This is a genomic window from Vibrio nereis NBRC 15637 (genome assembly GCF_001591105.1).
Classification (GTDB): domain Bacteria; phylum Pseudomonadota; class Gammaproteobacteria; order Enterobacterales; family Vibrionaceae; genus Vibrio; species Vibrio nereis.
In genome coordinates this window covers 57672-115342 of sequence record NZ_BCUD01000006.1, presented here as the reverse complement: position 1 = coordinate 115342, position 57671 = coordinate 57672, and the positions used below count along the sequence as shown (strand labels likewise).

General features: G+C 46.5%; 42 protein-coding genes (2 of these 42 cut by a window edge). 21 read left to right on the top strand and 21 right to left on the bottom strand.

Annotated elements, in window-relative coordinates:
- Both dksA and sfsA read right to left on the bottom strand, forming a co-directional pair.
- Window positions 1-76: the 5' portion of an RNA polymerase-binding protein DksA gene (gene dksA / locus VNE01S_RS08470; protein ID WP_053394174.1), read on the bottom strand. 371 nt of this gene lie to the left of the window's left edge; only the first 76 of its 447 coding nucleotides appear in the window; the start codon lies at window positions 74-76; the stop codon falls past the left edge of the window.
- Window positions 77-215: 139 nt separating this feature from the next.
- Window positions 216-929 (bottom strand): DNA/RNA nuclease SfsA, encoded by a 714-nt coding sequence (gene sfsA, locus VNE01S_RS08465; protein ID WP_053394173.1) that lies wholly within the window; start codon window positions 927-929, stop codon window positions 216-218.
- A 54-nt stretch (window positions 930-983) separates the two neighbouring features.
- Between sfsA and hrpB the strand changes: the two genes are divergently transcribed.
- The 10 genes from hrpB (at window position 984) to VNE01S_RS08415 (ending at window position 17350) form a co-directional block, all read left to right on the top strand.
- Window positions 984-3443: an ATP-dependent helicase HrpB gene (hrpB, locus tag VNE01S_RS08460; protein ID WP_053394172.1), complete on the top strand. Its 2460-nt coding sequence runs from the start codon at window positions 984-986 to the stop codon at window positions 3441-3443.
- Window positions 3440-5812, top strand: a complete 2373-nt coding sequence (gene mrcB, locus VNE01S_RS08455) for a penicillin-binding protein 1B (protein ID WP_053394171.1) — start codon at window positions 3440-3442, stop codon at window positions 5810-5812. Before hrpB ends, mrcB begins: the two co-directional genes overlap by 4 nt.
- A gap of 65 nt (window positions 5813-5877) precedes the next feature.
- Window positions 5878-8172 (top strand): patatin-like phospholipase family protein, encoded by a 2295-nt coding sequence (locus VNE01S_RS08450; protein ID WP_053394170.1) that lies wholly within the window; start codon window positions 5878-5880, stop codon window positions 8170-8172.
- Window positions 8173-8468: 296 nt separating this feature from the next.
- The gene (gene acnB, locus VNE01S_RS08445) at window positions 8469-11066 is read left to right on the top strand and encodes a bifunctional aconitate hydratase 2/2-methylisocitrate dehydratase (protein ID WP_053394169.1); all 2598 of its coding nucleotides are present in this window, start codon (window positions 8469-8471) and stop codon (window positions 11064-11066) included.
- Between the two features lie 106 nt (window positions 11067-11172).
- Window positions 11173-11544, top strand: coding sequence for a YacL family protein (locus tag VNE01S_RS08440; protein WP_053394168.1), 372 nt, complete (start codon window positions 11173-11175; stop codon window positions 11542-11544).
- 206 nt (window positions 11545-11750) lie between these two features.
- On the top strand, window positions 11751-12089 hold the full coding sequence (gene glnK, locus VNE01S_RS08435; RefSeq protein ID WP_053394167.1) for a P-II family nitrogen regulator: 339 nt from the start codon (window positions 11751-11753) through the stop codon (window positions 12087-12089).
- 26 nt (window positions 12090-12115) lie between these two features.
- Window positions 12116-13345, top strand: coding sequence for an ammonium transporter AmtB (gene amtB, locus VNE01S_RS08430; RefSeq protein WP_053394166.1), 1230 nt, complete (start codon window positions 12116-12118; stop codon window positions 13343-13345).
- 154 nt (window positions 13346-13499) lie between these two features.
- Window positions 13500-14513 (top strand): Fe(3+) ABC transporter substrate-binding protein, encoded by a 1014-nt coding sequence (locus tag VNE01S_RS08425; protein ID WP_053394165.1) that lies wholly within the window; start codon window positions 13500-13502, stop codon window positions 14511-14513.
- 180 nt (window positions 14514-14693) lie between these two features.
- A complete protein-coding gene (locus VNE01S_RS08420) occupies window positions 14694-16319 on the top strand; it encodes an ABC transporter permease (RefSeq protein ID WP_053394164.1) in 1626 nt (541 codons plus the stop codon).
- On the top strand, window positions 16319-17350 hold the full coding sequence (locus tag VNE01S_RS08415; protein WP_053394163.1) for an ABC transporter ATP-binding protein: 1032 nt from the start codon (window positions 16319-16321) through the stop codon (window positions 17348-17350). The genes VNE01S_RS08420 and VNE01S_RS08415 overlap by 1 nt, the downstream gene beginning before the upstream one ends.
- A 68-nt stretch (window positions 17351-17418) precedes the next feature.
- On the opposite strand, the gene VNE01S_RS08410 is transcribed toward VNE01S_RS08415, so the two are convergent.
- The 14 genes from VNE01S_RS08410 to hemL all read right to left on the bottom strand — a co-directional run bounded on the left by VNE01S_RS08410 (window position 17419) and on the right by hemL (window position 39947).
- Window positions 17419-18831 carry a phosphoglucomutase/phosphomannomutase family protein gene (locus tag VNE01S_RS08410; RefSeq protein ID WP_053394162.1) on the bottom strand — a complete coding sequence of 471 codons (1413 nt, stop codon included), beginning with the start codon at window positions 18829-18831 and terminating at the stop codon, window positions 17419-17421.
- Between the two features lie 59 nt (window positions 18832-18890).
- On the bottom strand, window positions 18891-21299 hold the full coding sequence (locus VNE01S_RS08405) for a glycoside hydrolase family 94 protein (RefSeq protein ID WP_053394161.1): 2409 nt from the start codon (window positions 21297-21299) through the stop codon (window positions 18891-18893).
- Between the two features lie 88 nt (window positions 21300-21387).
- On the bottom strand, window positions 21388-23295 hold the full coding sequence (locus VNE01S_RS08400) for a beta-N-acetylhexosaminidase (RefSeq protein WP_053394160.1): 1908 nt from the start codon (window positions 23293-23295) through the stop codon (window positions 21388-21390).
- Window positions 23292-24182: a glucosamine kinase nucleotide-binding domain-containing protein gene (locus tag VNE01S_RS08395; RefSeq protein ID WP_053394159.1), complete on the bottom strand. Its 891-nt coding sequence runs from the start codon at window positions 24180-24182 to the stop codon at window positions 23292-23294. Before VNE01S_RS08395 ends, VNE01S_RS08400 begins: the two co-directional genes overlap by 4 nt.
- A 1-nt stretch (window position 24183) precedes the next feature.
- Window positions 24184-25905, bottom strand: a complete 1722-nt coding sequence (locus tag VNE01S_RS08390) for a glycoside hydrolase family 9 protein (protein WP_053394158.1) — start codon at window positions 25903-25905, stop codon at window positions 24184-24186.
- A 73-nt stretch (window positions 25906-25978) separates the two neighbouring features.
- Window positions 25979-26974, bottom strand: coding sequence for an ABC transporter ATP-binding protein (locus VNE01S_RS08385; protein WP_053394157.1), 996 nt, complete (start codon window positions 26972-26974; stop codon window positions 25979-25981).
- A 42-nt stretch (window positions 26975-27016) separates the two neighbouring features.
- Window positions 27017-28000: an ABC transporter ATP-binding protein gene (locus tag VNE01S_RS08380; RefSeq protein WP_053394156.1), complete on the bottom strand. Its 984-nt coding sequence runs from the start codon at window positions 27998-28000 to the stop codon at window positions 27017-27019.
- Between the two features lie 2 nt (window positions 28001-28002).
- Window positions 28003-29031, bottom strand: a complete 1029-nt coding sequence (locus VNE01S_RS08375; protein WP_053394155.1) for an ABC transporter permease — start codon at window positions 29029-29031, stop codon at window positions 28003-28005.
- Between the two features lie 2 nt (window positions 29032-29033).
- Entirely contained in the window at window positions 29034-30020 is a 987-nt protein-coding gene (locus VNE01S_RS08370) for an ABC transporter permease (protein WP_053394154.1), read from the bottom strand.
- 168 nt (window positions 30021-30188) lie between these two features.
- On the bottom strand, window positions 30189-31871 hold the full coding sequence (locus VNE01S_RS08365; protein ID WP_053394153.1) for an ABC transporter substrate-binding protein: 1683 nt from the start codon (window positions 31869-31871) through the stop codon (window positions 30189-30191).
- A 719-nt stretch (window positions 31872-32590) separates the two neighbouring features.
- Window positions 32591-35977, bottom strand: coding sequence for a hybrid sensor histidine kinase/response regulator (locus VNE01S_RS08360; RefSeq protein ID WP_053394152.1), 3387 nt, complete (start codon window positions 35975-35977; stop codon window positions 32591-32593).
- Between the two features lie 231 nt (window positions 35978-36208).
- Complete coding sequence (gene rsmC, locus VNE01S_RS08355) at window positions 36209-37231, bottom strand: 16S rRNA (guanine(1207)-N(2))-methyltransferase RsmC (RefSeq protein ID WP_053394151.1); 1023 nt, start codon at window positions 37229-37231, stop codon at window positions 36209-36211.
- Between the two features lie 70 nt (window positions 37232-37301).
- Window positions 37302-38387, bottom strand: a complete 1086-nt coding sequence (locus VNE01S_RS08350) for an AI-2E family transporter (RefSeq protein ID WP_053394150.1) — start codon at window positions 38385-38387, stop codon at window positions 37302-37304.
- A 267-nt stretch (window positions 38388-38654) separates the two neighbouring features.
- The gene (gene hemL, locus VNE01S_RS08345; protein WP_053394149.1) at window positions 38655-39947 is read right to left on the bottom strand and encodes a glutamate-1-semialdehyde 2,1-aminomutase; all 1293 of its coding nucleotides are present in this window, start codon (window positions 39945-39947) and stop codon (window positions 38655-38657) included.
- A gap of 255 nt (window positions 39948-40202) precedes the next feature.
- On the opposite strand from hemL, the gene erpA reads away from it, so the two are divergent.
- The 3 genes from erpA (at window position 40203) to VNE01S_RS08330 (ending at window position 44925) form a co-directional block, all read left to right on the top strand.
- Entirely contained in the window at window positions 40203-40544 is a 342-nt protein-coding gene (gene erpA / locus VNE01S_RS08340) for an iron-sulfur cluster insertion protein ErpA (protein WP_053394308.1), read from the top strand.
- A 173-nt stretch (window positions 40545-40717) separates the two neighbouring features.
- Entirely contained in the window at window positions 40718-41800 is a 1083-nt protein-coding gene (locus VNE01S_RS08335; RefSeq protein ID WP_053394148.1) for an efflux RND transporter periplasmic adaptor subunit, read from the top strand.
- Between the two features lie 11 nt (window positions 41801-41811).
- On the top strand, window positions 41812-44925 hold the full coding sequence (locus VNE01S_RS08330; protein WP_053394147.1) for an efflux RND transporter permease subunit: 3114 nt from the start codon (window positions 41812-41814) through the stop codon (window positions 44923-44925).
- A gap of 52 nt (window positions 44926-44977) precedes the next feature.
- Here the strand turns inward: VNE01S_RS08330 and shyC are convergent, their stop codons facing one another.
- Window positions 44978-46264, bottom strand: a complete 1287-nt coding sequence (gene shyC, locus VNE01S_RS08325; RefSeq protein ID WP_053394146.1) for a peptidoglycan DD-endopeptidase ShyC — start codon at window positions 46262-46264, stop codon at window positions 44978-44980.
- A 129-nt stretch (window positions 46265-46393) separates the two neighbouring features.
- Between shyC and tyrS the strand changes: the two genes are divergently transcribed.
- Window positions 46394-47581, top strand: coding sequence for a tyrosine--tRNA ligase (tyrS, locus tag VNE01S_RS08320; protein ID WP_053394145.1), 1188 nt, complete (start codon window positions 46394-46396; stop codon window positions 47579-47581).
- A 77-nt stretch (window positions 47582-47658) separates the two neighbouring features.
- Here the strand turns inward: tyrS and dacB are convergent, their stop codons facing one another.
- Window positions 47659-49080, bottom strand: a complete 1422-nt coding sequence (dacB, locus tag VNE01S_RS08315; RefSeq protein WP_053394144.1) for a serine-type D-Ala-D-Ala carboxypeptidase — start codon at window positions 49078-49080, stop codon at window positions 47659-47661.
- A gap of 101 nt (window positions 49081-49181) precedes the next feature.
- On the bottom strand, window positions 49182-50198 hold the full coding sequence (locus VNE01S_RS08310) for a porin (protein ID WP_053394143.1): 1017 nt from the start codon (window positions 50196-50198) through the stop codon (window positions 49182-49184).
- Window positions 50199-50720: 522 nt separating this feature from the next.
- Here VNE01S_RS08310 and greA point away from each other — a divergent pair.
- On the top strand, window positions 50721-51194 hold the full coding sequence (gene greA / locus VNE01S_RS08305) for a transcription elongation factor GreA (protein WP_053394142.1): 474 nt from the start codon (window positions 50721-50723) through the stop codon (window positions 51192-51194).
- A 74-nt stretch (window positions 51195-51268) separates the two neighbouring features.
- Here the strand turns inward: greA and yhbY are convergent, their stop codons facing one another.
- On the bottom strand, window positions 51269-51565 hold the full coding sequence (gene yhbY / locus VNE01S_RS08300; RefSeq protein ID WP_053394307.1) for a ribosome assembly RNA-binding protein YhbY: 297 nt from the start codon (window positions 51563-51565) through the stop codon (window positions 51269-51271).
- Between the two features lie 113 nt (window positions 51566-51678).
- Here yhbY and rlmE point away from each other — a divergent pair, with 113 nt between their 5' ends.
- The 6 genes from rlmE (at window position 51679) to rimI (ending at window position 57633) form a co-directional block, all read left to right on the top strand.
- Window positions 51679-52308 (top strand): 23S rRNA (uridine(2552)-2'-O)-methyltransferase RlmE, encoded by a 630-nt coding sequence (rlmE, locus tag VNE01S_RS08295; RefSeq protein WP_053394141.1) that lies wholly within the window; start codon window positions 51679-51681, stop codon window positions 52306-52308.
- Between the two features lie 108 nt (window positions 52309-52416).
- Entirely contained in the window at window positions 52417-54366 is a 1950-nt protein-coding gene (gene ftsH, locus VNE01S_RS08290; RefSeq protein WP_053394140.1) for an ATP-dependent zinc metalloprotease FtsH, read from the top strand.
- 52 nt (window positions 54367-54418) lie between these two features.
- A complete protein-coding gene (folP, locus tag VNE01S_RS08285; RefSeq protein WP_053394139.1) occupies window positions 54419-55249 on the top strand; it encodes a dihydropteroate synthase in 831 nt (276 codons plus the stop codon).
- A 21-nt stretch (window positions 55250-55270) separates the two neighbouring features.
- Window positions 55271-56611 carry a phosphoglucosamine mutase gene (gene glmM / locus VNE01S_RS08280; protein ID WP_053394138.1) on the top strand — a complete coding sequence of 447 codons (1341 nt, stop codon included), beginning with the start codon at window positions 55271-55273 and terminating at the stop codon, window positions 56609-56611.
- A 175-nt stretch (window positions 56612-56786) separates the two neighbouring features.
- Complete coding sequence (locus VNE01S_RS08275) at window positions 56787-57185, top strand: DNA polymerase III subunit psi (protein WP_053394137.1); 399 nt, start codon at window positions 56787-56789, stop codon at window positions 57183-57185.
- 1 nt (window position 57186) lies between these two features.
- On the top strand, window positions 57187-57633 hold the full coding sequence (rimI, locus tag VNE01S_RS08270) for a ribosomal protein S18-alanine N-acetyltransferase (RefSeq protein WP_053394136.1): 447 nt from the start codon (window positions 57187-57189) through the stop codon (window positions 57631-57633).
- Window positions 57634-57650: 17 nt separating this feature from the next.
- On the opposite strand, the gene VNE01S_RS08265 is transcribed toward rimI, so the two are convergent.
- Window positions 57651-57671: the final stretch of a putative bifunctional diguanylate cyclase/phosphodiesterase gene (locus VNE01S_RS08265; RefSeq protein WP_053394135.1), read on the bottom strand. 2031 nt of this gene lie beyond the right edge of the window; only the last 21 of its 2052 coding nucleotides appear in the window; its start codon lies beyond the right edge, outside the window; the stop codon is at window positions 57651-57653.

Genomic DNA, 57671 nt, shown 5'->3' with positions numbered 1-57671 from the left:
CACCAGCTTTCTCTTGGTATGGCTCAACCCCTGCAATGGCTAGGATGCCTAGCGCTTTTTTCTTCGATTCTGGCATGCAGCATCTCCTACTAACACCTAGTCAACTGAACTCAGCAGTCTATTTTAAGGCGGGTATCTATAGCAAAAAGCTACAAGTGAGGCAAACTCTGATTTGTAAACTTGTTGTCAATGTGAAGGTCACGTCACTTTTATCGTTAATTGATAAACTCAATCGCTTTGACCAGTTTCATCTCAGAATTGGAAAGTTCCGCTTTGTAACAGAGAACTTCCACCCCTTGTTCCTGTGCTTTTTTCAGTAATTGTGAATATGTCGCGTCTATATGGTGTGCGGCAGATACTTTTTCAATGCCTGAATGTAAAACTGCAAATAAAAGTACAGCTCTGCTTCCACTTTGTGCCATTTCTGAGAGTTCTCTCAGGTGCTTTTGTCCCCGTGTTGTCACCGCATCTGGAAAGTAGCCTTGGCCGTCCATCTCGGCATCCAATAAAGTGACGCTTTTCACTTCTATATAGCAGCTTGGCTGATTTTCTGAGTTGAGCAAGATATCAATCCTACTATTTTCACTGCCGTACTTAACTTCCGTTTGAAGTTGATCGTATCCAGCGAGCTCATTGATCACCCCTGATTGAATCGCTTCTACCGCGAGTTGGTTGGCTCGAGCCGTATTGATGCAAATTTTATGGCCCGCTTTGGTTTCGCTGAGTTCCCAACTGTTCGGGTACTTACGTTTGGGATTGTCAGAGGTTGAATACCACACGGTGTTACCGGGCTCTGCACAGCCCGTCATCGCGCCAGTGTTGGCACAGTGAATCGTGCGCTCGCTGCCGTCGGGCAGGGTGATGTCTGCAAGGAAACGTTTGTAGCGCTTTATTAAGGTGGCAGATTCTAATTGGGGTTCAAACTTCATTTGGCACTGGATTTATGTACAATATTTGCATCATTACACCATAAGGTTTTTCCATTGTCACAACTGCCTATAAAGGGCGTGATGCCAGAGCTTTTGTCTGGCGTGCGTTCTGCTTCTCAACTGATCCTAAAAGCCGCTCCAGGTGCAGGTAAATCGACCTATTTTCCCTTAAAGCTTCTGCAAGAGAATGTGGTAGCAGGCAAAATCATTATGCTTGAGCCTAGGCGATTGGCGGCGCGTAACATTGCACGTTATTTAGCGCAGCAGTTAGGCGAATCAGTCGGTCAGCAAGTGGGTTATCGCGTTCGTGGCGATACCAAAGTAAGCGCTGCGACCAAGCTGGAAATTGTGACAGAAGGGATCTTAACCCGAATGATTCAGTCTGATCCTGAATTGTCAGGGATTGATATGGTGATCTTTGATGAGTTTCATGAACGTAGCATCCACGCAGATACCGCACTCGCTTTTTGCCTCGAAATACAGGAAGCGCTGCGCGATGACCTTAAGCTGGTGGTGATGTCCGCCACGCTCGATCAGCATGCGCTCTGTAAACTGTTGCCCGATGCGCGTTATGTCGAGTCGCAGGGTCGAAGCTATCCAGTCGAATATCGCTACCATCCGTTAAAAGCCAATGAGCGTTTAGAAGATGTGATGAGCCGACAGATTTCCAGTTTGATCGCGTCTGAATCGGGATCCTTGCTTGCGTTTCTGCCTGGTGTGGCAGCCATTAAGCGTGTGCAAGAAAGGCTCGAAAATTTGCCTCAGGATATTCATGTGTGTCCTTTATATGGGCAGCTCACGTTTGAGCAGCAGCAGGCCGCGATTCAACCCGCAGCCAAAGGACAAAGAAAAGTTGTGTTAGCGACCAACATTGCGGAAACGTCTTTGACGATTGAAGGGATTCGCCTAGTGGTGGACTCTGGCTTGGAGCGCGTTGCGAAGTTTGATTTAAAAAGTGGCGTGACTCGATTAGAACAAGTACGTACTGCAAAGTCCTCTGCGGAGCAAAGAGCGGGGCGTGCGGGGCGTACTGAACCCGGCATGTGCGTTCGTTTGTTTAGTGAAAGCCAGTTGAATCAGCAAGCAGATGTACCAACTGCTGAAATTCTTCATTCAGATTTGGCGAGCTTAACCCTCGAACTAGCACAATGGGGGGCTCAGGAAGCCAGTGATTTGAAGTGGTTGGATGTTCCCCCTGCAAATGCGGTAGATCAGGCGAGAGAGCTCCTGAAGGCACTGAACTTGATGAACAGTAAGCATCAACTGACCGAATCCGGCAAGCTAGCGATAGAGCTTGGGGTAGAACCTCGCATGGCTGCGATGTTGTCGCGTTCTAAATCGATGAAATGTACCAATACCGCGGCGTTGGTAGCGGCACTGTTGGAAGAAGTTGAACGAAATACCGTCGACTTGCTACACAGTGTTCATCGCTTTAAGCAAGGCAAGCATAGCAAGCAAAAAGTGGTGTCTCAGCGGGCTCAGCAACTTATGAAAAAGCTCGGCCACCCATTTGCCGCGCAAGATATTGATGAGCAGTACGTCCCTGTGTTGCTGGCGGCGGCATTTCCTGACCGGATCGCGCAAGCCAGAAACAAGCAACACGGGCGATTTGTACTCGCCAACGGCCATGGCGCTGACCTCCAAGAGGCAGAACGTTTAGCGGCCAGTGAATATTTGGTTGTGGTTGACTTGATGCGTGGGCGCTCTGATTCATCGATGATTTTTTTGGCCGCTGAGTTGGATCTTGCTTTGCTCGAGCAATATTGCCCCGAGCTGTTCACGGAGCAAGAGGTGGTCGATTGGGATGAAAACAAAGGTCGTTTGGTCGCTGAGCGACAGCAAAAAATAGGGCGTTTAGTGGTGTCGACGCAGCTACTTCCGGAGCCTTCTGGTGAAAAAATGACGAAAGCTTTACTTAATTTCGTTCATCGTAAGGGCATTTCGGTATTAAATTGGACACCGAAAAGCCGAGAGACACTGGAACGGCTGCGCTGTGCTGCTGACTGGCTACCTGAGCATGAGTGGCCGCGTTTGGATGACAGCGCATTGCTAGACGACTTAACGAACTGGCTTGAGCCGTATATGACTGGGGTTCATTCAGTCAAAGGGCTTGGCAAGATTGATCTGACAGAAGCGTTAATGGCGTACATCGGCTGGCCTTTAAACCAGGAAATAGACCAATGGTTACCAACCCATTATCAGGTGCCGACTGGGTCAAAAAAAGCGATACGTTACCAGCACGGGAAGGAGCCAGTTTTGTCCGTGCGGATGCAAGAAATGTTTGGTGAACAATGTTCGCCCGCGATTGCTCAAGGGCGTAAAACTTTGGTGTTGGAATTACTTTCGCCGGCACAAAGACCACTCCAGGTAACTCGGGATTTGGCGAGTTTCTGGCAAGGCGCTTACAAAGAAGTGCAGAAAGAGATGAAAGGCCGCTACCCAAAACATGTTTGGCCAGATGATCCGGCAAGCCATGTTGCAACCACTAAAACGAAACGACAATTAAACTCATGACCAAAAAAACGACGACAGGCACTAAGCCTAAGGCGACGAAAGCGGCCAAAAAGCCGACCCGAAAGCGTACAGGAAAAGCACCCAAGCGCTCACCGAAGCCATCCAATAAACGCCAATGGTTAAAAAAACTGTGGGGGATCAGTTGGAAGTTGGGTGTGGCGGTATTTGCCATTTTAGTGTTTGTGGGGATCTACCTAGACAGCGTGGTTAAGCAGCGTTTCGAAGGCCAGTTATTCTCGTTGCCAACCGTCGTGTATGCGAGGATTTTGAACCTTGCTCCAGGGGATTCCATTAGCCTCAAAGAAGTGCGCAACGAATTGGATGTACTGAATTACCGTAAAGTGCGTCAACCTCGTTATCCGGGCGAGTACTCCTCTTCTTCTACCAAAATTGAGTTGATTCGACGTCCTTTCGAATTTACCGATGGGCCTGAGCCTGATCGTCATATCATGCTGCATTTTGATCAAAGTGGTTTGCAACGCATTCAATCTCTAGAAAAAAGAGGCGATTTAGGCTACTTGCGCATTGAGCCTAAGATGTTGGGCATGCTGGAAAAAGGCCAAGATGAACAACGCCTTTTCCTTCGTCGAGAGCAGTTCCCAGAAGCCATGGTGGATGCACTTTTGGTCACCGAAGATAGAGACTTCTATCAGCATGACGGTGTCTCTCCGCTTGCGATCGCTCGTGCGCTGGTCGCCAATGTCAAAGCGGGCCGAACCGTGCAAGGGGGCAGTACGCTGACTCAGCAGTTGGCAAAAAACATCTTTCTTTCCAGTGAGCGAACGTTATGGCGAAAAATACGTGAGGCCTACATCGCGCTCATTATTGATTATCGCTACAGCAAAGACCGTATTCTAGAAGGCTACCTCAATGAGGTTTACTTAGGTCAAAGTGGTGGCGAAGCGATCCACGGTTTTGGTTTGGCTTCTCGACTTTATTTTGGCCAGCCGATTCAAGAATTACGCATTGACCAGTTAGCGATGCTGGTCGGCATGGTCAAAGGTCCTTCTTATTATAACCCGGTTCGTTACCCTGAACGCGCAAGAGAACGCCGAGATCTGGTGCTTCGCTTGATGATGCAACAAGACATCCTCACTGCTGATCAATTTGAGGTAGCGGCAAGCCGACCGTTGGATATTCAGGATAATCCTCGTGTGGCTAGCAGGCAGCCTGCTTACTTCCAACAGCTAGAAATAGAACTAAAAGAGAAAGTGGGTGGCGCTTTTCAAGCAGACTCTGGCTTGCGAGTGTTTACCTCTCTGGATCCCGTTTCTCAGCAAGAATTGGAAAAGGCGATCGCGAAAAAGATTCCTGACTTAGCAAAAGTGGCAGGCAGTTCACTCGAAGGCGCTGCGATTGCCGTGGATCGTCATACGGGAGAAATTCGTGCGATGGTTGGTGGTAAGCGAACTGGATACGATGGTTTCAACCGTGCACTCAACGCTAGCCGCCAGATAGGGTCTTTGGCAAAACCAGCGATTTATTTAACCGCGCTTGAGCAGCCGGAAAAATACAACCTAGCGACAACCTTGCAGGATAAACCCATCAGCTTAAAAGGCAGCAAAGGAACGGTTTGGTCTCCACGTAACTATGACCGAAAGTTCCGAGGTGAGGTGCCGCTTTACCTCGCACTCGCGAAGTCTTACAACGTGCCAACAGTTCAGTTGGGTATGCAATTAGGCATCCCTAGCGTAGTCGATACATTAGAGAAGCTAGGTGTCGACCGGAACGAAATTAAGCCAGTACCATCTATGTTGTTAGGGTCGTTTACCCTGACGCCGTTCCAAGTGGCACAAATGTACCAAACGCTGACGAACTCTGGGCGCCGAGCACCACTATCGGCGTTGCGCTCGGTCGTGGATCTCGACGGAAACGTGTTATACCAATCTTTGCCGCGCGTATCACAGGCGGTCGATCAGCAAGCGGCTTGGTTAACCACCTATGCGATGAAGCGAGGAGTTCAAGAAGGCACGGGTAGACACCTGAACCATAAATTTGGTTGGGCCGCGTTAGCTGGTAAAACAGGGACCAGTAACAACACCCGAGACAGTTGGTTTGTCGGTATTGATGGCCGTGAAGTGACTACTGTTTGGCTTGGTCGGGACGATAACAAATCGATCAAATTGACGGGCTCAAGCGGTGCGCTGCGCGTTTATGCAGAGTACCTTCAACATCGCATTCCAGAAAAATTAACATTACCTTGGCCTAGCGGAGTGAGTACAGTAGGTTTTGCTAAGTCTTCGCATGGCAGCTTAGAGTTAAGCTGCGGCAGTGCGTTTAAGCTGCCGGTTTGGGATGTGAATAACACCTTCAAACAACATTGCGAGAATCAACCGACTGATTGGCTGGAAAAATTGTTTACTTGGTAATGAGCAGGTATGCCCCCATTAAATAGGCTGTAACCTGGGTAATAGGCATGATAGGGACTTTGAGAATGAGAAAACTGGCTTGGATTGTATTGGCATCGGCTGTTTCATGGGTGAAAACTGGCTACGCCAATACCGATCTGGAGCAGAAGGCCCCTCAGCGTGAAAAAATCGCGGTTGTTCTGGCAGGCGGTGGCGCCAAAGGTGCGGCTCATATCGGTGTTTTGAAAGCGCTTGAGGAGCTCAAAGTTCCTGTCGATTATATTACAGGGACCAGTATGGGGGCGTACGTAGGTGGCCTGTATGCCACGGGCATGAGTGCCGATGAAATAGAAGCCTTAGTGGATACTGTGGATTGGAACAGCGGTTATCGTGATCGAGTGAACCGCAGTGATCGTCGGGTTCGAGACAAAGAATATGAAGATCGCTATCAGCTCACGACCGATTTAGGTTTAAGGTGGGGCGAGGTTCGGGGCTCTAAGGGGATCGTGCAAGGCCAAGGAATGCTGCGTATTTTGCGTGAAACGACGGGGAACTTGCCGCCGTTTGAGTCCTTCGATGAGCTTGCTATTCCATACCGCTCGGTCGCGACCGACATCATTGAGCTTCAGCCGGTAATATTGGATGATGGTTACTTGGTCGATGCCATGATGGCAAGCATGTCGGTACCGGGGGCTTTGCCGCCTTATCAGTTGAATGGACGACTGCTGGTGGATGGTGGCGTAACCAATAATATGCCAGTGGATGTGGCTCGAGATTTAGGCGCTGATACCGTGATTGCGGTGGACATCAGTACCAGCTACAAACAAGAAAATGACTTTACAACGCTGCTAACGGTTGCGGATCAGTTGTCCAATTACTTAGTTCGCAGCACTACCCACCGACAAGCGATTACTCTCACGGATGATGACGTGTTCCTGCTTCCTGACGTAGGGGACATGGAAACGACCGAATTCGACAGAATGCCCGAGGCGTTTAAAAAAGGCTATTTGGCAGCGATGCAAAACCGCGAGCAGCTTGAACGGTATAGTGTGTCATCTGCGGAATACCAGCGATATATCGATCAGAAAGAAGACTCTCGTAAGCGCCTGACTTATGGCGATGAGATTGAAGTTCAACAGGTCGTGATCAATAACAATACGCACTACAGTAATACGCTGTTGGAAAATCGTCTTAACTTGGATGCTGGCAACATATACAGCTTGGAAGAAGTGGAGCAGAGCGTACAAGATTTGTATGCGCTGGACAGATTTGAGCGGATCACTTATCGCTACGATGAAATCGATGGCCAAGACACCTTGGTTGTGGATGTAAATGAGAAATCGTGGGGGCCAAATTATGTTAACTTCCGTTTTTTCCTCGAAGATGACTTTAGCACTGATAGCCAGTACTCGATTGGTGTTTCTACCAACTTTACCGATCTCAATATTCATGGTGCAGAGTTCCGCACCAACCTAGAAATGGGTACCGATAAGCTGATCGAAGGGGAGCTGTACAGCCCGATTCTTTCTGGCCAAAAAGCCTTTATGACGTTGGGCCTCTCCTACAAAAAAGAGAAGCGTAATGCACCCGTTTCAGGCTTTGGTGATACTAGCTTAGAGGCAACCAATAACTTTTTGCCTATTTCATTTATGGAATGGGAGGCTGATGTAGCCTTAGGTTATCAGCAAACACTGTGGAGTGAGTTTAAAGTCGGGCTGAGATTTACTGACGGTGACGGACAGTTCTCTACGTTGCCTACTTTAGGTGATATCGCCTTTAAGCGGATTGGCGCATTTGCCAGTTACCGTATTGATACCCTCGATAGCTTCAGCCTTCCAACCAAAGGCATCTACCTAGATTTAAATTATTTGATATCGATGGATGAAAGTGTCGATGAGGAAGAGTTGGTCAGTGAGCGGTACAGTGAAGACACTTCTTATGAACTAGGGGCCAAATTCAAAGCCGCTCACAGCTTTTCACGACATACTTTGGTCGCAAATTTAGACGTCGGTGTCGTGAAAAGTAAAAATTCGTCCATTCCTATCGACCCGCGAGAAATTGGTGGCTTTCTGCACTTATCTGGTATTCCAAGAAATAGCTTAATAGGCCAGAACAAAGCATTCAGTAGTTTGGTGTATCGATATAAGTGGTTCGATAACGACTTTGGTTTGTTCACCTCCCCATTCTATCTGGGGGCATCGTTAGAATACGGTGGTGTATGGTCTGATCCGGATATCTCCCTACGAGATGCCCCTATGTATACAGCGGGTTCGGTTTTTGCTGGCGTAGATTCACCGATTGGCCCAATCATGTTGGGCTATGGCCGAACCGAGCAGCGATTTGATTCTGTTTACCTGATTGTCGGCACGACATTCAAATAAAAATAGAAAGAAAACTGATGGCATTGACACTTCTCATATTGTGGGAATTTTCGCGATTAGTGAGTCAAAATCATAAAACTTTAGTCTTAAGTTGCTATGTTGGTCAAAGTGATGAGATTTTAATTTAAGGTTAAATTTGCTATTCTACCGCCCACAGTTTGGCCTCTCTGGCGCTGTTTCTCACTCAAATTGAATGAAAATATGGCAAGGAGAGCCAAGTTTCCAAGGATGCTCACTCCCTTATTCTTTGATTAAATAGCAACAAAAGGGAGGAGCCGCAATGAGAGGAAAAAGTCGTGCTTGAAGCCTACCGTAAACACGTCGAAGAGCGTGCTGCTGAAGGAGTTGTTCCTAAACCACTCGATGCCGAGCAAGTTGCTGGCCTCGTAGAACTTCTTAAAAATCCCCCTCAAGGTGAAGAAGCATTTATTCTTGACCTACTAGAAAACCGAATCCCACCAGGTGTTGATGAAGCGGCTTACGTAAAAGCTGGCTTTTTGACCGCAGTAGCGAAAGGTGAGGTGTCTTCGCCTCTAGTGAGCCGCGAAAAGGCTGCTGAGCTACTTGGTACCATGCAAGGTGGTTACAATATTGAACCACTAGTAGAGCTACTCGATGACGAGTCTCTGGCCCCAATTTCAGTTAAAGCGCTGTCTCACACACTGCTAATGTTTGATGCTTTCTATGATGTAGAAGAGAAAGCAAAAGCAGGAAATGCGTTTGCACAACAAGTACTACAATCGTGGGCTGATGCTGAATGGTTCCTAACTAAACCAGAGCTTCAAGAGAAAATTACGCTGACGGTATTTAAGGTAACGGGTGAGACTAACACGGATGACCTGTCTCCAGCACCAGATGCTTGGTCGCGTCCAGATATCCCAGTTCACGCACTTGCAATGCTGAAAAACGAGCGTGATGGTATTAACCCAGATCAGCCAGGCAGTATTGGCCCTATCAAGCAAATCGAAGAACTTAAGTCGAAAGGTCACCAGCTAGTGTATGTGGGTGATGTTGTTGGTACGGGTTCTTCACGTAAGTCTGCAACCAACTCAGTGCTTTGGTTCATGGGTGATGACATTCCTAACGTACCAAACAAACGCGCTGGCGGTTACGTACTGGGTGGTAAGATTGCACCTATCTTCTTCAACACAATGGAAGACGCGGGTGCGCTACCAATCGAAGTTGACGTCTCTAAGCTGAACATGGGCGACGTGATCGACGTTTACCCATTTGAAGGCAAAGTATGTAACCACGAAACTGGCGAAACGCTGGCTGAATTTAAACTAAAAACTGACGTACTGATCGATGAAGTACGTGCTGGTGGTCGTATTCCGCTTATCATCGGTCGTGGCCTAACAGACAAAGCTCGCCAATCTCTAGGTCTAGAGCCTACAGACATCTTCCGCAAGCCAGGTGACGTTGCGGACTCAGGTAAAGGTTACTCGCTTGCGCAGAAGATGGTGGGTAAAGCATGTGGCGTAGAAGGTGTTCGTCCGGGCACTTACTGTGAGCCTAAGATGACTACGGTTGGTTCTCAGGATACTACGGGTCCTATGACGCGTGATGAACTTAAAGACCTTGCGTGTCTTGGCTTCTCAGCAGACCTAGTGATGCAGTCTTTCTGTCACACGTCTGCGTACCCTAAACCAGTTGATGTAAACACGCACCATACGCTACCTGATTTCATCATGAACCGTGGCGGTGTTTCTCTACGTCCGGGTGACGGTGTTATCCACTCGTGGCTAAACCGTATGCTTCTGCCTGATACCGTTGGTACAGGTGGTGACTCGCATACTCGTTTCCCACTCGGTATTTCATTCCCAGCAGGTTCTGGTCTGGTTGCATTCGCAGCCGCGACAGGCGTTATGCCACTGGATATGCCAGAATCAATCTTGGTTCGCTTTAAAGGTGAAATGCAGCCGGGTATCACGCTACGTGACCTAGTACATGCCATCCCTTACTACGGTATCAAGCAAGGCCTACTAACGGTTGAGAAAGCGGGTAAGATCAACGAATTCTCTGGTCGTGTACTAGAGATCGAAGGTGTTGAGCACCTAACGGTTGAGCAAGCGTTTGAATTGTCAGATGCATCAGCAGAGCGTTCAGCAGCAGGCTGTACGGTTAAGTTGTCTCAAGAGTCGATCGAAGAGTACCTAAACTCGAACATCACTATGCTTAAGTGGATGATCTCTGAAGGCTACGGTGACCGTCGTACTATCGAGCGTCGTATCACGGCAATGCAAGAGTGGCTGGATAACCCAGAGCTGATGGAAGCAGACGCGGATGCAGAATACGCACACGTGATCGAGATTGACCTAGCGGAAATCAACGAGCCAATTCTATGTGCGCCAAACGATCCAGATGATGCACGCCTACTTTCTGACGTGCAAGGTACACAAATCGATGAGGTATTCATCGGTTCATGTATGACGAACATCGGTCATTTCCGCGCGGCAGGTAAACTGCTTGAGCAATGGGGTGGTCAGCTAGATACGCGTCTATGGGTGGCTCCGCCAACTAAGATGGACCGCGATCAGCTAACAGAAGAAGGTTACTACGGTATTTATGGCCGTGCTGGTGTTCGTATTGAAACTCCAGGATGTTCACTATGTATGGGTAACCAAGCGCGCGTAGCAGACAAAGCGACAGTCATGTCGACTTCAACGCGTAACTTCCCGAACCGTCTGGGTACAGGTGCGAACGTTTACCTATCTTCTGCGGAACTTGCGGCAGTAGGTGCAATTCTTGGTCGTATTCCAACTAAAGAAGAGTACCTAGAGTACGCTGAGCAAATTAATGCAACTGCAGCGGACACATACCGTTACTTGAACTTCCATACAATGGAACAGTACACCAAGAAAGCGGATACGGTTATTTTCCAAGAGCCTGCTTAAGATAAACATTGAGTAATAAAGCGTCTGCTTCGGCAGGCGCTTTTTTTTGTGCTTTAGAAAGCTGCGCTATATACTCTCGGGCTAGATTTTTTGAAGTGGTTGTCCGATGGAATTCGAATTTATCAGAAATACACTCATGGGTGAGTATTACGTCAAATCGAGTATGGGACACGAGATTGTCGGTCGTTGGTTGCAAGAAGAGATCGGCAAAGACTGGAACAAAATTGATCGAGTAGATCAGCTTCTGGATAAAGCCAGACGCGAGCCTCAGCATGAGCATATTCTTGAAGGCAAAGAGATCACCCTGAATGTTCAAGGTGACGAAGTGGTCGTACAAGAAAATGTGCTTGCTCATGGCGCAGAGCTCGATTCTGACAGCGAGTTTGATTTCTATGACAGTGAAAGTACCGCTAGCTGTGGCTTAGAAGATTTTGAGTTGATGATCGAACAGTGGAAAGAGTTTCTGACCACCAAATAGGGCAAAGTTATTTTACTTGCACAGAGATGGTGAGAGGCACAAAGCTTGCCTTAATGTTGTGAAAAGGGCGCACTAATATAGTGCGCCCTTTTTGTTTCTATCAGCTAAAAATAACACTAAATATTTATTTATCAATTACTTAAATAATTGGCACGCACCTTGGATTCTATTAAGTAAAAGGACGAATGCTTCATAGAGAGGATGCGATGAAATTAGTAAATGCGATTATCAAACCGTTTAAATTGGACGACGTACGCGAAGCACTAGCGGATGTGGGTATAGAAGGTATGACCGTTTCTGAGGTGAAAGGCTTCGGACGCCAAAAAGGACACACGGAACTCTACCGCGGTGCCGAGTACCAAGTGGACTTTCTCCCTAAGGTGAAGCTGGAAATCGCTACTCATGCGGAAAATGTCGACAACGTGATTGAAGCCATTACCAAAGCGGCACAGACCGGAAAAATTGGTGACGGCAAAATTTTTGTCTACGACCTGAGCCAAGCGGTGCGAATCCGTACAGGTGAAATGGACGCAGAAGCGCTTTAAGAATTCAAAGGACTGGAGACAAAGCAATGGAATTAACAACTACAGTAACAGAGTTAAGATACGCACTGGATACTTTCTTCTTTCTCATTTCAGGTGCGTTGGTGATGTGGATGGCGGCTGGGTTCGCTATGTTAGAAGCGGGTTTAGTACGTTCTAAGAACACCACTGAGATCCTCACGAAAAACTTTTGCTTATACGCTATCGCCTGTACGACCTATCTCATCGTGGGCTACAACATCATGTATGTTGGAAATGGTGAAGGCGGTTGGTTGCCATCCTTTGGTGCATTGATTGGTACCCAAAGTGAAGGAGCAGACCACTCGTTAGAATCAGATTTCTTCTTCCAAGTTGTGTTTGTAGCAACCGCGATGTCGGTGGTATCGGGTGCGGTCGCTGAGCGTATGAAATTATGGTCTTTCTTAATCTTTTCAGCGGTTTTGACCGCCTTTATCTATCCAATGGAAGGTTACTGGACATGGGGCGGCGGCTTCCTAGCTGAAGCGGGTTTTAGCGACTTTGCAGGCTCGGGTATTGTGCATTTAGCTGGCGCTTCAGCGGCTCTCGCGGGTGTGTTATTACTTGGTGCGCGTAAAGGTAAATACGGTAAAAATGGCGAAATCTACCCAATCCCAGGCTCTAACATGCCTCTTGCAACACTGGGTACCTTTATCCTTTGGTTAGGTTGGTTCGGCTTTAACGGTGGTTCTCAGCTAATGGTGTCTGACTTTGAGAACGCAACCGCAGTTGGTCAAATCTTCCTTAACACCAATGCAGCCGCTGCAGCGGGCGCGATTGCAGCCTTATTTGTGTGTAAAACAACGTGGGGTAAAGCCGATTTAACCATGATTTTGAATGGTGCTTTAGCTGGGCTAGTGGCGATTACTGCTGACCCGCTTTCTCCATCACCGCTTTACTCAGTTGCTATTGGTGCCGTTGCCGGGGTAGTGGTTGTGTTTAGCATCATTGGTCTTGATAAGCTGAAGATTGACGATCCTGTGGGTGCTATCTCAGTGCACGGTGTGTGTGGCTTCTTTGGCCTAATGGTTGTGCCAATCAGTAATGCTGATGCTAGCTTTGGTGCTCAGCTACTGGGTGCGGCTGTTATCTTCGCTTGGGTATTTGCAGCAAGCCTAGCGGTATGGGCAGTGTTAAAATACACAGTTGGCATCCGAGTATCTGAAGACGAAGAAATGGAAGGAATGGATATGCACGATTGTGGAGTAGGCGCTTACCCAGAGTTTGTAACTGTGAAGTAGGTCAATGATGAACCAATTGGTTGCATATTGTTAATGAAAAAAACTGCTAATGTTGGCAGTTTTTTTTGTTTTTGCTCATTGTTTTCTAAATAGTCATGCATATAATAACGCAACTGATAAACGTTATCATTACGAATACATAAAGGACTGACCCATGAAAAAAGTGCTAACTCTTTCTGCTTTAGCGTGTGCAACACTTGCTCCAACCGCTATGGCCGCTGAAGAAGTGAACGTATACTCATACCGTCAACCATTCTTGGTTGAGCCTATGTTCAACGAGTTCACGAAAGAGACTGGTATTAAAGTAAACGTTAAGTTTGCTAAAAAAGGTCTTGCAGAAAAGCTAGCTCAAGAAGGTGAGTACAGCCCTGCTGACGTTGTTCTTACCGTGGACATCAGCCGTCTTGCTGAGCTAACGAAAAAAGACGTTGTTCAATCAGTAGAAAGCGCTGTACTTGAGCAAAACATTCCAGCTCAGTACCAAGATGCAGAAAACGAGTGGTTTGCCCTAACAACTCGTACTCGTAGTGTTTACTCATCTCGTGACCGTGTAGGTAAATTGGGTGAAGACTTCACTTATGATGATCTTGCTAAACCAGAATTCAAAGGCAAGATCTGTACTCGTAGTGGTAAGCATCCTTACAACGTATCTCTAGTTTCTTCAATGATTGCTCACAAAGGTGAAGCAGAAACTAAAGAATGGTTGGAAGGCGTGAAAGCGAACCTTGCTCGCAAACCTCAAGGTAACGACCGTGCTCAGGTTAAAGCAATCAAAGAAGGTCTATGTGACGTTTCTCTGGGTAACAGCTACTACCTAGGTAAGATGGTAAACGATGCCGAGCAAAAAGCATGGGCAGACGCGGTTTACATCAACTTCCCGAACCAGAAAACTACGGGTACGCACGTAAATATCTCTGGTATGGCGATGGCGAAGTACGCGCCAAACAAAGAGAACGCGCTTAAACTGATGGAATTCCTATCGGGCGACAAAGCACAAAGCATGTACGCAGAAGTAAACTTTGAGTACCCAGTGAAAGAAGGCGTGAAGCGTTCTGAACTAGTTGCATCTTGGGGTGACTTCAAAGCGGATACAGTTTCTCTAGATGAAATTGCAGGTCACCACGAAGCAGCAATCAAACTGCTAGACGAAGTTAAATTCGACCTTTAATCGTTAGTATCAATCGGTAAGCTGATTACCGATGATAAATTACAGCCTCAAGTCGCTCTTTTGTCAGGGTAACTTGAGGTTGTTTGTTTATAAGAGTATAACTACCCTAAACGATGGAAAGGATATGAGATGTATTTGCAAATGCATTTATCTCTCACTCAGCCTGGCTGTAATTAGGCGATGAAAGAAAAGAATTATTTATGGAAAACCAGTAGTGGAGCACTTGCTTTGCTACTGGTTTTACCGATCTTAGCGATATTTATTACCGCTGTCGGTGAAACAGACGATCTCTTCGCACATTTGATGTCGACAGTGTTACCCACTTATACCTATAACACCATACTTTTGGTACTCGGCACTATGGTGCTGTCTTTGGTGATCGGGATTCCTTCGGCGTGGATCATGGCGATGTGTCGCTTACCGAGTGAGAAGATCTTACAGTGGGCTCTCGTATTACCGTTGGCGATGCCAGGCTATATCGTAGGGTACATTTTTACCGACTGGTTTGACTTTGCTGGCCCTGTACAAGTGTTCTTGCGCGATGTCACAGGTTGGGGCCCCGGTGAGTATTGGTTCCCTGATATTCGGACACTCGCCGGAGCGACGTTTGTTTTGTCCTTGGTGTTGTATCCTTATGTTTACCTGCTGGGTCGTGCCGCTTTCATGGAGCAAAATGTCTCTTTGCTGCAATCCGCCCGTCTTTTAAAGTGCTCGCCTTGGGAAAGTTTCCGTCGTATCTCGCTACCTTTAGCACGTCCATCCATTGCTGTTGGTTTATCGCTTGTCGCTATGGAAACGGTCGGCGACTTTGGCACGGTGAGTTACTTTGCAGTAAATACGCTGACAACGGCGGTCTATGACACTTGGCTTGGCTATTCCAGTTTAACCGCAGCAGCCAAGATCTCAGCCATTATGTTGGTGATCGTTATCTTGCTGTTGAGCGCTGAACGTTATAGCCGCAGAAGACAAAAACTATTCCAAAACCAGTTCAGTAGCCGTGAAGATTTTCGCTATGAACTTCAAGGCTGGAAGAAATGGCTAGCGCTGACTTGGTGTTGGGGACTGGTTTGTATCGCGTTTATCTTCCCGCTTGGACAGTTATTGATTTATGCCTATAAGTACTTTGCGCAAAGTTGGACCAGTGAGTTCCGTGAATTTGCCTTAAATAGCCTTTATGTTTCTATCACTGCTGCCATTATTGGCGTGGCGGTGGCGTTGTTGGTTAACTTCTGCCAGCGAGTAAATCCTGGCCGTCAGAGTTTGGCGTTCATGAGGTTAGCATCAATGGGTTATGCGGTACCAGGCACGGTGTTAGCGATTGGTGTGATGGTGCCTGTGCTGTTCATGGACCACATGGTCAACGATATAGCCAAAGCAATGGAGTGGGGTCGGCCCGGTCTTATCTTTTCAGGATCCATGTTCGCAATTATCTTCGCCATGGTGGTGCGATTCTCTGCTGTCGCGATCGGCAGTATTGAGAGTAGTTTAGGTAAGATTTCACCGTCATTAGATATGGCATCTCGTACCATGGGGTGCAATTCGAACCAAATGCTGTGGCGAGTCCACTTTCCCCTTGTTCGTCGCGGCGCCTTAATTGCTGGGCTTCTGGTGTTTATCGAGTCCATGAAAGAGCTCAATGCGGCGCTCTTACTGAGACCGTTTAACTTTGAAACACTGGCGACTTATGTCTACAACTTTGCCTCTGATGAGCATTTAGAGCTGGCGGCTCTTCCTGCTGTTTTACTGGTTTTAGTCGGTCTAATTCCTTTGGTTCTCATCAACCGTTCACTGGAGCATTCACACTAATGAGCTGCGCACTATCTATCCAAAATCTGACTTGTAAGTATGACCCTCAGACTACGGTTCTGGAGTCGTTGTCATTGGAAGTCGAGCACGGTGAAATTGTTTGTCTGCTTGGCGCGAGCGGCTGTGGCAAAACAACGTTACTGAAAGCGATCGCTGGCCTACTACCATTAAGCTCGGGCACGATGAGTCTTAATTGTATGACGATTGATGATGGTGAAAACTGGACGCCGCCAGAGCAGCGCAATATTGGCATGATCTTCCAAGATTACGCGTTATTCCCTCATTTGACGGTAGAGCAAAACGTGTCGTTTGGGTTGAAAGCGATGACGGCAGAAGAGAAAAAAGCGAAGGTGCTCGAAATGCTGGAGCTTGTTCACCTGCAAGACTTTGCTGATCGTTACCCGCACCAGCTGTCCGGTGGCCAACAGCAGCGTGTCGCGATTGCCCGCTCACTTGCTTATAAACCGGATTTGCTTCTTCTCGACGAACCTTTCTCCAATATTGATACTCAAGTGCGCCATGAGCTGATTGCCGAAATCCGTAAGATTTTTAAAAAGCAGGGCGTGACGGCGATTTTCGTTACCCACAGCCGAGAAGAAGCGTTTGCCTTTGCCGATAAAATGGCGGTAATGAACCACGGCGTGATTGAGCAATACGGTACGGCCAGTGAACTCTACTACCAGCCATCGAGTAAGTTTGTTGCTGATTTCTTGGGAGGAGGGAGCTACCTGACTGCCAAACGAGTGTCTGAATCTGAATTTGAAACGGAATTGGGCCTGATAGAAGCCAAGGCTCAGCAGAGTATTGACGTGGAAGCGCAATGTGAGCTATTACTTCGACCACAGCACGTACAGATCAGCGCAGCGGAAGAAAGCAGTGTCGTCGTGCTAGAGCAGCAGTTTATGGGTGATCACTGCCGTTATGTGGTGGATGCGGGTGGCAGCCACTTACTGGCAAGCTCGTCAGAGCCACTGTCTATTGGGCAAATGGTGTCGGTAAAAGTTGATACCCAAGGCGTACTGGCTTTCTGATAAAAAAAAGCCCAGCGGATGCTGGGCAAATGATAGCCACCTACGGAGTTAGGTGGTTGTTAGCAAACTCAGAGTTGTAAGAAGTCCTTGAATTGTTGCACCACGTGCTCAGCGGTTTCTTTGTCTTCCATTTCTGCGAAAATACGCAGTAACGGTTCCGTCCCAGAGAACCTCGCGATAATCCAGCCGCCATTGTTGAAATACACTTTAGCGCCATCATCGTAGCTGACTTTTTCGATCTCAAACTCAAAATCTGGCAATTGTTTCTCAACGTAGATACGGTTGTGCAGAATCTCTTTTTGTGCGGGTTTAAACTTGCAGTCCCCTTCCGCCATATAGGCATAACCGTACTTGGCATAGATCTCATCTAAGAGTTCAGAAAGCTTTTTACCTGTGACAGAAATCATTTCCACTAATAGGCTTGAGGCAAAGACGCCATCTTTGCCTTTGATGTGTCCACGAATGGTTAAACCGCCAGAACTTTCTCCGCCGATCAATGAGTCATCTGCTTCCATCTGTGAGCTAATGTGTTTAAAGCCAACAGGGACTTCAAAGCACTTTTCGCCATGGTCAGTTGCGATCTTGTCGAGTAGGTGGGTCGTGGCGATATTGCGTACCACAGAGCCAGACCAGCCTTTGTATTCAAGTAAGTAGTAATACAGCAGGATCAGCACTTCATTTGGATGGATGAAATGGCCTTTTTCATCGATGATACCGAGTCGGTCCGCATCACCATCGGTACCAATACCGATGTCGTAGCCTTGCTCTTCCACTAGGTGCATCAAACGGTAAAGTGTCGCAGCGCTTGGCGACGGCATTAAGCCACCAAAATCTGGATTTTTACCATCGTTGATCACGTCCACATCACAACGACCGTTAATTAATACCGTTTGTAGTGCGTTTTTTGCTACACCAAACATTGGGTCAATCAGTACGCGCAAGTTGGCTTTCTTGATCGCCTCAATGTCGATAAAGTCGATGATTGAATCAACAAATTCGTTCATTGGGTTGATCACTTCGATTAGCTTGTCGGCCACCGCTTGTTCAAAGTCAACACTGTTCACGTTATCGGCCGTTAGCACCGAAATTTGGTCTTCAACTTTTTGTGTGATCACTTCATCTGCGTCACGACCACCTTCGATGAAAATTTTCACACCGTTGTAATCGGCAGGGTTGTGCGAGGCAGTGATACACGCTGAATACGCGCAGCCCATCTCTTTTGCTTTGAACATGACGATAGGGGTTGGGACAAACTTATCGATAAAGCTGACCGTAACCCCATTTGCGGCTAATACTTCAGCAAACCAACGCCCCGCTTTATCTGATAGGAAGCGGCGGTCATAACCGATGACAAATCCTTTATCGGCCACATTCTCGGCATTGATGATGTTGGCGACTGCCTGAGCGACAAGACGAACGTTATCTTTAGTAAATTCTTCACCAATAAAGGCGCGCCAGCCACCTGTTCCGAATTTGATCATAATAAATAATCCTTAACTCAAATTAGGAGCCTATCGATGACAGGCTCCCAGATAGGTCATTAACCTAGGGTGACGACCACGTTGTTAACGCTGCCTTCCGCTTGAACTGGCACTGATGCGCCAGTGATAGCTTCGCCGTTCAGAGTGATAGATTTCACGCCTTTACTGACGGAATTCGGGTTCTCTACTTTGATGTTGTACGTCGCCCCTAGCCATTGGCGAGTTACTTCAAAACCTGGCCAGTCAGTTGGGATACATGGGTCGATAGTTAGACCATCGAAACCAGTACGTACACCCAGAATAAAGTTAGTCACCGCAAAGTAAGCCCAACCCGATGTACCGGTTAACCATGGGTGGTTGGCACGACCATGGTCTTGATGGTCACGGCCCATGATGAACTGTACGTATGAGTAAGGTTCGGCGACACGTTTTTCGATGATGTCGTTTTGGTTGTATGGGTTCAGTGCGTCGTAGAACTTCATCGCGCGGTCACCACGGCCCAATTTCGCTTCTGCTACCCAAGCCCATGGGTTTGGATGCGAGAAGATCGCGCCGTTTTCTTTTACGCCTTGGTATACACGCGTTACGAAGCCGATATCATCATTTGGTGTTGCGAATGATGGTGAGTTCAGGTGCAGGCCGTACTCAGAGAATAGGTTCTCATCGACCGCATCCATTGCTTTCTCACCGCGCTCTTGAGATACCGCACCAGACAGTACCGCGAGTGTGTTTGACTCTAGGTGGACTCGGCCTTCTGTTTGTTGCGCTGTACCGATCTTGTCGCCATTCTTTGTTAGACCACGGATGTACCAGCCACCTTCTTCGTCCCAAAGGTGCGTTTCACACGCTTCACGTACGTTGGCAGCCATCACCGTGTATTTCTCAACGTCAGCTTCTTTGCCTAGGTACTTGGCTAGGTCAATGAATTCTTGCAGTGCCCAGAAGTGTAGGAAAGACACCATTGAAGATTCGCCACCACCTAGGTTGAGGCAGTCGTTCCAGTCCGCACGCAGGCCTTTACAGATACCTGTTTGACCCACGTATTCAGCCGAGAAATCGAGCGCGGCTTTCATATGGTCATAAACCGTTGCATCGCTGCCATCTGCGTACGGGAACACTTCATCGAAGAAGCTGTGTTCGCCGGTTTCCATCACGTACTTACAGATGGTCGGTACGAGCCATAAGTGGTCATCAGAACAAGTATCTTCGATACCGTGGATCTTATCTTCATCCGATGGTGTTGGCACAACGGTTGGAGATTTAGACGGTTTAACGTCTGCTTTCTCTGGATCGAACCAATCTGGATCGAATAGGTGCAGACCGTAACCCGCTTTCACTTGACCACGTAGGAGGTCAACGATGCGCTTACGTGTCATCGCTGGGTTTGCGTGCGGTACGGAAATCGCGTCTTGCGCCGTATCGCGGTAACCCAGACCAGTACGACCACCCACTTCGATGAAAGATGCAAAGCGAGACCAAACCACACAGGTTTCTGCTTGGTATAGTGTCCAAGCGTTGATCATGGTGTCTAGACCTTCGTTTGGCGATTTCACTTGGAATTTGCCACAACGCTCATCCCAGTGTGCTTTGATACCCGCGAACGCGTTGTCTACTTCTGCGAGATCTTGGTATTTCGCACGTAGACGCTCACCGTTGCCTTTACCGATACCTAGGATGTATGCGAAGCGAACTTCTTCACCTGGTTGGATAGTGAATTGTTTGTGTAGAGAGCCGCAGTGGTTGTAACAAGTTTGCGCGGTGTTGAAACACTTACCTTGCTCTACCGCTAGTGGGTTGGCTTCATCACGGTATAGGCCTAGGAAGCTATCGCGTTGGCCGTCGTATGAATCTGGGTCAAACGTTGACGCCAGGTAGTAGAAACCTTCGAAGTCGTTGGTGTTGTAATACAAGTCGTATTCAATCACGCCCTCTTTGTATGCTGTACCCGCCGAGTACAAAGACATCTGATGGTTTTGGTTGTCGGATTGAATGTGGCTGAACGAGAACTCAACGAATGAGAAAGCACTTATGGTACGTGGTTTGTCCGAGGTGTTCTTGATCACCACGTCCCATACTTCGGCATCTTCGCCTTTTGGTACGAACAGCGTTTTGGTTGCGGTAATACCGCTGTATTCACACTTGAATTTAGAGTAAGACAAGCCATGACGAACTTCGTAGTTTGCTTCGTCTAGGCTTTTTGCTACTGGCTGCCATGAGATTGACCAGTAGTCACCCGTTTCGTCATCACGCAGGTAAACATAATGTCCCGGGCGGTCTAATGTCGCGTTCGGACGGAACTTAGTAACACGGTTATATTCAGGAGAATTGTAGAACGAATATCCCCCTGCATTGTGAGAGATAACAGTACAGAATTTTTCTGTGCCTAAGTAGTTGGTCCATGGCGCAGGAACGTCTGGGCGAGTGATGACGTATTCGCGATTGTCGTTATCGAAATAGCCGTATTTCATGTTAATTTCCTTTTTACCAAGCTACCACATTGGTAGCCAAAATTTTAAGCTAGTGAAAACTTTAAATAAGTTGCTCATTGGCCACGTGTTATTTCCAAGGTTGTCTGTATTGAATGCCTTGCTTGTCGAGGAGTGGCAAGTGGCCTTTCAATCGAGACAGATAATCTTTCCAGTTACGATGCGTTTTTTCCGTCCAGCAGGCTTCTGCCATCGCGGTTAGGCGCGGGAATACCATGTAATCCATGCGTGGTTGTGTCAGGATGATTTCACTCCAGAGGGCACATTGGATGCCTAAGATTCGCTTTCGAATTGGGTCTGTATCAGGAATGTCAGCGAGCGGTTCATACTGATAGGCCTGTTCTAGCGGAATCACTGCTGCCCAATCGACGCCTGGTTCTTCTGGTGCGTAATCTTGGGTCATATCCAAATAAGTCGATTGACCTGGTTGAAGGATCACATCAAAGCCTTGCTTAGCACAATTCAGAGCCGCCTCTTCGCTTAGCCAAGAGTAGATAACGGTATCCTTACTGACTTTATTGCCATGCTGCGCTTCTTCCCAGCCGACCATGCGCTTACCGAGTGAACGTAGTTTTTTCTCGGCGTAACGCAGTAGGTGCCCTTGCAACTCTTTAGCGGTTTGGTAACCGTGTTGCTTCATTAATTGCTGGCATGACGGGCTTTCAACCCAAACGCCATCGGGCACTTCATCCGCACCGATATGCACCCATTTAGACGGGAAGAGTTCAGCGACTTCCTCGAGTACTTTATCGAGAAACTCATACGTTCCAGGCAAAGCAGGAGAGAGAATATTGTCGTTGTAGTGTTGAATACTGCGATATTGTGATGCGTCTTGCGGGTCTTGGAGCAGCTCTGGTAACGACTTTATCGCGGCGCGGCAGTGGCCTGGGATGTCGATTTCTGGAATAACGTTGATGCCTCGCTCGTGAGCATAGGCGATGACCTCTCTCACGTGATCCTGAGAATAGAACCCACCGTAAACACTATTTAAATGACTGTATTGCGGCTCCAATGAGGTGCCAGTACCACGGTAAGCACCGATTTTGGTCAGTTGTGGAAACGCTTTGATCTCTATGCGCCAACCTTCATCATCGGTTAAATGCCAATGAAAAGTATTGAATTTGTAATGGGCCAATTGGTTGACTAAGCGTTTCACTTGCTCCACTGGGTGAAAATGTCGCGCGCAGTCGAGCATCATTCCTCGATACTTAAAGCGCGGGCTATCAGTGATTTTGATGTAAGGCACGACTAGTGAATCGTTCTCACGTTGGATCAGTTGCAGCAAAGTCGCACTCGCGTGCACAAAGCCTACGCTCGATGCGGCCTCCAGGCGGATGCCTGAGCTGGAAACGGTCAGATGATACGCGCCTTCATCCAAGGTTGGATTGTTGCGAAATAGAATGTCACTCTGGCCGATAGCTTTACTTGTGAAAGCAAATAGGTTTACCAGCTCTTCTTGTAACCACGTTGCGGCTTTTTCCGCTAGTGCGGCCTGCAATGTAATTTGGCTTGATGCTGAGATATTGAAATGGCCGTCTCGCAGCTCCGTATGATTAGGCTTCGGTATCAAGGCGAGTCGACTCGCGTCAACATTCGGTAATTCGGTACGCTCTTTGTATGGTGACGCAAGTGCTATGGGGGTTAAGATCACGGGGGAGGTGATCGCTTTGCCTTCTGCCAGAATGAGCGCGTCTTTTAACCCGTCGGAGTAAAAGCGAAGTGGTGCGTTGCCAATACTGAATTCACAGTAATAATGCTGATTCGCTTTTAGTACGCTTTCGTCGGGTGTAACCGTGCAGAAACTGCCGATTTGGTGAATGCTACCTTTGCTGAAGCTATCCGGTTGGATATAGCGATCCGTGATAAATTGCAGTTGCCAATTCGCCAGATCTTGCTCTGTTAGGTTGTGGATAGTGAGGCCAAAGCGACAATAGTGTTTGTGCTCTGATAATACGGCTAATTCAACACGAAAACTCATGAGATGTTCCTTCCGTAGAGGTTGTGCTCTGGCTTGCCAGCAAACATTAATGCGCCTTCAATCGCGTCAAATTGCGGCTCGACTACCCAATTTTGAACCGGTGGAGAGAGCCATTTTAAGATGCGTTCGGCGATGCTGCCCATCAGGCAAATGCGCGTGGCCCCTTTTCGATTAAGGGCAAGTAAGAACATTTCTACGTCGGATGCCGTTTGTTTCAGCATAGAGATGGCGAGGCTATCGCCTTGCGCTGCATGTTCAAAAATTGCGGGTGAAAACTGACCATAGTCTCGTGGTAAGGCGGTTTTTGACCATTCAACGACTTGGTCAACATCGTGGTTGAAATGTGCCATGACATGGGTGCAGAGTGGGGTTTTATCGATGATGCCATCTTCAGCGAGAAGGACTTGCTGTACTAGGCGTAAGCCCATGACGGCGCCACCACCTTGATCCGAAATAGGGAACTCTCTGCCTCCCACAACATGTTGCTCACCATTGGTTAAATAAATGCCACAAGATCCTGTTCCTGCGATCATGATGGCCCCATCATCACCGTTGTGAGCGCCGACACACGCACCGTACGCATCGGTATTTAAGACCATAGAGGCAAACGGATGGGGCAAAGCCATAAATGTTTGCCACGATGATTTATGTTCTGCACCAGCGAGAGCTAAGCCAATATGCATTTCGGAAAAGTCTTTGGATGATAACCCTCCCTGAAGGGCGGCTTGTGTGATTGCGTCTACAATCGATTTCATCGCAACGTCTGCGCCGAGCATAATGTTCGCACTGCCACTTTTCGCCTCACCGATAAAATTGCCTTGTTCATCACGAATACGAGCGCGGCAAGATGTGCCACCTCCGTCGATACCCACATAGTAAAGTGTCATATTAGTCCTCCTTGCGTCCGTTGAAATGGTGGAACTGAGCAACGATGGCTAGCAGATACCAAGCGCCATGGGGGATCCATTGTTCGCCCCAGCGCCAGTTTTGTAGCATGTCATCTTTGTGCTCAGGAGGATTAAATGCGATGTCATTTTCATCTTCGAAGCCACCAGTGATGCCGTTGCAAACGCCGCCTTTAGCATTAAAGAAGCCTAAGTGTGGCAGATAGTCTGGGTTGTTATGTCCATGCCCATCAAGCATGCACATGTGGTACGGGTTCAGGCCTAAAATCCAGTTCAGGGCATTGTGTGCGAATGCTAAAGCTTGCTCTTTGAGTTGTGTCTCTTGTAGATGAGGAAGGGCGAACAGCGCCATGGTACTTAAGGAGCCCAAACGTGCATTTTCGCCTTGCCACCAATACCCTGTTTCGTTGTCATGAGCGACAAAAAACGCGTCTCTTTTAGCGCCATTGATGGGTTTAACGTATTGGCGCGGATAACCAAATGGGTTTGCCTTCGCGTGCGTAATGGAGAGTTCAAACTCTAACGCCTTGTTCACTACGCTTATAACTTTTGCCGCGTGTTGCTCGTCCTCTTCTATGTCTAAGTAATTGCACAGTGCAATTACTGGTAGTCCAGCTTCTGCCGCGTGATAATACGGGCGAGCGCCATCAGAGGTTGCAGACCAGTAGTGTTTAAACGCGTCATCGCTCATTTGACGTTGCTGCAGTTTCTCTGCCCAGTAACGGCTTTCCGTTAAGTAATCACTGTTTTGTGTGGTTTGAGACAGTTCGACACAAGCCAGTAGCGCACAGTATTCATCAATGATATTTTCTTCACCGTCATCAAGGTATTGATGATTACACTCACGCAGGTGCCAGTAACCTTTTTCCGCTGCCGCTAAGTATTCACTTTGTGAGAACTCACCACATTCAGCCTGGCGAGCCGCGGCCGCCAACGCTGCGATTGCAGCACCGCCGCCTTGGCGTAATCCAGCTTGATAATTATTGGATTTATGGCCGTCTTGAGTCGCGTAAGCGCAGATTTCGCGTTGCTCAATGTCTTTTGACCATTTGTCAAATACAGTCACATAAAAGAATCCCTGCTCGTTTTGCATGCGGATTAAAAAGTCCGCGCCATAGAGAGCTTCTTCAAGCAATCGCACTTTGGTATTTGTGGGAACTTGCTCGTTGTCAGCGGTTATTTCCAGACTCTTAAGCATGTTCCACACAACCATTGGGGTTTGCTGTGGATTAAAGTAATTTGCGTAAGATAGGTGACTCAGGTATTTGCTTACATCACCAGAAGCGTCATACCAGCCGCCATGAACATCAACAAAGGTCTCTGTTCCCAGAACAGGGACAGAGTGATCTTTTTTATCAAATCGGCCGCCACAGCGCTGCGATTTAAAGTAATGTAAAACGTCTGAGAGTGTTTCATTGAGCAATAAACCTTGTTCAATTTTGAACGTTTCAGACTGGGATGAATCCACTTGTAGGTAATAAGTACCAGGTTCAGAATATTCGGAGAAATCAATGCGAAAAAAATGCCCTTGGTGCCAATTTGCAACTTTGTCGCCATTTTCGACAACAAAGCTCGCGACGGTTTGATGGCTGTCAGCACACACTAAGAGTGCAGTGGAAGTATTTAGGTGCGATGTCCCAGACATCAGAACAGCTTGTTTGGGACCAAGGGGTTCATAACCAATGTGGTTAGTAAGTAGCAGCATGAAAAACTCCGGAAAACTGATAATTATTATGTCGTATTCAAGCCAAGAGCACGGGCTCTTGGCTTGTTTGGCCTTAGTTCTCGTATAGGTAACAACGTACGAAGTGGTTGTCTGATAGTTGGGTTACGGCTGGCAATTGCTCGCGACATTTGTCCGTTGCATGCTGACAGCGACCCGCGAACGGGCACCCAAGCGATTCAGGAGTCCATAAAGGGATTTCCCCCTTATTCCCTTTCAGCTTTTCGTGGATTGACTTGCTAGGATCTGGTACAGCCGACACTAATAGCTGGGTATAAGGATGTTGAGGATCGTGGATGATTTCTTCCGTGTCTCCCCATTCAACCATGTGGCCGACGTACATAACGGCAAGATCTTCCGCGATGTAGCGAGCGGTTGCGATGTCATGGGTGATGTAAAGCAGAGACATTTCTTTCTCAAACTTCATTTCTTCCATTAAGTTGAGGACACCCGCACGAATCGATACATCCAGCATTGAGGTCGGTTCGTCGGCCAAAACGACTTCCGCGCCGACGGCAATGTTTCTTGCTAGGTTAACGCGTTGACGTTGCCCACCAGAGAGTTGGTGTGGAAACTTTTGTGCGGTTTCCTTCGGTGGAATGAGGCCAACTTGCTCAAGTAAATCGTATACGCGTTCTTCCAATTCTTTCTTGTTGCCTGCCGATACCTTCTTGTGGATCAGTAGCGGGCGAGCAATATGGTGGAAAATATTGTGAGTCGGGTTAAGAGATCCAAATGGGTCCTGCCAAACCATCTGCACACCTTCGCGGTAAGACATTAAGTCAGAACGCGAGTTGATGGTTTGAATGTCGCGACCTTTGTACTCAATAGAGCCGCCTGTTGGTGCGTACATTTTTGCAATCATCTTAGCCGTGGTTGATTTGCCTGAACCAGACTCACCCACAACGGATAAACCGCGACTTTTGTACATCTTGAATGATACGTCGTTGATTGCACGCATCATCGGTTGGTTTAGGGCGTTGCTGTTGATCGGAAAGTCCTTTACTAGGTTTTTTCCTTCAACCAGCAGTTGGCCAAATTCTTTGCTCATAATTGTCTCCAGTAATCTTTTTATTCTTTTCTCACCGCGTTGCTAGAGTTTGGTCTGCGCAATTGGCTCACCGTACAAGTGACAATTGGAGAAACGATTTGGCTCTATCTGCCTTAGCTGAGTTGGTACTCGGGTACATGCTTCATGCACTCGGTCACAACGAGCTTGGAAGCGACAACCTTGAGGAATGTCCAGTAGGTTGAGTGGGTTACCAGGAATACCAGTTAACTTAGTTTTAGGGCCTGTTAATGGAGGGAAAGAGCTGCCCAGTCCTTTAGTGTAAGGATGGTAAGGGCTTTCCAATATTTGTTTTGAAGGCGCGACTTCAATCAACTCACCGGAATACATGATGCCGATGCGGTCTGAGAATTCGACCATCAACGAGATATCGTGAGTAATGAACAAGATAGAGAAGCCAAACTCTTCTTTCAGTGCGTAGATTTTTTGTAAAATCTCTCGCTGTACAACGACATCCAGTGCCGTTGTTGGCTCATCCATAATGATCATTTTAGGGTTCAGGGCTAGAGCAATTGCAATCACCAGACGCTGACGCATACCACCAGAAAACTGGTGCGGGTAATCCGTCAGACGGCTAGGGTGGATATCAACAATCTCTAACAATCCTTCAGCACGTTTACGTGCTTGCTCGCGCGTCATTTTAGTGTGACGCATAATCACGTCACAGAACTGTTCTTCCATGGTCAAAACGGGATTAAGAGCGTTCATCGCACTCTGGAATACCATCGACATTTCACTCCAGCGGAAGGATTGCATGCGTTCATCACTGTACTGGATGATGTCTTCACCATTAAAAATGACTTCACCACCAGTAATGAATGCAGGCGGTTTATGTAGACGCATCAGCGAGAAGGCTACGGTTGATTTACCACAGCCGGACTCGCCCGCTAGGCCAAAAACTTCGCCTGGTGCGATATCAAAGCTGACATTGTTACAAGCGCGGACATCGCCCGCGTCGGTAATATAGTCAACGCAAAGGTTGCGGATAGAGATGAGTGGTTCAGTCATGATTATTTTTCTCCGCTCCAAAGTGCATTTTGTGGTGCTAGTTCTGTTGGCTCACGTTCTTTTTTCTCGCTCTTGGCTAGTTTCTTCCAGCGTTTCATGCCTTTGTGAGAGCGAAGCTGAGGGTTCGCAATTTCATCAACGGCGAAGTTAAGTAGCGCCAAGCCAGTCACGAGTATTGTTAGTGCTACACAAGGTGCGATCACTTCCCACCAGGCACCAATCAACATGGCTGATGATGTTTGAACGTTGTAAAGCATGATGCCCCAACTGATCGTGCTTGGGTCGCCAAGCCCTAGGAATGAGATGATGGATTCCATACCAATCGCGTACATTACTGAGCCGATAAAGCTTGCGCCAACAATCGGGATAAGGTTTGGCAAAATTTCGACAAAGATAATGCGGAAAGACGACTCACCCAGAACTTCAGCGGCTTTAACAAACTCTTTTTCTCTTAGGGCTAGAGTCTGAGAGCGGATAACCCGCGCGCCCCAGGCCCAGGAGGTACAACCGATAATGATCGCTATGGTCAGAGGGCCTGCCTCGCCAATAAACGCCGCCAGAACAAACAGTAATGGGTATTGAGGAATTACCAGCATGATGTTCATGGCAGCCGTGAGTGCGTCATCGACGCGGCCTCCAAAGTAACCGGCTGAAATACCAATGACGGTGGCAAGAAAACATACGGTGATGCCTGCACCGAAACCCACACCGAGAGATATACGAGCGCCATAGGCTAACTGAGACCAAATATCTCGGCCCATTCGGCTAGTACCTAGCACATGATCGGCTTTTTTTGACATGATCATAGTGCGGCGGTCCGTCGCTAAGTTTTCCGCAACCCAACCATCGGGGTTTGCTTGAGCAGATTTCACCACAAAGCCTGGGTACTCATGCGGGTTACCAGTGCGCTTATCCGGAGCATGTTTAGTCAGCAGAGGCGCCGCCACTGCGACAAATATGAACAGCGAGACAATCGCCAAGCCAGTGCGAGCGTATGCGTTGCCTAAAATCAGTTTAAATAGATCTTTCATTATTATTTCCCTCCTTTACGAAGGCGAGGATCAAGTACCACGTAAAGCATGTCGGCAATTAAGTTAAAGGACAGCATGAACAGCGTCATGATGATCAATTGCCCTTGAAGTACTTGGTAGTCACGTGCATGAATTGCGTTCAATAGTACGGTTCCGAGGCCTGGGTAGTTAAAGATGATCTCAATAATTAACTGACCACCAATTGCCATACCCAAAGACATAGAAAGAGCAGTGACACTAGGAAGAAGCGCGTTTCGTGCGGCGTAGTTAAATACCACTCGGTTCTCGCTCAACCCTTTGCCTTTTGCCATGGTGATGTAGTCTTCTGCTAGCAGGTTAATCATGTTGTTACGCATGTTTACCAAGAAGCCACCCACCTGGATGATAGACGCACAGAACAGAGGCAGTACTGCGTGGTAAGCTGCATCTTTGTAGAATTCCCAGCTTGTCCAGTCAGGCATTGTGCCTGCGGTGTATGCATAGCCTGTTGGGAACCACTTTAAGCCGATGGCAAAAATGAACAGGGCCATCATTGCAATTACCACTTGAGGTACGGCTTGTACAATCAGCATTCCTGGCGTAATGAAAGCATCGTATTTACTGCCACGCTTCCAAGCCGCGAATATGCCCAGTACCGAACCTAGAGAGAAAGAAAGAATGACCGCTGAACCTGCTAAGAACAAAGACCAGCCGAAAGCGCCGCCTAGTAATTCGTTAACAGACAGAGGATAGAATTGAATTGAAGTGCCTAGCTCCCAACTTAGAATGTTCTTCATGTAGGCAATGTATTGAACGAATAGGCCGCCATCGACAAAGCCAAGAAGCTCTTTCATCGCAGCAATACGTTCTGGCGTTACTTGAACGGAAGCGTTAGCAAACATCATGGTTACCGGATCACCCGGCATTGCACGAGGAATAATGAAGTTTAACGTCGCAGCAACCAATAAAGCGACAAAGTAAAACGACAAACGTCTTAAAAAATAACCCATAACTCACACCTTACTTATCCAGATTTTCCCTGTTTCTGGTTTCAGGTCGCTCCTAGCGAAAATCAAAATTTAGAGCGAATAATCCCCTGACGACTGGCGCCATACTTTAAATAGATAAAGCGTTGGGGGTATGCGGCGCACAAGAGGTACGCCGCAAAGATAGAACGATTACTTAACTGGTTTTAGGTCCAGTACGTGTAGTAGACGCTCTGGGATACCGGCCCAAATGTTTGGACGGCCTTTTGGATTCTCTTCGTTCCACCAACCAGTGAAGCGAGTTGTGTTGTACTGGTACATGTATGCGCCAGACATCACAGGAATCGTTACTTGGTTAGAAGCTAGGATCTCTTGGATACCGTGAGCGATTTCTAACTGCTCATTCTTGTCAGCTGTCTTGTAGAAGCTGTTTAGAAGCGAATCGACTTTTTCGTTCTTGTAGAAGTGCATTGCGAAGCGAGGCATACCCTCACCAGACTGCAGCGCTGAGTTGTAGCCACTGTTCCAGTAAGTGTGTGGGTCGGCACCGTGGAAGTAGTTCGTGTACGCAACGTCGTAAGAACCTTCTAGCATCGCTTGGTTGTACACAGAGAAGTCAGGTGTACGTGCTTTTGCCTTAATACCCACTTCCGCTAGCTGTTCAACTGCAAGTTGTACTGTGTTGTTGAAGTCTGTCCAACCATTTGGTGATTGAATAAGCAATTCGAAAGATTTACCAGAAGGAGTGTCTACGAAGCCATCTTTGTTCACGTCTTTAAAGCCCGCTTTCTTCAGTAGCTCTTTCGCACCATCAACATTGTACGTGTTGAAACCTTTGTACTTGTTGTGTGTCTTTTCATCAGACCAAGCTTCGAACGCGTAGCCAAGGCCAGATGCGAAGTCGTTCACTGTACCGCCACCGTAGAAAGCGATATCAATGATAGTTTGACGATCTAGAGCCATTGAGAATGCACGACGGAAGTCGAGGTTATTCAGCGCTTCATTCTTCGCTGGATCTGGGTTTTTGTAGTTAACTACGAATGCCTGAGTACCTGATGGCGGGTACCAATATTGGTGGTTAGGGCTCGCTGCAGCGTAAGTACGATCGATATCTGGAATGAACGATGAAGTCCAGTCCATTTCGCCGTTAACGACTTTTCCTAGGAACTGGTCGTTGTTAGCAATTTGAGGTACGCGTAGACAATCAATGTCTAGGTTGTCTGCATCCCAGTAATTAGGGTTAGCACACTGGATGTATAGCTGAGGAGTAAAGGTATCAATTTCCGTGAACGGTCCAGAACCAACCGGGTTTTCGTTAGTAAAGGTTGCTGGATCTTTTACGTCTTTCCAGATGTGCTCTGGTACTACCGGTACTTTAGCAATTTCGTAAGGAACATTGGAGTTCGCTTCTGTAAGCATGAACTTAACTTGGTAGTCGTTAACTTTCTTAACGCCAGAAATCCAAGAGTTAATGCCGCTTTGGTCTAGCTCAGGTTTGTTCTTAACGAGGTTAAATGAGAAAACAACGTCATTTGCATCGAACGTTTGACCGTCAGACCATTTTACGCCTTTACGAATATCGAAAGTCACGCTCATTAGGTCATCAGACATTTTGAAGTTTTCAGCTAGACGGAATACCGGCGTATTGCCGTGCATTTCGTTGAAAACGACTAACTGTTCGTAGATAAAGTCTGTTGTTGTGTGCAGGTTAGTTGCACCCAAAAACGGGTTGAAGTTACGGACGAATGTGGTGAACTCTTTTGGGTGAACGGTTAGTTCACTGCGTTCAGCGGCTGTTGCTACTGAAGCAAACCCAGTTGTTGCAGTCGCAATAATTGCTGTCGCTAGTGCTGTTTTTTTAAGGTTGGCAAGCATAGCTGTTCCTTACTATTTGCTTTCATTTCACTTATGGAATTGAATGTCATCAATTGATAAACACTCTCTAAGGCCTACCTCTAATATTGAGATTCAATCCGGAGGAGAAAGAATGTCAGAGAGTGGCCTGTAGGCCTTAGGCAAGTGTAAGAAGACACCCTCAAGCTTTTTTTCGCAATCTTAATTCCCGTCAAAAACGTCAAATACCCCGAATCCTACGTTAATAACGTTAATAGAGGCTGTTTTGAGTATTAATTGTTCAATAATTGCCAGGTGATGTAGATCGCATAATGCAGTTGGTTTGTGTTTATTTGTAAGTGATTACTTACTGTTTGGGCGTTGCTATATTTGGTATTGTGACTTGGGTTCTTATATTGAGATCTGAATCACCTACTATTTTTAGTGTTATTTTTTTGGCTAAATAAAATCTGCCGAATTGTTGTGATTGGCCTCGCAATACAGATTGTTTTTACGTCAAATACCGAAGAATACGTCGTTATCTAGCGAAAACTATATTCTTGAGCCGATGTGTAAACGGTTGCTTTTGTCTTTTTTTATTATGCGTAATAAGGTGGTTTGATAGGTGAATTTCAGAAGGTAACTCAGAGGGGGAGAGGAAGTGTATTGGCTGTTATTGGGGACGAATGAAAAGAAAGAGGCTAAATCTTAGTGCAGATTTAGCCTCGTCGGTTCGTCATGGAATGCCAGTAATACTTGGTTTAGTTAGAGAGTAGGTGTTGGAGTTTATTGCGTAAGTTTTCAATGTGTGTGCGTTCAGGGCTTTGCTCACTGCAGTGCTCTAGAATGTATTCCAATGAGCTAAGTACTGTTCTCCAGCGTGGAGTTTTGGGCAGTGTCTCTACACGTAAGTATTTGTCTAGTGTTCGAGTCTGCAAAGTACTTCTGTCGAGGTACACTCTCCATAAGCCGCTTTGCTCTGCAAAGGCAAACTTGGTTTGCCCGGTGACACGTTCCCAGTAGTCTAAGGCACTCGTCATCGCTTCGACGAGCACCTCTCGCATCACGTCTTGTTTGGATTTACTGTCAGAGGAGACTTTATCTGCAAGCCGCGTGAATTCTCCACCAAGTTCTTTGAGTTCCTGAAGCTTTTCACTGTCTCCGCTGAAAGCATAGCTTGAGAGGGCATCCACGGCGGCTTCTAGGTTTTTAATTCTGCTGGCATTGATCGTGCCTCCGACATTGAAAATATACATGGAATGTAAGTCAGATCCTTCCGGTAATTTTAATATGTCGGCAGATAAGTGTTGCCTAACATCTTCTACATACACATCAATCGTACCGCAATAATGATCTTGTTGAATGCTCAGGAATTTGGGTGCGATGAGCTCTTCTGCATTAGAGCGTTTTAATTGTTCTGTAGAGCGCTTAAACAGCTTGGAAGCGGCTTCATTGGCAAACTTCACTTTATTGTCTTCACGAACACAAATAATCGCTTCGGCTGAGGTCTCAAGTTGTTCGAGCAATCGATTTTGTGTTTCAAGTAGGTTGGACTCAATCAACGTGCGCTGTTTAAGTTCAAGATGCAGTTTTTGGTTTTCGATTCGGCGAATTTCTGCCTGACTTGCGGTTAGATGCGCTTTGATACGCGCCGCGAGTTCTTGTTTATTAAACGGTTTTGATAAGTAGTCATTTGCCCCGGCCTCAAAGCCTCGGATGCGATCATTGGCTTGATTCAGCGCGGTCAGCATGATGATAGGTAACTGTGCATGGTCATACGTTTGGCGCAGTGTTTCGCAGACATCATAACCGCTTAGTCCTGGCATCATGACATCGAGCAAGACGAGCTCGGGTTTATCCGCATCAATACACTCTAGAGCTTCTTTTCCATCTTGCGCTGTTTTGACCCGGTAGCCTTCTAAGCGCAGGAAGCTGTCTAGTACGCGCAAATTAACAGGTTCATCATCGACAATGAGCAACAACGGACCATCTGGGTTTTCAGGTAAATGGATAGGTTCAGTGATTTCTATCGAGTTGTTATCTGGTGCTTGGAAGTGCGGAATCGCATGCACATTTGCGTTTGCGATCTCATCCTTGGTGGCTACCGGAAGCGTAAAGCTAAATGTCGTTCCGACCATGGGTTGGCTGCTGACATAAAGCGTTCCTTTCATCAACTCAATCAGTTGACGGCTTATAGATAGACCAAGCCCTGCGCCTTGGCGGTAGTGGCTTGAATCACTGCCTGCCTGAATCAAAGGTTCAAAGATATGATCTAATTGATCCGCAGGAATTCCCTGACCCGTATCAACGACTTGGACGCGAATTTTATCGTCAACAGGCGTGGCTGAAATGACGATTTTTCCTTCGCTGGTGTATTTGATCGCATTACCGACTAGGTTATATAAAACTTGCTCTACGCGCTGTGGGTCGGCTATGACCCAAACGGGTTCATCGGCGATTTGATTGATGATCCGTAGTGGTTTATTACCAATGAGGTGCGCAGACAATTCTAATACCTGACGTGTGGAGGCTGATAGCTCGACAGCACAGGTCTCTATATCTAGATTGCCGTATCTCATCTTATGGTAATCGAGTAGGTCATCGACCAAGGTGGCCAACCGTTGTCCACTGTTTATGATAATGTCGAGCTGATATTTGTGGTCAGAAGTTATCGGGCCATTGGCGCCCGAAACCAAGGCTTCAGCAATCCCTACCATGCCGTGCAGTGGTGTGCGGAGTTCGTGAGAAGTGGTTGCCAGGAATTCATCTTTAAGCTTATTGGCTAGTTGCAGCTCATCATTCTTTTTTTGTATCAGCTTTAAGTTGCTCTCTAATTCTTCATTTTGTTGTTTGATTAGTTGCATTTTAGCGCGGATCGAGCGCTGCATTCTCTCAAAACTGACCGCTAAGCGACCAATCTCATCTTTCCTTTCTGTATTGATCATACTGGCGTCTAAATCGCCGGCAGACACCTTTTCTGCTGCCCATGTAAGCTTGAGCAATGGAGAAGTGATGAAGTTAGATAAGTAGTGTGAAGCCACAACAACCAGCAAAACGGCCACCAGCATGGCGACAATGAACAGCTTTTCGAGCTGGTGCACTCGAGCAAAGGCCAGTTTCTCTGGGACTTCAACCACCAATGCCCAGTCGATGTTTTTGACCGATATAGGGCTATAAGCCGCGATTACATCCTCGCCATCTGTATTGGTGTAAGTCCCTACATTGGTTAAGCCGTTTAATGCGAGCTCAACCACCTCTTTGCTGCGCTCGATATCTTCTTGTTGATACGCGAGCGTTCTTGGGTTGTAGTCATTACCAACCAGCAATGTTTTGGTTGAAGCTACATTGTGCGTATCAGAGATGAGCTTAGTGATGCCATTGTTTGGTAAGCGGAACATGGCGTAGCTATGAAGATACCCTTGCTGAATGATAGGGGCTCCGAGCCAAGCAACAGATTTGCCTTTTTCAACGTGGAAATCTGAGATGATAACGGGTGTAAAGTCTTCGTTGACCTTGCGCTTTTCATTGACCAAGTTTCGTAATTCTTTGAAGGTCTGGCCTAAATTACTGTCAGTATATTTACCAGCGAGCAGGTTGGTCCCATAGTTGTCATTTTTGTAAATGGAATAGGTCACATTACCTTCGCGATCAACCAACAAAATATCGTCAAAGTCTGAACGTTTTAACAGTTCTAAGTAGGCCCAGTGATAGCGCTTGTGAAGCAGGCGATAGCGTTCAGTACCGTTGTAAATGGTGGACTGAGGTAAAATGGAGGTTTTGATTTGGTCGCCTGAACCTGGTATATAACGCTTTTGCGCGTACTCCCGAGCTTGTTCTATATCTAACCCCAAACTTCTAAAGGCGTTGACTAAGCCGTAAAAGCGTCCACCGCTGGCATAGGCGAGTTCAGAGCGAACAAACCCCATCACTTCGGACTCTTTCGCGTACAAATAGTCGGTTATTTGTTGCTGTTTGCTGTCTCTAACCGAAACGAGGTGAGAAGTACTTTGCTCTCGTAAGTCGGTGGTATGAGAGTGTAAGAAGAAGAGTGCAGTGATCGTCAAAGGGGTAATACTTAAGACGAGAAATGCCAACATTAGCGTGTTTTGAAGGCGCTTAAATCTTTGCTTTCGATACAACTTAAACATGTTTTCGCTAGACTTTCCGTGAGAATGCGGCTCTGCAATATCACGGAGTCGTCATCGATGACACCATGTATGGATACAGAGCTAAGTAAAAAACGTTAATTCCTGAAATGACAAAATTAACGAGTTTTTTTACTTTGACAAGTAAGTTGCGGGGAAAGCGTGCAGAGAGGCGCAAATTTTTCTTTAACGCGTAAGTTAGCCCCAGTTACACGCTAATAACTGGGGTTTCGGCTATTTTTGGGCGTGATAGATAGCGAATTTGTTGGTCTTATTTAGTGTCTCGCAATTACCGAACGCTTTTTCAATAATTGGTTGATATTTAAGAAAACTGTTCGCGACGATGAGCAGCTCACCGTGGGCGTTTTGATAGTTAGGTGCTTGCGCTAAAAGCGTTTCTGTTGCGCTATAGCTGGTATCCAGCCCTGCGTGGAAAGGGGGGTTGCTAATGATAAATTTGTAATCATTGCTCGTGTTTGAATACACATCAGACGCAAATACTTTCCCTTTAAGGCCATTGGCTGCCAGCGTTTCTTTACTTGATTCGACAGCCAGCGCACTGATATCACACATTTCAAGTTCAATGGAGGGGTTAAGGATCGCCATCACAGAGCCAATGACACCTGCACCACAGCCAAAATCGAGGACTTTGCCTGATAGCGTCGGGAGTGTATCTAACAATAGCTGACTGCCAATATCGAATTGGCCGTGGCTGAACACACCCGGCAGGCTTTTAATTGTTAACTGGTGGTTGTGATAATTGACCTGATAGCTTTTGAACCACTGCTGTATATCAAATGGCTGTGGTTGGTTTAAACATTTACCCCAGTAAAATGAGCAGCGACGAGCTGAGTCAAACTTAGTAATTGGCCCGTATGGCTTGAACATTTTTTCGATGCTTTTTACGCCTGAACGGTTTTCTCCTACCACAACTATTTCTGTGTCATCACCCAATTTCGCCATAAGCATGGCTAGCAAATATTCGGCTTCAGCTTTTGCTTTCGGCCAATAGAGCAATACCAAATCTGCTTGGGTGTCACCAGTAAATTCAGCCCCAAACACAGATGTGATTTGATCGTAAGGCTGAAGCTGGCGGTAGTAGCCGTAGTTGGTTGTGAAAACCGTAACCGATTCGCAATGGTTAACCAATTCGACAGGAAACAGATCTTCAGATTCACCAGCAACAAGAACGTGCTTGCCTTCAAAGTAAGCAAGTTGCCTTTGAGCAATTTGGCTCGGTGCGATATAAGCAGACATAGTGGACTCTATCAGATAAAAAGACGGGGGATTTTCGCATAATCCCCCGCATTCTTGAAGCTATTCGGTGTTAGTTCTGATCTTGTCGGTCAAGGAAGTCTTGAAACTCTTCTTCGTAAATTTTGAACAACACCATGGTGACGGCAAAAACCAGTGGACCGTAGATCAATCCAATTAATCCAAAGAGGTGCAGGCCACCCAGAAGGGAGAAGAAGATCATCAAGGTATTCATACCTGCGCTGCCTTGCATCAGGAATGGGCGCAGCAAGTTATCGATTGAGCCCACGATGACGACACTCCAAACCATTAAGAAGATAGCCCAAGTGGTGTCTCCAGTAAGGAACAAGTAGAGCACCGCAGGGATCCAGATGAGCGCGGTGCCCACCACCGGAATGAAGGAGGCAAACCCCATCATCGTTCCCCAGAATAAGCCCGGAAAGCCTGCCAGCCACATACCGATACCACCAGCGATACCTTGGGCTATCGCCGTAAGGAAAGACCCCATTACCGCCGATTTTGACACTTGCTCGATTTCATTGAGTAATTTGTCTTCCTGGCTGCGAGATAGAGGCAGGATATGACGAATGGCACTGATGATTTTGTCGTGATCTCTTAATAAGAAAAACAACACGAACAACATCAAGAAGAAGTCCATCAGGAAGGTGGTCGCATCACCTAGGATCTTGGCACTGATCCCAACGAGATTTGAACCGAAAGATGTCGCAAATTTCGCGATTTTTTGTGCGATCTCTTGCGGGTTGACGGTATCAAAAGGTAAATAGGTGTTGATTAGCGTCAGCCCTTTTACCACCCAAGGGTGTTCAAACAAGGTTTGAATGCCACCATTGGTTACCCATTGGTATACGTTTTGAGAAAAGGCAGAACCTTGTTGGACAATGGCGGCAAAAACAAACAACAGGGGAACCACAATGATAAATGTTAAAATGACGCAAGAGAGAAGAGAGGCGACATTTTTGTGTTTGGGAAGCCGTTGTTCTATCCACTCATGAATGGGAAACATCAGTAAAGAAATGATAAAGGCCATCACGATAGAATTGACATAGGGTTCGACTAACAGAAAGCAAGCGAACCCAGCGGCAAGTAAAGCAGCGATCAATACCCAGTGGTTAGAAGTGATTTTGACTTTGTCTGTCACGTGTTTGTCCAGTTTTTCGGCGTTGTAACAGTATAATGGCGATAAATCAGAGAGTCTTCAACGCAAAAAATCTAATGTTATCAAAGAAGAGTGAAATGTATGGGATGTTGTAAGAATGAGAAAGGTTGCCACAACACCAATAAGCCGAAGCGTTCCGTCTCTTGGTTTGGGCTAATGCTGTTTTTGATCGCCGTTTTGGTGGCAGTGAACTGGCAATAGTTGTAAATAAAATAAAGGCTGCGTTTGCAGCCTTTATATTTCAGGGAATTACGCTTCTTTAGCCAAAATAGCAAAGCAACGCTCAGCGGCTTCTAGAGTCGCATCGATTTCTTTGCTGCCATGAGCAAGAGAAGTAAAGCTCGCTTCGAATGCTGAAGGGGCTAAGTAAACGCCGTGAGCTAGCATCAAGTGGAAGAAGCGTTTGAAACGTTCAACATCGCACTTCGCCACTTCTTCGTAGCAGGTTACACGTTCTTGATCGGTAAAGAAGAAGCCGAACATACCACCCACTTGGTTTACAACCAGTGGAATACCATGGCGATCTGCAAGCTCTTTAAAGCCATCAGCAAGTTGTTTCGTCTTTGAAGCTAGGCGCTTTTCATTGCCTTCTTCTTTCAGAACGTTAAGACATGCATAACCTGCCGCCATAGCCACAGGGTTACCAGACAGAGTACCTGCTTGGTAAACTGGACCTGTTGGCGCAACGTATTGCATGACTTCTTTGCGGCCACCAAATGCACCGACAGGCATACCGCCACCGATCACTTTGCCTAGTGTGGTTAGGTCTGGTTTGATGTTGTAGTAACCTTGAGCACCGCCAAGTGCTACACGGAAGCCAGTCATCACTTCATCAAAAATAAGCAACGCGCCTTCTTCGTCACAGATTTGACGTAGGCCTTCATGGAAACCTTCCACTGGTGGAATACAGTTCATGTTGCCTGCAACAGGCTCAACGATAATACACGCGATTTCACCTTTATTTGCCGCAAACAGTTCGCGTACAGAGTCTAGGTCGTTAAATCTTGCTGTTAGCGTGTATTTGGCAAAGTCGGCTGGAACGCCTGGAGAGCTTGGTTGACCAAGTGTTAGCGCACCAGAACCAGCCTTAACAAGCAAGCTGTCTGCGTGGCCGTGGTAGCAACCTTCGAATTTCATGATCTTATCGCGGCCTGTAAAGCCACGAGCTAAGCGGATGGCACTCATGGTTGCTTCTGTACCAGAGCTCACCATACGAACTTGCTCCATCGAAGGGACAAGTTCAGACACAAGTTCTGCCATTGTGATTTCAGTTTCAGTCGGTGCGCCAAAGCTTAGGCCACGTTGTGCTGCACTGATCACTGCTTCACGGATGACGGCATGGTTATGGCCCAGGATCATTGGTCCCCAAGAGCCAACATAATCAATGTACGCTTTACCATCAGCATCGAAAATTAATGGGCCATCTGCACGTTCAATAAATACAGGTGCGCCACCAACACCATTGAAAGCACGTACTGGAGAGTTCACACCACCAGGAATGGTTTTTTGTGCTTTCTCGTAAAGCTCTGCCGATTTGGTCATTGATATATCCTCTTTTGATTGCTCGGACCAATTTGGCTGGCATTGTACCTGCCCAATCCACCACAATAAAACGCTTTACACCACATTCTGAGCAGTTTTCCGGACAGATATTGGTGATTTTATAAAAAATTGGTGCGAAAGCTGGCGAATACTTGAACGCTTCACTCAGGTATTAGATAATCCCTCTATTATATAAAGATGATTTATCCGCCGCTGCTGGCAGCGAGTGGATTTACACGAATGAGAGAGGTCATCGTGAGCGAAGTAAATATCCCATTAACATTCTCGGATGCTGCTGCAAAGCGTGTAGGCGCTCTGATTGCTGAAGAAGAAAACCCAAATTTGAAACTACGCGTTTATATCACGGGTGGTGGTTGTAGTGGTTTCCAGTACGGTTTTACGTTTGATGAGACCGTTAACGAAGGTGATACAACGATTGAAAACAGTGGTGTGACACTGGTTGTAGACCCAATGAGCCTGCAGTACTTAGTGGGTGGCCAAGTGGATTACACAGAGGGTCTAGAAGGTTCACGCTTCTTTGTGAACAACCCGAATGCGACCACTACTTGTGGTTGTGGTGCATCTTTCAGCGTGTGATCGTTGCTAAATGATTCTCAAGGCTACAGTTTTGTAGCCTTTTTTTGTTACCGCATAGTTTCCAGAAACTGAGATCTAACCAAGATTCCTTCCTACTCTATTTTATTTCCTGCTGGTTAATTTATATCCTGAGCTGACTCGCTTTAAGCGCTGATGATAAGCAAAGGATTGTTATGGCTAATTTCTCTGTCGCACGTTTTCTTTCCGCACGTCCCTATCTTGTATCGTTGTTTATCGTCCTTCTGCTGTCATTTTGGCTCGGGCTAGGAATGCTACAGGCCGAAGATTCGCCACCGCAGCACGACGTCGAGAAAGCATCACTGGCCAAAGTAGTTTACTCCTCATTTTCTGCCAGCAACACTTTTAAATCTATTGAATTGTATGGGCGCACAGCCCCCGACAAACAAGCCAATTTAGGTGCTGAAATCGCTGGGAAAATTATTAAGGTCAAGGTGAAAAAAGGGCAGGTAGTTAAGCGTGGGCAAGTGATTGCTTTGATTGATAAAGGTGATCTTGAGGTGCAGCTCGAACGTGTTCGTGCCATGTTAAAAGTGCGAGAAAAAGAATACAAAGCGGCTCAAGCCTTAAAGAATAAAGGGTTACAGGGTGAAGTAGCGTTTACTAACGCTCAAGCTTCGCTGGTGGAAGCCAAGGCGATGGTGACGAGCGCAAAAGTCTCGCTACAAAATACTTCGGTCACCGCGCCGTTTACTGGCATTGTCGATCACTTATTTATTGAGGAGGGCGATTTTGTTGGTGTCGGTGATCCGGTTGCTCAACTTATTGATTTGACGAATTTGGTGATCGAAGCCGATGTCAGTGAACGACATATAAGGGAGCTGTCACTCAATCAATCGGCAAACATTACCTTTATTTCTGGTGAGACCGTCGAAGGACACGTCAATTACATCTCCCGCATATCTTCCCCTACCACCAATACATTCCCAATCGAGATCATCTTCCCCAACCCTGAGCAATCGATCCCCGCAGGTATGAGTGCCGAGGTCACCCTCAATTTAAAAGAGCAATCTGCGATTAAGTTAACGCCTGCTATGTTGGCCTTGGATGAAGACGGCAACCTAGGTGTTAAAACGTTAGTTGACAGCCAAGTCGAGTTTGTTCCTATTCAACTGGTTAAAGCAGAAAAAGACGGAGTTTGGTTAACGGGATTGGGTGATGAAGTCAATGTTATCACCACTGGGCAGGGGTTTGTTCGTGATGGTGATGAAGTGATTGCCGTTAGAGACGAGAAGTAAGGAGACGCTACATGTTCGCTTTGATTGACGCGGCCTTATCTCGTACTCGAACCATGATGGTTCTGCTGCTCTTTGTCTTGGTGTCAGGGGTATTTACCTATATCACGATTCCTAAAGAGTCGAGCCCAGATATCACCATCCCGATCATTTACGTATCGGTTGGTCACCAAGGAATATCGCCTAAAGACGCAGAACGTTTGTTGGTTAGACCGATTGAGCAAGAGCTGCGCTCGATTGAAGGGGTTAAAGAAATGACCTCAACCGCCTCTGAGGGGCATGCATCGGTTATGTTGGAGTTCAGTGTCGGTGTGGATTTGAATAAAGCAATGGCCGATGTGCGAGAAGCGGTTGATTTGGCTAAGCCCAAACTGCCAACGGACAGCGATGAGCCCACGGTGAATGAGGTAACCTTAGCCTCTGAAGAACCAGCGTTATCGGTCGTGTTGTATGGCACGGTACCAGAGCGGGCGATAGTGCAAATCGCTCGGCAGTTGAGAGATAAACTCGAGAGTTACAAACAAATACTCGAAGTCGATATTGCCGGAGACAGAGAAGACACGGTTGAAATCATCGTTGATCCGCTATTGATGGAAAGCTACGGGCTTGATCAAGCAGATATCTATAACCTAATTGCGATGAACAACAGGGTTGTGGCCGCTGGGTTTGTTGATACCGGATATGGGCGTTTTTCCGTAAAGGTGCCTTCGGTATTTGAGTCTTTGCAGGATGTGTTAGAACTGCCAGTAAAAATGGATGGCAAGAAAGTCATTACCGTGGGGGATGTCGCCACGGTAAGGCGAGCTTTTCGAGATGCAGACAGTTATGCGCGGTTGGACGGTGAGTCTGCGCTGGTCCTAGACGTCAAAAAGCGCGCGGGTGAGAACAGTATTGAGACCGTCGCACTGATAAAAGCCGTGCTAGAGGAAGCTCAACAGAGGGAAGAATGGCCCAGGAATTTACTGATTAAGTACACGTGGGATCAATCTGAAGACGTTAAGATGATGCTCAATGATCTGCAGAACAACATATTATCGGCCATTATTTTGGTTGTTATTGTGATCATTGCGATTCTTGGCGTGAGGACCGCTTTTCTGGTTGGGATATCTATTCCTGGCTCTTTTCTTACAGGTCTATTGGTCTTATCTGTGTTCGGTCTTACCGTCAATATCATTGTGTTGTTCTCGCTGATTATGGCGGTTGGTATGCTGGTTGATGGCGCGATAGTGGTGACGGAGTTTGCAGACAGGCGCATGCAAGAAGGCGTGCCTAGGCGTGAAGCATACAGAGATGCTGCAAAGCGTATGGCGTGGCCAATCACTGCTTCGACAGCGACTACCTTAGCGGCTTTTGCCCCGTTGCTTTTCTGGCCTGATGTCACAGGCGAGTTTATGAAGTATTTACCGCTGACGCTCATTGCCACGCTGGCGGCTTCGTTGGTTATGGCGTTACTGTTTGTACCCGTATTAGGAGGGTTAATTGGTAGGCCACAAAACGTTACGCAATCTCAGCGCGAACAAATGGTTGCCTTACATGACGGAAATTATGAGCAAGCGACCGGACTGACTAAGATTTACTATCGCAGTCTGGATATTGCGTTGTGCCACCCGTTCAAAATTCTACTGAGTGCGATTCTATTGGCGATCGGTGTGGGTTTTACTTATGCCAAAGCAGGTTTAGGTGCGGAGTTTTTCCCTGAAGTGGACCCACCGTTCTTTAGTGTCAAAGTGCGCTCTTATGGCGATCTCTCCATTGACGAAAAAGACGTCATCATGCGCGATATTGAATTCATCATGTTAGATCATGATGAGTTTGAAAGTGTCTATACCCGAACAGGGGGCGAAGATGAAATAGGTGTCATTCAAATCACGCCTGTGGATTGGCAATACCGACGTAAAGTGAAAGACATTATCGAAGAGCTAAAACAGGAAACGGATCGCTATGCTGGTGTTGAGATCGAATATAAGTTTCCTGATGCCGGGCCGCCAGTCGAGCACGACTTAGTGATTGAGATGTCCTCTCGGGATTTGGCTGACCTAGATGCGGCCGCTAAATTGGTCAGACACTGGGCGGATTCATATCCTGCTTTTACTAACATCAGTGATAGTTCAAACAAAGGTGGCATCGACTGGCAAATCGATATTCGGCGGGAAGATGCGGCCCGATATTTAGCCGATGCGACACTGGTGGGCAATACGGTGCAGTTTGTCACCAATGGCCTGAAACTAGGGGATTATTTGCCCGATGATTCAACAGAAGAAGTGGATATCTTGGTTCGTTATCCGGAAGAAAAGCGCGATATTGGCCGATTTGAGCAACTGAGGGTAAAAACACCTGCAGGCATGATACCGATGACGAATTTTGCCAGCATCACCCCGGAAGAAAAACAAGATACGATCCGTCGCGTAGATGGCCATCGCGTGATCAGTGTTTATGCAGACATAAAAGAAGGGTTTAACCTAGCACTTGAGTTGCCCAAAGTGGATGAAGAGCTACGCCAGTTACCGCTGCCTGCTAGTGCCGAATTTAAGCTGCGAGGCCAAAATGAAGAACAAGAAAACTCCTCTGCCTTTCTACAAAGTGCCTTCCTCGTTGCTTTGGTGTTTATGGCGCTGATCCTGATCACTCAGTTTAATAGTTTCTACCAAGCCTTTTTGATCTTGAGTGCGGTGCTGTTTTCCACCGTCGGGGTTTTTGCCGGGTTGCTGATTTTCCAAAAACCGTTTGGTGTGATTATGTCCGGGATTGGAGTGATTGCCTTGGCAGGGATCGTCGTGAACAACAATATTGTATTGATTGATACGTACAACCAGTTACGCCGTCGAGGATTAGAAAAACGTGAAGCCATTTTAAGGACAGGGGTTCAACGTTTACGCCCAGTGTTGTTAACCACGGTCACAACAATCTTAGGGTTATTACCAATGGTATTAGAGATGAATATCGATCTTATTAATCAGACGATTGAGTTCGGAGCACCTAGTACACAATGGTGGTCTCAACTCGCGACAGCTGTGGCTGGTGGATTGGCCTTTGCCACCGTGCTTACTTTGGTTCTAACACCATGTTTATTAATGCTTGGTCGCGAGCATCAATTAGAAGAGCAACCAAGCCCCAAAAGCGTGACCTAATAAAAACCCCCCGCTCTTGATGCTAAAGCGGGGGGTTAACAATGCTAGAGGTTTAGTTTGTCGCCAGAAGCCGACTGTAACGGTCGAGGTTCTTCAACCTTATTCCTGCATTTGCCATGAAGGTGGCTTTGGTTTTCCCTGTCAGTGACTTCGATTGAGGTAACTTCACGGTCCTTGGGTTTTTATGTACGCCATGGACTAAGAACTCATAATGCAGGTGAGGACCTGTTACACGACCCGTTCCGCCAAGCGTACCGATAGTTTGCCCCTGTTTTACTCTTTGTCCTGTTTTCACCATACGTTTCGTAAGGTGCAAGTATTTGGTGATGTAGGTATTACTGTGTTTAATAAACACGTAGTTACCGTTAAATCGGTTATAACTCGATTTTTGTACAATACCATTACCTGCAGCCCAAATTGGTGTACCAACCGGAGCAGCATAATCGGTACCGCGGTGCGCTCTGACTTTTCCTGTCACAGGGTGGCGGCGAGTCGGGTTAAAGTTCGAAGACACACGACGAAAATCTAAAGGTGAGCGTAAGAAGGCTTTTTTCATCGCGCGGCCATTTTCATCAAAATAGTTACCCGTTTTATCGTCTAAAATGGCTTTAAAGGTGTCCCCTTGGTTGGTAAAAATGGCCGCAATAATTTTACCTCGACCGACAACCTCACCTTCCACTACCTTTTCTTGATAGAGGATTTCAAAGCTATCGCCTTTACGGATATCAAGCGCGAAGTCTATATCCCAACCAAATATCCCTGCTAACTCCATGATTTGGTTAGCCGTTAGCCCAGCCCCTATACCCGCATTCCAGAAGTTAGACGTGATTTGATTTCCTGCATAATTGTATTGGTAGAACACTTCTTTCTTATCCATGCTGGATGTGTAGCCATGCTCTGAGCGAGTAATTAAAAACGTTTCGTATGGGTTTAATACACGCTTGATTTGCAGCAGTTGATTATCGGTGTCAAAGCCAAACTGAAAGGTATCACCGGGCCTAATTCGAGTCAGTTGGTCTGCAATGTCTTTATTGGTGTTGGTGAGTTGATACAAAAGGCGGGAAGACAGGCCAGCCCGCTGAAAAAGGAGTGCCATACTATCACCCGAACCAATCGTGTGATTTTCCCATCTAAGTACAGAGAGTGAAGGTGTGGTGTCCTGAATAGCTAATGCTTCGTAGTTGATATCAATAGGGTAGGCTTTACCGATTTGGTAAATACTTTTTTCCTGCTGCAGCTCTTGAGGGGCTGGGAGAAACAGCGCAACAATAATCAGCGCACTGAAAGTGGCAATTAAAGCTCGGTGAATCCGGGGTAGTTGAGCGAAAAGCGACAACATTGTATGTCCGTTCTAAAAAAATTCGAGAAAATGCTAAGCCGTTTAGTCTAACTGGTTTCAAAAAGCATCGCTATTCAAGTAATATGTCGAACTATTAAATTTTTGCCAAATCTGTGGGAGTGAACAAGAATGGCGAGCATTGAAGCTGCACTAGCCGAGATTAAGCGCGGTGTTGAAGAGCTGATTCCAGAAGAAGAGCTGATCGCGAAATTAAAAGAAGGCCGTCCTTTACGTATTAAGTTGGGTGCGGATCCAACGGCACCGGATATTCACCTAGGCCATACGGTTATTTTCAATAAGCTTCGCTTGTTCCAAGAGTTAGGCCATGAAGTGACATTCCTTATCGGTGATTTCACGGCAATGGTTGGCGACCCAACAGGTAAAAACACGACACGTCCACCACTGAGTCGTGAAGATGTATTGCGCAACGCTGAAACTTATAAAGAGCAAGTCTTTAAAATTCTAGATCCTGCAAAGACTAAAATTCAGTTTAACTCTGAATGGTTATCTGAGCTGGGGGCTGAAGGTATGATCCGTCTTGCTGCCAACCAAACAGTAGCGCGTATGCTGGAACGTGATGACTTTAAAAAACGTTACGCGGGCGGTCAGCCAATCGCAATCCACGAATTTATGTACCCACTGCTGCAAGGTTGGGACTCGGTTGCGATGGAAACTGACGTAGAGCTGGGCGGTACCGACCAGAAGTTCAACCTATTGATGGGCCGTGAGCTACAAAAATCAAATGGTCAAAAGCCTCAGGTTGTATTGATGATGCCACTGCTTGTTGGTCTCGACGGCGAGAAGAAAATGTCGAAATCGGCAAACAACTACATTGGTATCAGCGAAGCGCCAAGTGAGATGTTCGGTAAGATCATGTCAATTTCTGACACCCTGATGTGGGACTACTACGAGCTACTGTCTTTCCGTCCTCTTGAGGAAATCGAGCAGTTTAAAGCGGATATCGCAGCGGGTAAAAACCCACGTGATATCAAAGTGCTTCTTGCGAAAGAGATTATCGCACGTTTTCACAGTGAAGCCGATGCTGATGCAGCTGAGCAAGAATTTGTTAACCGTTTTGCTAAGAACCAGATCCCGGATGAAATGCCAGAGTTTGACTTTGAGGCCGGTCTTCCGGTAAGCAACATGCTCAAAGAAGCGGGCCTGTGTGCATCAACGTCTGAAGCGATGCGTATGGTAAAACAAGGCGCCGCGAAAATTGATGGTGAGAAAGTTGCAGATGCGAAGTTTACACCTGAAGCCGGTACATACGTATTCCAAGTTGGTAAACGTAAGTTTGCTCGTATTACTGTGAAGTAATCAACTACGCTAGATTACTAATAATAAAAAGCGCCTCGATGGGCGCTTTTTTAATGTTCGAACATCAGTACGATTCATCAATTCGCTGGCATTTGGCTAAACTTTACGACATCTTGGTAAAACAATGTTTCAAAGTGAGTGATTGGCGCCACTACTGGCGTTGCATCTGCACGTGGTTTCTCTGGGAAGTAGTCCGTGACAAATTGGACAAATACAGAGTTAGGTTTACCAGAACCATCTAGGCCATAACCCGCCATATTATAGCTTCCGTACAAAGAGCCGCTTTTACCTACAATGGCACCCGTTACCGGTTCCTTTCGCATGCTACGACGATATTTTAGTGTGCCACTTTCTCCTGCGGTTGGGAGTAACGATACTAAGTTTAGCGTTTTGTCGTTATTCCAAATGTAGTGGAGAATATCCGCCATTTTTTCGCTACTAAATCGGTTATTACGCGATAAACCCGACCCATCCGCGAGTGGAAAAGCCTCTAGGTCAATGCCAGTATGAGTAAAAATGATCTGCTTGATGGCCGATGTTCCGTTATTGAAGCTACCCGGTTGATGGAAAAAAGTTCTACCTAATGTTTTAGTGAGGTTATCCGCGATAAGGTTATCGGATTGCTTCAGCATTTCTTCCAAGAGTACGTCAAGTCTGTCAGATTGGTGACTTGCCAATAACTGGCTATCCGTAGCTATCAGCGATCCAACCTTTATGTTGCCTTTCAGAGTAATCCCAACTTGTCGTAGCACAGTGTGGAGCATCCGTTGTGTATACAGTTCGGGATCTTGCACAGCAAATTTCAGTGGTAGAGGTTTCTTCCGTTCGACTAAACATCCGTAAAGCTGATAATGATTATCTGGGGAAGAGGTAAGCTGTAAGTCGCATTGGCTGCTTTCTTGCTCTGTTTTGGTCACGCTTTTTACCGTCGTTGAGGCGTAAATAGGGAAGTGCTCTGGCACGTAAACGCGAGTTTTCCCTTCTTGCTCGGTGTAAATGGAAGCGTGCACACAGTTGCCATCTAGGGTCACTGCGGTAGCTGGGGCACTGTAACAAACGCCAAGAATATCCCATGGCCAGCCAACGGCTCGGTTGTAGCCATTGAAGGCTGAGTTATCCAGCCAAATGTCTCCGTTGATTTGCTTTAACCCTTTTTTTCGTGCCTTAGCAAGCATCTGTTTGAGGTCTTTGGTACTCAAGGTTGGATCGCCAGAAAAACGAATCACCCAGTTTTTACCAACTTTCTCTAGACGAGTTTCAAAGCGAAAGTTCTCATCCAACTCTAATTTGGCGGCGAGTGCGGTCACGACTTTCAGTGTGCTGGCTGGTGGAAAGTACTTATCGTTGTTATGGGTCGTGAGTAGGGGAGAGTTATCGAGCTTTTCAACTAACAAACTGGCACGGTTGCCATCAGGCAATAATTCTAGTGGGGCATAAGCCCAGGACAACGTGGAGTATAAAAGAAGAAAACTAACCGAGAAAATCTGTGTGAGCCGCATAGTAATGAAGACAGTTGAATAATAAACAGTGGCCAGTATACCGATTAAAAAAAACGCCTGCTACAGAGCAGGCGTTTAACATTTACGACATTGAGCCAGAATTAGAAGTTGTAACGTAGACCAATTGCTAGTTCGTCTTCAGCATCTGTCGCACCAACGGTACCTGTACCTAGTTTGTCACCTTCATCTAGAAGGTTGAAGTTGTAAGATACATAACCGAAGAAGTTAGGTTTGAAGTAGTAAGTCGCGTCTACTGCAACATTGTCAGCAGAGGTGTCATCACCAGTTTCTGCGTTGTTGTAGGTAGTGCTGAATACAGTTTGACCTAGCGTGTAAGCCGCTGCGAATTCGTAACCAGTGTAGTCTTGTACGCCAGAGAAATTGTTCGAATCGAACATGAACGCGTTATTGAAGTCTTTTTCGCCATCTGTGAATACACCTGCGATGTATAGATCAGAGATAGAGAATGACGCAGCTGCCATGTACTCGTTGCTTTCGTCTTGATCAGCGTAACCAGCACCTAGTTTTAGGCCTGTATCAGCAACTGCATAAGTCGCAGATAGAGAGTAACCATCTTGCTCGTTATCAACGTATTGGCCTTGAGATTCACCACGGTCAGCAAAACGGTAGCTTGCTTTAACGTCTAGATCGTTAAAGTTACCTGAGTAAGAAACCATGTTGTCTGTACGGTCTGCTACAGATAATTTGTCTGCTGCAGAGTTACCGTGGTAAGCCATGATATCTGTGAAGTCTGTGATGATGCCTAGTGCGCCTTCGTTTTTACCGTAAGTGACTTCACCAAATGCACCACCTAAACCAGCGTACGCGTAACGAGTGTTTAGGTCGTTGTTGTCGTCTACGCCGCCTTGTTCAGCAGTCGTGAACTCACCTTCGTAGAAGCCAACGCCGTATAGGTTGTCAGTTACTTGAGTTTTACCTAGGAAGTTTAGACGTACGCGAGATTTGTCTTCTGCTTTACCGTCTTTTAGAGATAGACGCGCTTCAGCACGACCGCCCATTTCAAGAGAAGTACCATCTTGGTTGTAGATTTCAGCTGCGTTTGCGCCAGTAGCCACTGCTGCAGCTGATACTGCTAGAGCAATCAGAGTTCTGTTCATCTTATTAGTCCTAATTCACTGTCTATTCATGTTTTTGTGAGTCATACCTCGATACTTGGGTATGCTCTTACTATTGCTCGCGGGAATCAATGTTCATAAACAAGACTTGAGTCAAATAATTGAAATAATTGATAAACGCTCAATAAGCAATCGCTGAACAATGTTTTAACGCTAAAGTTCCTTGTTCTGGTAGTAAAATCTTATAAAAACGAATTTTGAACAATGTTTTATTTGTTGAATTTTATCTTTAAGTAATTGATTTTAATTCTTTATTTGTTGATTGTTAAAGTTGTATTGCTTGATGAGTATTTACCTTTTTTTATCTATAGATACCCTTAGATAGGGTGTTCAGTGATAGGTGTGTGGGAAGGCTTCGAAGCGGAATCAAGACTTGTGGATTTATGATGATTTAGTTGCCAAGTTTGTTTACACTAGATCAAACCGATTAATTTATTCACTACCTAATCTCCAAGATTGGGTGGTTTTGTTTTGTCCAAAGATAGCTTTGGAATGAGGTAAACGATGGAAAATGTCCCAATGACCCTACGTGGCGAACAAAAGCTGCGTGAAGAACTAGACCGACTATTAAAACTTCGCCCACAGATTTCTGAAGCAATTGCAGAAGCACGTGAACTGGGTGATCTAAAGGAAAACGCTGAATATCATGCCGCTCGAGAAGAGCAGGGTATTTGTGAAGCTCAAATCCGCGATATCGAATACAAACTGTCTGTTGCTCAAGTTATTGACGTTACCAAAATGGACAACACAGGTAAGGTTATCTTCGGCTCTACAGTCACTTTGATTGACTGTGATACAGAAGAAGAGAAAACTTACCAAATCGTTGGTGACGATGAAGCAGATATTAAAGCGGGCCGCATTTCAGTCAGCTCGCCAATTGCGCGAGGCTTGGTTGGTAAAATGGAAGGTGATGAAGTGGTGATTTCTACCCCTGGTGGTGAGCGCGACTTTGAAATTGATCGTGTTGAATATATCTAATCATTCCGGATTAAAATCAAAAAAGGTCGCAATCGCGACCTTTTTTAGTGCTCGTAATCTATAGCAGAAACGTATTATTTGCGTGGAAGCTCGATTTTACGCTCGTCCGTTTGACGGAATAGAACTAGAGTTTTACCGATTACTTGTACTTTCTCTGCGCCAGTTTCGCGCACAATTGCTTCAATAATCAGGTTCTTAGTTTCACGATCTTCAGACGCTACTTTCACTTTGATTAGCTCATGGTGATCTAGAGCAATCTCGATTTCCGCTAGAACAGCTTCAGTAAGTCCGTTTGCGCCCATAAGCACAACAGGTTTTAGACTGTGCGCTAGGCCTTTAAGATGCTGCTTTTGTTTAGTGCTTAGGTTCATTACGCGGCCAATTTTCTTTAATATAAGGGTTGAAAAATACCATTTTAACGCCATCTATCCCTGAAGACTATAATTTATTGGGTATGTTGGTCCCTCTATCTGTTAGGAATCAAATGAGCAAACAAAAACATTCAGCGAGCTCAGGTCGTTGGTTGAAAGAGCACTTCGATGATAAATATGTGAACGAAGCCAAGAAAAGAGGCTACCGCTCGCGTGCGATTTTTAAAATCGAAGAGATTCAAGATAAAGATAAACTGCTAAAACCTGGAATGACGGTTGTGGACTTAGGTGCCGCTCCAGGAGGCTGGTCTCAGTACGCAGCAAAAATAGTTGGTGACGAAGGTCAAGTTATTGCATGTGACATTCTCCCAATGGACTCTATTGCTGGTGTAGCATTCCTACAAGGCGATTTTCGTGAAGAGGCAGTGCTCGATGCACTACTTGAGCGAATTCAGCCGGATATGGTTGATGTGGTCATGTCGGATATGGCACCGAACATGGCCGGAAATTTATCTGTTGATCAACCTCGTGCAATGTATCTTGTTGAACTAGCATTAGATATGTGTCGACAAGTTCTTGCGCCAAATGGTAGCTTTGCTGTCAAAGTGTTCCAGGGCGAAGGTTTTGATCAGTACGTAAAAGACGTTCGCGACATGTTTAAAGTCGTGAAAATTCGCAAACCGGACTCTTCACGAGCGCGTTCTCGAGAAGTTTATATTGTAGCCACTGGTTACAAAGGTTAACTATTTGGCTTTTTTCGAAGCAGTTAACAATCTAGCTACAGCTTACAAACTGTAGTACCCTACCTTTTAATTACAATTAGTTATCGCGAGGCTGACACCTTGAGTGACATGGCAAAAAATTTAATTCTGTGGCTTGTAATCGCCGTAGTCTTGATGTCGGTATTCCAGAGCTTTGGCCCTGGTGAAAGTAACGGCAGGGCGGTTGATTACACTACATTTGTACAGGAAGTTGGCCAAGGCCAGATTCAGGAAGCAACATTTAAAGACAGTGAAATTACCTTCACTCGTCGTGGTGGTGGCGCGCGTTATGTTACTTACATGCCGGTCTATGACCAGAAGCTTCTTGATGACCTGATTAACCAAAACGTGAAAGTACAAGGCACGCCTCCAGAAGAGCAAAGCCTGCTTGGTACTATCTTTATTTCATGGTTCCCAATGATCTTACTGATCGGCGTTTGGATTTTCTTCATGCGTCAGATGCAAGGCGGCGGCGGCAAAGGCGCTATGTCCTTCGGTAAGAGTAAAGCTCGTATGATGAGCGAAGAGCAGATCAAAACAACGTTTGCTGATGTTGCTGGCTGTGATGAAGCGAAAGAAGACGTAAAAGAGCTAGTCGATTACCTACGCGATCCAAGCCGATTCCAAAAGCTGGGCGGCAAGATTCCAACGGGTGTCTTGATGGTTGGTCCTCCTGGTACTGGTAAAACGCTTCTAGCGAAAGCCATTGCTGGTGAAGCAAAAGTACCGTTCTTTACTATCTCTGGTTCTGACTTCGTAGAAATGTTCGTCGGTGTTGGTGCGTCTCGTGTGCGTGACATGTTCGAGCAAGCGAAAAAAGCCTCACCTTGTATCATCTTTATCGATGAGATCGATGCAGTCGGTCGTCAGCGTGGCGCTGGTGTTGGTGGCGGTCATGATGAGCGTGAGCAAACATTGAACCAAATGCTGGTTGAAATGGATGGCTTCGAAGGTAACGAAGGTATCATCGTTATCGCTGCGACTAACCGTCCAGACGTACTTGACCCTGCGCTACTTCGTCCTGGTCGTTTTGACCGTCAAGTAGTCGTTGGCTTGCCAGATGTACGTGGCCGTGAGCAAATTTTGAAAGTGCACATGCGTAAAGTGCCACTAGCGGGTGACGTTGAACCGTCACTGATCGCACGTGGTACACCAGGTTTCTCTGGTGCAGATCTGGCTAACCTTGTGAATGAAGCTGCGCTATTTGCCGCTCGTGGTAACAAGCGCAACGTGTCTATGGTTGAATTTGAATTGGCGAAAGACAAAATCATGATGGGCGCAGAACGTCGTTCTATGGTGATGTCTGAAGAAATCAAAGAGTCAACAGCATACCACGAGGCAGGTCACGCGATTGTCGGCCGTTTAGTGCCTGAACATGACCCTGTGTACAAGGTGTCTATCATTCCTCGCGGTCGCGCGTTGGGTGTCACTATGTACCTGCCAGAGCAAGATCGTATCAGCATGTCTCGTCAGCATCTTGAATCAATGATTTCCAGCCTTTATGGTGGTCGTCTGGCCGAAGAGCTTATCTATGGTTTAGACAAAGTATCAACGGGTGCTTCAAACGATATCGAACGTGCGACGGAAATTGCTCGTAAGATGGTTACTCAGTGGGGCTTCTCAGAGAAACTAGGACCTCTTCTGTATGCTGAGGACGAAGGTGAAGTTTTCCTTGGCCGTAGCGTAACCCAGACGAAACATATGTCGGATGATACAGCTAGGCTGATCGATGACGAAGTTCGTCAAATTATCGACCGCAACTATGAGCGTGCAAAACAAATCCTAGAAGACAACATGGATATTATGCATGCGATGAAAGATGCGCTCATGAAGTATGAGACCATTGATGCAGGTCAGATTGATGATCTGATGGAACGCAAGGCTGATATTCGCGAGCCAGCTGGTTGGGGGGATAACCCAAGCAACAAGCATGAAGCGAAAGCCGACAAGCCTGTTGATGAAAAACCAGCTCAAACTGAGCCGGTAAACGAATCTGATGATAACTCTAGTGAAGCACCAGAGAAGAAAGATTCTGAATAATTGATTATTAAGTATAAACCCCGAGGCAACTCGGGGTTTTTGTATTTTTATTATGATTCTTACAGCAAACAATAAGACCCTCGACCTATCGACTCCTCAGGTTATGGGGATTTTAAATGTCACACCTGATTCATTCTCTGATGGTGGTAAATTCAATTCACTCGATAACGCGCTAACTCAGGCAAAACGCATGATTGACGTAGGTGTTACGATCATTGATGTCGGCGGTGAATCTACGCGCCCCGGTGCCCCGGACGTCTCTGTCGAGGAAGAGTTAGAGCGCGTAATCCCTGTAATTAAAGCGATTCGCCAGCATTACGATGTTTGGATTTCTGTTGATACCAGTAAAGCTGAGGTTATGCGTCAAGCCGCCGAGGCTGGGGCAGACATCATAAATGATGTACGCGCTTTGCTTGAACCTGGTGCTTTAGAAGTCGCTGCGCAAGCAGGTTTGCCAATTTGTCTGATGCATATGCAGGGGCAGCCCCGTACGATGCAAGAGGCACCTCACTACGATAATTTGATGGAAGAAGTAGGTAAGTTTCTACAAGAGAGAGTGGCTGCTTGTGAAGCCGTAGGGATTAGTAAAGAGCAACTTATTCTTGACCCGGGCTTTGGATTTGGTAAAACGCTACAACACAATTATCATATGCTGGCTCACTTAGAAGACTTCCATCAATTCGGCTTACCTATATTGGCGGGAATGTCTCGCAAGTCGATGGTTTTTAAATTGTTGAATAAAACCCCAGCAGAATGTGTTGCTGCTAGTGTCAGCTGCGCGACGGTTGCCGCACTGAAGGGAGCGCAGATTATTCGTGTCCACGATTTTGAAGAAACTTTAGATGCGATGAAAGTGGTTTCTATGCTGAAAGCGAACCATTAAAAAGAACATAAAGGAAATATCATGTCTGATAAGAGACGTTATTTTGGTACAGATGGTGTCCGTGGCAAAGTTGGCCAATACCCAATTACACCTGACTTTGTATTAAAGCTTGGCTGGGCGGCAGGTCGTGTGTTGGCAAAACAAGGCACAAAAAAAGTTATTATCGGTAAAGATACGCGTATTTCGGGTTATATGCTGGAGTCCGCTCTAGAGGCTGGCTTAGCTGCGGCGGGTTTAAAAGCATCATTTACTGGCCCAATGCCTACACCTGCAGTAGCGTACCTGACACAAACATTTCGTGCTGAAGCGGGGATTGTGATTTCTGCTTCACATAACCCATATTACGATAATGGCATTAAGTTCTTTTCGTCAGAAGGGACCAAGCTTCCGGATGATGTAGAGTTGGCTATTGAAGCTGAGTTAGACAAAGAGATTGACTGCGTAGAGTCGGCTTTATTAGGTAAAGCATCTCGACTGAATGACGCAGCAGGCCGTTACATCGAATTTTGTAAGAGTACATTCCCGTCAGAGCTTAGTTTAGGCGAGTTAAAAATCGTGGTTGATTGTGCTCATGGTGCGACTTACCACATTGCACCGAGCGTCTTCAAAGAGCTTGGCGCAGAAGTGATTGCGATGGGTGTAGAGCCTAACGGCATCAACATTAACGAAGAAGTGGGCGCAACAGATGTTCGTGCTCTACAGAAACGTGTTGTTGAAGAACAAGCGCATCTAGGTCTCGCATTTGATGGTGACGGCGACCGTATCATCATGGTTGATCACCTCGGGAATAAAGTGGATGGTGACCAGATTGCTTACATCATTGCACGCGATGCGTTGCGCCGTGGTGAGCTCAAAGGTGGTGTGGTAGGTACGTTAATGACGAACCTAGGCATGGAGAATGGCCTTAAACAGCTCGGAATCCCGTTTGTGCGTGCTGCAGTTGGTGATCGCTATGTTATGGAGCAACTACTAGAGAAAGGCTGGAAGATCGGTGCAGAAAACTCTGGCCATGTCATCTTGCTTGATAAAGTGACGACGGGTGATGCTATTGTTGCTGCGCTGCAAGTGTTAGCTTCAGTGGTGGGTAGCGATATGTCTCTGCATGATCTGTCTCAAGGTATGACGCTTTACCCACAGGTTTTGGAGAATGTTCGTTTCTCTGGTGACTCCAACCCATTAGAAGCTGAAGCAGTCCAAGCTGCTGTAGCTGAAGTGGAAGCCAAGCTAGGTGACAAGGGACGAGTATTGCTACGTAAGTCCGGAACTGAGCCTCTGATCCGCGTTATGGTGGAAGGTGAAGATTCCGAATTGGTTAAAGCGTCTGCTTTGAAGATTGCTGATACGGTTAAAGCCAGCTTTTAAATCTCGCTGGAAAGTTTCGTTATAATAGAGGCGTCACTCATAGAGTGGCGCTTTTGTATTTCACTTTATGGGATAAAGAGTAGCGGTAAATGCTAAGACAAGAGTGATAAAATGTGTCATCGAACTTCTTAGTTTTATGTTAGGATTGGCTCGTTCTAACCAGTAACGATTCTTTATGTCACCACACGAGATGCAATATTTACAAGAAATGGGTATTCAGAGCTATGAGCTCGCTCATCCTGAAAGGCTGCAAGGCTATCAGGCGCCACAGTTAGTATTGCAAGAAACGTGTCAGTTGTTACTCGTCTCCCCTCAATTTCCCCAAAAAGAGACCGCACTTCTTTTTGAGCGTGTGTTGAAGAGTATCAATTTATCTCTTGAACAAGCGTTACATGTTTATCCCGAACAGTTGCATCAGCTATCGGAACACCAGCTAGAGTGGATCTGGTTTGCGGGTTGTGAAGCTCAAGAGAAGCTTAATGCCAAAGTGTTGTCCTCTCCTGAGTTAGGTCAGATCAATGGAAATCAAGCACAACGCCGAGCGTTGTGGCAGCAAATTTGTTCGTATCAATAATATGTCTCTTTCTATTTTACCATTAGCCGAAAAACACTTAGAGCAAGTGGAAGCTATCGAAAAGGTGGCTCATTCTCACCCGTGGTCAACAAACATGATTCGCGATTTAAACTCTCGTGGCGGATGCCATCATGTTCTTACTGATGGAGAGCGGGTTCTAGGCTACTTCTACGCACAAAACATTGTTGGTGAAGTCACTTTATTGAATGTGGCAGTGAACCCTGAACATCAAGGCAAGGGGTATGGTAAAAAACTCATCAATGCCTTTATCGATATGTGCGAGAGTCAGGGAGCTGAAAGTGCGTGGCTCGAAGTAAGAGAAAGCAACACCAATGCGTTTGGTTTATACGAATCAACAGGCTTTAATGAGGTCGATCGGCGCATAAATTATTACCCCACAGAGAAGGGTAAAGAAGATGCTATTATCATGAGCTACATCTTCTTTTAATGGGATAACTCCACCGGTTAAACTCTTAGCGCCGTGGA

Coding starts and splice junctions, on each gene's coding strand:
- glmM (WP_053394138.1), top strand. CDS start 55,271: ATGTCTGATAAGAGACGTTATTTTGGTACAGATGGTGTCCGTGGCAAA.
- VNE01S_RS08365 (WP_053394153.1), bottom strand. CDS start 31,871: ATGCTTGCCAACCTTAAAAAAACAGCACTAGCGACAGCAATTATTGCG.
- VNE01S_RS08400 (WP_053394160.1), bottom strand. CDS start 23,295: ATGAGTTTTCGTGTTGAATTAGCCGTATTATCAGAGCACAAACACTAT.
- VNE01S_RS08425 (WP_053394165.1), top strand. CDS start 13,500: ATGAAAAAAGTGCTAACTCTTTCTGCTTTAGCGTGTGCAACACTTGCT.
- VNE01S_RS08360 (WP_053394152.1), bottom strand. CDS start 35,977: ATGTTTAAGTTGTATCGAAAGCAAAGATTTAAGCGCCTTCAAAACACG.
- rimI (WP_053394136.1), top strand. CDS start 57,187: ATGTCTCTTTCTATTTTACCATTAGCCGAAAAACACTTAGAGCAAGTG.
- VNE01S_RS08395 (WP_053394159.1), bottom strand. CDS start 24,182: ATGACACTTTACTATGTGGGTATCGACGGAGGTGGCACATCTTGCCGC.
- VNE01S_RS08380 (WP_053394156.1), bottom strand. CDS start 28,000: ATGACTGAACCACTCATCTCTATCCGCAACCTTTGCGTTGACTATATT.
- VNE01S_RS08375 (WP_053394155.1), bottom strand. CDS start 29,031: ATGAAAGATCTATTTAAACTGATTTTAGGCAACGCATACGCTCGCACT.
- mrcB (WP_053394171.1), top strand. CDS start 3,440: ATGACCAAAAAAACGACGACAGGCACTAAGCCTAAGGCGACGAAAGCG.
- VNE01S_RS08275 (WP_053394137.1), top strand. CDS start 56,787: ATGTCACCACACGAGATGCAATATTTACAAGAAATGGGTATTCAGAGC.
- VNE01S_RS08335 (WP_053394148.1), top strand. CDS start 40,718: ATGGCTAATTTCTCTGTCGCACGTTTTCTTTCCGCACGTCCCTATCTT.
- greA (WP_053394142.1), top strand. CDS start 50,721: ATGGAAAATGTCCCAATGACCCTACGTGGCGAACAAAAGCTGCGTGAA.
- VNE01S_RS08310 (WP_053394143.1), bottom strand. CDS start 50,198: ATGAACAGAACTCTGATTGCTCTAGCAGTATCAGCTGCAGCAGTGGCT.
- VNE01S_RS08390 (WP_053394158.1), bottom strand. CDS start 25,905: ATGCTGCTACTTACTAACCACATTGGTTATGAACCCCTTGGTCCCAAA.
- VNE01S_RS08330 (WP_053394147.1), top strand. CDS start 41,812: ATGTTCGCTTTGATTGACGCGGCCTTATCTCGTACTCGAACCATGATG.
- VNE01S_RS08440 (WP_053394168.1), top strand. CDS start 11,173: ATGGAATTCGAATTTATCAGAAATACACTCATGGGTGAGTATTACGTC.
- VNE01S_RS08410 (WP_053394162.1), bottom strand. CDS start 18,831: ATGATCAAATTCGGAACAGGTGGCTGGCGCGCCTTTATTGGTGAAGAA.
- VNE01S_RS08415 (WP_053394163.1), top strand. CDS start 16,319: ATGAGCTGCGCACTATCTATCCAAAATCTGACTTGTAAGTATGACCCT.
- VNE01S_RS08450 (WP_053394170.1), top strand. CDS start 5,878: ATGAGAAAACTGGCTTGGATTGTATTGGCATCGGCTGTTTCATGGGTG.
- VNE01S_RS08385 (WP_053394157.1), bottom strand. CDS start 26,974: ATGAGCAAAGAATTTGGCCAACTGCTGGTTGAAGGAAAAAACCTAGTA.
- ftsH (WP_053394140.1), top strand. CDS start 52,417: ATGGCAAAAAATTTAATTCTGTGGCTTGTAATCGCCGTAGTCTTGATG.
- hemL (WP_053394149.1), bottom strand. CDS start 39,947: ATGACCAAATCGGCAGAGCTTTACGAGAAAGCACAAAAAACCATTCCT.
- sfsA (WP_053394173.1), bottom strand. CDS start 929: ATGAAGTTTGAACCCCAATTAGAATCTGCCACCTTAATAAAGCGCTAC.
- dacB (WP_053394144.1), bottom strand. CDS start 49,080: ATGCGGCTCACACAGATTTTCTCGGTTAGTTTTCTTCTTTTATACTCC.
- shyC (WP_053394146.1), bottom strand. CDS start 46,264: ATGTTGTCGCTTTTCGCTCAACTACCCCGGATTCACCGAGCTTTAATT.
- rlmE (WP_053394141.1), top strand. CDS start 51,679: ATGAGCAAACAAAAACATTCAGCGAGCTCAGGTCGTTGGTTGAAAGAG.
- rsmC (WP_053394151.1), bottom strand. CDS start 37,231: ATGTCTGCTTATATCGCACCGAGCCAAATTGCTCAAAGGCAACTTGCT.
- folP (WP_053394139.1), top strand. CDS start 54,419: ATGATTCTTACAGCAAACAATAAGACCCTCGACCTATCGACTCCTCAG.
- glnK (WP_053394167.1), top strand. CDS start 11,751: ATGAAATTAGTAAATGCGATTATCAAACCGTTTAAATTGGACGACGTA.
- VNE01S_RS08405 (WP_053394161.1), bottom strand. CDS start 21,299: ATGAAATACGGCTATTTCGATAACGACAATCGCGAATACGTCATCACT.
- VNE01S_RS08370 (WP_053394154.1), bottom strand. CDS start 30,020: ATGGGTTATTTTTTAAGACGTTTGTCGTTTTACTTTGTCGCTTTATTG.
- VNE01S_RS08420 (WP_053394164.1), top strand. CDS start 14,694: ATGAAAGAAAAGAATTATTTATGGAAAACCAGTAGTGGAGCACTTGCT.
- yhbY (WP_053394307.1), bottom strand. CDS start 51,565: ATGAACCTAAGCACTAAACAAAAGCAGCATCTTAAAGGCCTAGCGCAC.
- tyrS (WP_053394145.1), top strand. CDS start 46,394: ATGGCGAGCATTGAAGCTGCACTAGCCGAGATTAAGCGCGGTGTTGAA.
- amtB (WP_053394166.1), top strand. CDS start 12,116: ATGGAATTAACAACTACAGTAACAGAGTTAAGATACGCACTGGATACT.